The following is a 57,671-nucleotide window of genomic DNA, read 5'->3' on the forward strand; positions in this document are numbered from 1 at the left end:
TAAGGTAGTTAGCGAATGGCTCCATTCATGTTCAGGATGTGAAATCGCCATATTAAATATTGGCGAGGAGCTACTGGACCTGTTGGAACGGGTGGAGCTAGTGCACATACCAGTTTTAATGGACAAGAAATACTTTGGACAGACAGGCCAGGAGAATGATTTGGACATCCCTGAGGCAGATGTTGCCCTGGTCTCTGGTGGAGTAGCCAATGACGAGCACTTGGAGGTACTGGAAAAGGTAAGATCCCGCTGTAACTTCCTAATAGCCCTTGGGACTTGCGCTACACACGGAGGAATTCCGTCCCTTTTGAATCAGTGGACTAAGAAGGAGGCCATGGAGACCATTTATTCCACTTCAACTACTGATGATTGCGAGATCCCCTCTGAAGGGATTCCAAAGATGCTGGACAGGGTCTATGCGCTGGACGAACAAGTTAAGGTGGATTTGATGGTGCCAGGGTGTCCTCCTAATTCGGAACATATTGCAAGTGTCTTGAAGGCCCTCATTTCAGGGAAAAGTCCTACGCTTCCAGACAAAAGCGTGTGTAGCACATGTCCGACCCTAAGAAAGGGTAAGGGAGACGTAAAGGGAGTGAAGAGGTTTTTAGAGAATGCCAACTTCACCCCTGGCGAACCTTTGGAACGCATGAGGTGTCTGCTGGAACAAGGATATATGTGCATGGGGCCTGTGACTGCAGCGGGCTGCGCTGTTTCTGGGGCACCCAAATGTATATCTGCAAGGGTGCCGTGCCGCGGTTGCTATGGACCAGTACGGTTCAATGGTAATCAGTTGCTCGACATGATGAATGCCCTTGCAAGTAATGGAATAGACTGGAGATCAATTGAGGATAAACGTTCGCTTTTGCGATTTTCAGGGGCACACGGTTTTTTAAGACCGTTAAAACATGAGAAATGATGGAGAATATCGTTATGGGTAAGACCTTAAACATACAACCTATTACCAGAATAGAAGGACATGCCAAGATCTCTATCCATCTCGATGACGATGGCAACGTCCAGGATACCCGGCTTTATATAATGTCTCTACGCGGATTTGAGAAATTCATAGAAGGGCGTCCTGCAGAAGAGGTGCCTAGGATAGTAAACCGTATTTGCGGAATCTGTCCATGGATGCATCATACTGCATCTGTAAAGGCAGTTGACGGCTGTTTTGGAGTGACTCCAACCCCTGCAGGAAATAAGTTGAGGGAGTTACTCCAGGTCATGGCGCACATAAATGATAAGATCCTCCACTTTTTCTTCCTGGCAGCCCCGGACTTTGTCATTGGGCCTGATAGTGACTATAGGGTGAGAAATGTACTTGGAATAGCCCAAAAGGCACCGGATTTGGCCAGAGAGGTGGTGAAGATGCGCCAGATGGGCCAGATGATGATAGAAGGATTTGCAGGAAAGGCCATACATCCTGTAGCTGCTGTGCCTGGTGGTTTTTCTAAGCCTATGACAGAAGAAGAAAGGCAGGATCTATTAGAAAAGTCCAGACAGCTTCTAGACTTCTCTCTTTTCGCCTTGAAATTTGCAAAGGAAAAGGTGTTTTCCAAGTATGAAGACGAAATTGCAACACTGGGGGCCATAACAACAGGATTTCTGGGTACAGTAGATGAAAATGGTGCTTTGAGGCTCTTTAACGGAAAACTCCGTCTCATGAAACCCGACGGATCATATGTAGATTTTTCATATGAGGAATATCGGGACTATATAGCAGAGCACGTTGAGCCATGGTCCTATGGTAAGATGCCCTATGCAAAGGTATGGGATGAAGGTTTTTCCATGGACCTAGATTCTCCCAAGGGGATCTATCGTTCAAATGCTCTGGCCAGAATCAATGTCTGTGATCATATTTCTACTCCCAGGGCACAAGAGGCCCTTGAAGAGTTCAGAGAAAGGTTTGGAAGACCGGCTCAGAGCACACTTCTCTACCACTGGGCACGACTAATAGAACTTGTGTATGCCTGTGAGAGGACTGTGGAGTTGCTTGAGGACGAACAGTTGACTGACCCCAATGTCCGTTCAAAGTGCGAACCAGGAGCGGGTCGCGGCGTCGGTTGTGTAGAAGCCCCAAGGGGAACGCTGATCCATGACTATGAAACCGATGAAAAGGGCTGCATAGTCAGAGCCAATATGATAGTTGGTACCACTCACAACATAGCCCCAATGAACATGAGTGTAGCACAGGCCGCTAAATCTCTAATCAAAAATGGATCATACGACGAGGGGCTCTTGAATAGAGTTGAAATGGCGGTGCGAGCGTACGATCCGTGAATTTCCTGTGCCACACACCGCCTGGATGGCGGAATTCCCTTGTCAGTAACAATTGTTGATTCAAAGGGAAATATTGTCAGGAATTTAAGGGCATAAGGTTTTATGGTAAGCGCTCACAGGATAAACTATAAAGTCGCTCATCAATCTCCCCTCCTCCTCCTCATAGGGCCCCCTGCGAGCGCTTACCCATTTCCTTTGGGCATTGGCCTTTTTTTATCCCCTTTTAAACCCGATTCCAAGGAGAGGAAAAATGGAAGAAAACAAAAAGCGTGAGAGGATAATGGTAAAAGCTGAGTCTCCCAGTTGTGCATGCGGTTACATTGGTCACATGACTGTTTCCGAATTAAAGGAAAGGGCTTTAGGAGAAGAGTTTGATGCCAGGTGCCCTGTCTGCAGGCAAATTCACCTTACCAGGGAGGAAATCGAGGAACTTGAAAGCCAGAAAATAACTAGATCTGAAAAATTTTGTCATATTAAAGAAGAAGCGGAAGCCAGGGGCAATATGTCATAGACGGGGAATCAAAAAAGTAAATTTTGATCCCTTACCCCACTGGCTTTCTACAGTAATATCTCCACCCTGGGCCAGGGCAATCTCTTTTGCAATTGAGAGGCCGAGGCCGGTGCCCTCAGGGTGGAGTTTCTTGGTCTCTTTTACCCTGAAAAAACGGTTAAATATCTTTTTTTGACTATCAAGGGGGATTCCAGGTCCATGATCTATGATGTTTATTGCAACAAACTCAGAGCTCTCTTGGATAGTTAAGAGCACTTCTTGATCTTCTCCCCCATATTGGACAGCATTTTCAATTATGCTATTTAAGGCAATTTGGGTGAGATCAGGATGGCCCTTTACCAATAGCCTGTCTGTATCAGACATGAATTTAACATTTTCATAAAGTTCAGTGATTTCATTAATAAGACCTATTATGTCAAAATTTTTAATAGTATCGCTGCTAAGCCCCCGGCGAATTCTCGATAATAGCAAGATATGTTTAATAATATTAGTGAGCCTTTCAGTATTTTTTATTATTAAGGCGAGAAATTCTTCTTTTTTTTCCTCAGGGATATCTTTTTGTTCTAACAATGTCTCTGCATAGCCTTGTATAGAGGCAAGGGGAGTGCGAAATTGGTGTGCGGCATCTGAAAGACCTTTCAATATGCTTTCTGGGTCTTCGGTAGTCCTCTTTTTTTGTATTAATAGAATAGTTAACTCATCAATATCATTGAATTTAAAAGGCTTGTAATCCACAGATAGTGTTTCCCCCCAGTGAGTCTTAAAGGTGAAAGTAAGTGGGGGATCATGTTGAAGCAATGACCTTGAGCGTATTACCTCAAGAATGGATTTTCCCTTCCAATAATCATGATTTTGTGGAAGTTTCAGCAGTTCAATGGCCACCTTATTTATATGAACGATGTGTTTATTTTTATTTATTACGATAACACCGTGTAGGGTCTTTTCTATGAGGAACAGGAAGAGATCTTTATATAGAGTATGTGACGAAGGAGTCTTGGTAATATCAAGTAATGTTTCTTTTTTTTGGGCCTTATTCAAGTAAGATTTTAATATGTTAAGCATGATAGTAACTAGTCACTAAAGAATTTTCACTCAAATGTAATTGATAATAAATTTGGAACCATAGTCAAATTTTAAATAATAAAAAAGGGGCCACGTGGGCCCCTTTTTTTCCTCATAATTAACAAAAATGACAATTAGATGTCATAGTAGAGGAAGAACTCATATGGATGTGGACGAAGCTTGACAGGATTGATTTCATTTTCAGTCTTGTACTCAATCCACATGTCAATGGCATCCTGAGTGAAAACATCTCCCTTGAGCAAGAACTCGTGGTCTTCCTTAAGGGCATTGATTGCCTCTTCAAGGGAACCTGGAGCAGATGGGATGTTTGCGAGTTCTTCTGGTGGGAGATCATAGATGTTCTTGTCAAGTGGTTCGCCTGGGTCGATCTTGTTTTCGATTCCGTCGAGGACTGCCATGAGCATTGCTGAGAATGCGAGGTAACCATTACAGGATGGGTCAGGAGTACGGAACTCGATCCTCTTGGCCTTTGGAGATGCAGAGTACATTGGGATACGAACTGCTGCACTCCTGTTACGGCTTGAGTATGCCAGATTTACTGGTGCCTCATAGCCTGGGACCAATCTCTTGTAGGAGTTGGTTGAGGGGTTGGTGAAGGCGCAAAGGGCCCTGCAGTGCTTCAGAATTCCGCCAATGGCATAAAGGGCAGTTTCTGAAAGACCAGCATACTTGTCTCCGGCAAAGACAGGTTCACCATCTTTCCATATACTTATATGGGTGTGCATACCAGTACCATTGTCGCCAAAGATTGGTTTGGGCATGAAGGTCACTGTGCGACCGTACTTGTATGCCACATTCTTGAGCACGTACTTGAACCACATTAACTGGTCGCCCATCTGGAGAAGGGGTTTGAAGCGCATGTCAATTTCAGCCTGACCAGCAGTGGCGACCTCGTGGTGCTGGCATTCTACGTCGATACCGAGGGATTCCAAAGTGAGGAGCATTTCTGTCCTCATGTCCTGGAACTTGTCAGTTGGAGGAACTGGGAAGTAGCCTTCTTTGTGTCTTGGCTTGTAGGCAAGGTTTGGGCACTCATCGCGGCCTGAATTCCAGATACCCTCAATGGAATCAACCTGATAGAAGCAACCGTTGGGTTGATTTTCATAGCGAACGTCGTCAAAGATGAAGAATTCTGCCTCTGGGCCGAAGTAAGCTATATCACCTATCCCTGTACTTTTAAGATATGCCTCTGCCTTTTTGGCAATGTTCCTGGGGTCCCTTGAATATGGCTCCCTTGTCACAGGGTCAACAATGTCTCCAATGAGGACAAGAGTTGGTTCTTCGAAGAATGGATCGATTTGGGCAGTGGAAGGATCTGGTATAACAAGCATGTCACTTGCATTGATTGGCTGCCAGCCCCTTATACTTGAGCCGTCAAATCCGTACCCATCTTCGAAGCTTCCTTCATCAAGTTCGCTGATGGGCACAGAAAAGTGCTGCCAGACTCCAGGATAGTCAAGGAATCTAATGTCTACTACCTTGACCCCTTTTTCCTTCGCAAATTCAAGCACATCTTTAGGTGTCATAACGCGTCCTCCTTAGATTTATTTTTTTCTAGATTATAATTCTCAGGGTCTAAGACCCTAAAATACGCATTCCGTTGCAAAAGAAAGTGCATCCTTTAACTCATTACAAAATTCAGGATCTGTAATCTTTTCTCCATATTCATCTAAACAATAGAATGAAAGGGAAATTCTATCTGCACTTGGGCCCATCTTAGCCCTAAATATGTTGATACCAAAGTCAGCCATAGTTCTAGTAATAGAATACAAAAGTCCTATTTTAGGATCAGATATAATATCTACAACTGTATAAAAGTCAGATACTTCATTATCTATCTTTATTTCAGATTCCCCTTGTACCAGACAAATTGGGCCCTGGCTACCGGAAAAAGACATAAATTTTTGTGAAAGTCTGTGAGGGAGTCCAAGTCTTCCTGAAATGGCCTTTTTCATCATTTCTTCGAGCTTATTCCAGTCCATTTCCTGAAAATCGATTGCAAAGGTTGGTTCTACGTCGAGGACATCCACAACAGTGCCATCTTTAAGAGTAAATATCTGTGCTGCTAGGACCTTCAGGTTTTCAAGGGCAAGAACTCCACATATCTTTGATAGGAGGCCTGTCCTGTCTTTTGTCATGATGAGCATTGACCAATAGGCACGCTTATCTTCTGGAACCAGGATTACCAGCCTTCTATTCAATTCTTTTTTTAGTTTCAGATGTTCTTCTATTGCCTCTGGAGTAAAGGACATGAGATAATCTTCTGGAAGATCATCGAGGATAGAGACATGTTCTTCTCCGATCCTCTCTTTGATCTTTTCTTTCATCCACTCTATGCCCTTCACTCTGTCTGGATCCAGGAGATCTTTACGTTCCAGAAGGTGGGCAATCCTGAGGTATAGCTCCAGAATAAGGGCCCCCTTCCAGTCGCTCCATGCGTTAGGTCCGGTTGCCTTGGCGTCTGCTATAGTCAGGAGATAGAGCATTGTTAGGCGTTCTGGATCTGAGATCAGGCGAGCACACCTTAATATCAGTCCTTCGTCTTCAAGGTCCCTTTTAGTTGCAATTTCAGCCAGGAACAGGTGATTTTTTATGAGAAAACACAGGGTCTCAAGATCATCATGGGTTAGTCCCATACGCTCGCCAATCACTTTTCCAAGCTCTTCCCCTTTTTGGGAATGGTTTTCACCATATCCTTTACCAATATCGTGAAAGAGTGCTGCCAGAAATAAAATATGAGGACGAGTGAGTGTAGAAAATAGATGTTTTTCTTCTTGCCTCAATTTTGATATCTCAAAAACGGTTTCTATCAGATGAATGTCCACAGTATTTACATGATAAACATCGTACTGGGCAAGGGCCTTGATAAAAGAAAATTCTGGAATGTAGTTACACAAGACGTCTGTCTCGTGATGCATAACAAAAAGTAGCCTTCGAGGATCTTTTGACTCCATAAGAGAGTCGACAAACCATTTGGCACAAGCGCTGGAAGCTCTAAATGACTCGTCAATATATTGTGTACATTCCCTGATAATCTTTTTGGTCCTGTAGTGAAGAGGTATATCATTTTGGGCGGAATAATGAAAAATTTTCATTATTAGTTGAGGATTTTTTTTAAGGCGCTCCTTTGAGTCGATAACAATTCGTTTGTTTATGATCTCTATACCAGGTTCAAGTACTGTGGAGCTTTGGGCACGTACCCTTGGGTTTAGAACTTCATAAACGTGTTCTAGGTATAGATCAGTGATAGAGCTTATGGAATTAAGGGCCTCGTGGACCTCTTTCATGAACTGTTCTACCCCAAGGATTTTTTTACTGTCTGAGAACTTTAAAAGTCTTGCGATTTCAACTTGGTATTCAAAAAATAGTCTGTCATTTTTTTTGTTACTTACAAAGTGTAGTCTATTTCTTACCCTGATGAGTTCAAATAAGGCCGCCTTTAGCCTTTCGTATTCCTCTTTTGAAATTATTCCTTCTTTTTGAATACCTTGTAGATTTTGGATTCCAAATAGTACCTTTGAGATCCAAATTATTGTATGAAAGTCCCTTAAACCACCTCTTCCGTCTTTAATATTGGGCTCAAGAAGATAGGCATGGTCTCCAAAGCGTTTTAACCGCTCACGCCTATGGTCAATTAGGGATTCTACGAACTGTCTTCTCCGCCCCTCTATAAACTTTGAAAAGATATTGTTTATAAAATTGTTAAAGAGCCATGTATCGCCACAAATGAGCCTGGCATCGAGAAAAGATACCAGGAGAAAGAAATCATTGTCAGCTTCCTTAATACATTCCTCTATGGTCCTTACACCGTGTCCGACCTCGCGTTTAGAATCCCATAGGGGATAAAATATCGCGTTACAGACTTCATCGAGATTGTTTTGCTGCCCTGGTTCATAAAGAATCATTAGATCAATGTCGGAATAGGGGTATAGCTCTTGCCTGCCATACCCCCCCAGGGCAATGATGGAAACTCCGTCTTGGATCTCCGACGGAAGTTTATTGAAAAGGTTTATTATCCACTTGTCTATTATATTGGAATGGACCTTGAGGAGTCTCTCTCCAGAGAGACCCCTGGCCCATAAATCTTCCAATATGTTTTTTCCAGATGGAAGGATTACAGGTTTGTCAACGCTTGACTGAAATATCCAGGAATATGCATCTTCAACAGATGACTTTTCCACTGGCCTAGATTGCATCCTTTCCTCTTTCTCCTGTCCTAACTCTTACTACCTCTTCAACTGGCAGGACAAAGATCTTTCCGTCACCTATCTTTCCAGTCTGGGCGGCATCTCTTATCTTTGTGATAACCTGTTCCACCTGTTCGGCCTCAACAATAATTTCTAGTTTTACTTTTGGTATAAAATCAACTACATATTCTGCTCCACGATAAATTTCTTTATGCCCTTTTTGTCTCCCGTAACCCTTTACCTCAGAGATTGTCATGCCCTTTATTCCGATTTCATTTAGGGCCTCTTTGACATCATCCAGTTTAAAGGGTTTGATGATTGCCTCAATTTTTTTCATAATAGGTTGCCTCCTTTTGTTTTATGCCTGGAGTGTACAGTTCTCTAAAGACTATAGCCCATCTCACTGTGTTGTGTAAGATCCAGACCCTGAACTTCTTGCTCTTCATCAACTCTAACTCCCACAACGAGATCTGTGATTTTGAGTATTATATAAGTAACTACCATTGAATATCCGATTGCTGCAAAGGCGCCAATGGCCTGAACCACAAATTGATGAGGGTTTCCAAAAAATAGACCGTTTGCCCCGTCTGGATTCCAAAATGTAGATGCAAAAAGTCCTGTTGCTAGAGCACCCCAAAGGCCTCCAATTCCATGCACGCCTACTACATCTAGGGCATCGTCATAACCCAATTTGACCTTTAAAAGGACAGCCATATAACATACGATTCCAGCAACACCACCGATAATGACTGCAGGAATTGGTCCAACAAAACCCGCAGCTGGTGTGATGGCCACAAGCCCAGCAACTGCACCTGAGGCAGCGCCAAGGGTAGTGGGTTTTTTCTGGAAGATCCATTCTGCAAAGGTCCAGGAAAGAAGTGCGGCTCCAGTTGCAATCTGTGTAGTAAAGAATGCAAGTGCTGCGGTTTTTCCAGCAGAAAGGGCGCTTCCAGCATTAAAGCCAAACCATCCAAACCATAGGATTCCAGCCCCCAGTATGGTCATTGGAAGGTTATGTGGATGAAATGCCTCTTTTCCATAGCCTCTTCTTTTACCGAGAAACATTGCTGTGACCAGTGCAGCAGCCCCTGAGTTGATGTGGATAACAGTACCTCCAGCGAAATCAAGAGCACCCATATTGCCAAGCCATCCACCGCCCCAGACCCAATGACAAACTGGGAAGTAAACGAAGGTTGCCCACAGCGTAGTAAAAATCATAAATGCCGAGAACTTCATTCTTTCTGCAAATGCACCTGTAATTAGGGCAGGTGTAATAATGGCAAACATGAGTTGAAATGCACAAAATATCAGTCCAGGGATGGTATCAGCATAAGGGCTAGGTTCAAGTCCAACTCCCTTAAGCCACAAATGATCCAGCCCACCAATAAAGCCCCCTATATCTGGACCAAAAGAAAGAGAATATCCAAATATTACCCATAAGATAGAGATAAGCCCAAGACAAACGAAGCTCTGCATAATGGTACTTAGGACGTTTTTTGATCGTACTAATCCACCGTAAAATAGCGCGAGTCCAGGGGTCATTAACATAACAAGGGCAGTTGCGATCATCATAAAGGCTGTATCTGCACTGTTCATAAGGTATTGATTCCTCCTTTTTTAAATTAAACATTTGAATATCGGAATTTGAAAAGAGAAAAATGAGTTTTTCTCAAATTTTTTTTGTACAATTCCGATATTCAAATGTTTTTTGTGGTTATGAAGTATACGCCGTTTCACTGTGTTCGCTAAGATCGAGACCTTCGGTCTCTGCCTCAGAAGATACTCTGAATCCCATGGCAACATCTATTGCCTTCATAATGATCCAGGTGACAACGAGTGTGTAAACACCAACTGCAACTATCCCATAAAGCTGAGTAAAGAGGAACTGAGGATTTCCAAAAAATAGCCCGTTAACTCCACCGGGATTAATGGCTTTTGAAGCAAAAAGTCCTAGACAAATGGTCCCTGTCAGTCCTCCAACTCCGTGAATACCCACGACATCAAGGCTATCATCATAGCCAAATTTATCTTTTAGTATTACAGCAATGTAGCAGATGATACCGGCAGTTAGGCCAATTATTATGGCTGAAACTGGCCCAACAAATCCTGCTGCAGGGGTTATTGTGGCAAGCCCTGCTATGGCCCCAGATGCTGCTCCAAGGGTGGTTGGTTTGCCCCTATGGATCCATTCGATTCCAAGCCATGTAGCCATGGCTACAAGTCCTGCTATATGGGTTGCCACTGCTGCTGATGCAGCTATTTCATTTGCAGCTAGGGCGCTTCCTCCATTGAAACCGAACCATCCAAACCATAGGAGCCCTGTGCCAAGCAGGGTCATGGGAAGGTTGTGAGGTGCAAAGCTCTGTTTTCCATAACCCTTTCTCTTCCCAGTGATCAAGGCTCCAACCAGTGCTGCAACACCACAGGTGAGGTGAACAACAAGGCCTCCAGCAAAATCAAGAACGCCCTTTTCCTTCAGCCAACCACCTGTGCCCCAGATCCAGTGGCATACTGGATTATATACAAAAATTGCCCATAGAAGGCTAAATACAATAAATGGAGCAAACCTAACGCGTTCTGCAAATGCCCCTGTTATGAGCGCAGGGGTAATGATTGCAAACATACATTGGTATAGCATGAATGCAGTTTGAGGAATTGTTGGAGCATAGTCTGGGTTTGGTGCCATACCAACTCCTTTTAGACCCAGCCATGAAAGGTCTCCTACAAAGCCATGGACGTCAGGGCCAAAAGACATAGAATAACCAATAATTACCCATTCAATCCCAACAATAGACGCCATAATAAGGCTTTGGAGTATAGTGCCTAATACATTTTTGCTTCTCACCATTCCTGCATAAAAGAGACCCAATGCCGGGGTCATCAAAAACACAAGGGCTGCACAGATAAGGATAAAAGCAGTGTCACCTGGATTTATTTGGCTCATTTTACGTAACCTCCCGAATTTTTTGTTTTTGATGCTACAAAATTGTAGCATGAAATATATCTCACGAGAGGTACGCAATTTTTTTGCCAAAAAAATCGATCTATTAACTAATTTATTGTTTTTATTTAAAAATTTTTCAAAGAGCAGTTTACAATTTTGTCCTTTTTGTTTCAAAAATGTAATAAAATGCTTTTTAATTTACAAAAATGTATCTTTGGGCGCCTGAGGCGCCCAAAGAATTAAGTTGGAGGTCCCTAGATTAAAAAGAGAGATTTACTGTTATGCCACCATAAACAAAATTGTCCTTTCCTCCGTGATTTGCATTGCCTGCTTGCATATCATCTGCAGCATCCTGACAGAGGGGAAAAGACCAGTAAAGTTCTGGGGAAACCGATATATATTCTGCTACAGGAATATTTAATGATATAGAAGCAAGGCCATCATGGAAATTACTGTACTCATCACTAGGATCATTTGGGTCTGCGTAGACGCCACTGTCATTTGAGATGAGATAGCTTCCCTGCAATCCCATATCCAGGCTGGCATTTCTCCATGGCAATGCAATGGAATGAGAAATGCCAAGGGTAATATATGTGCTGGGGGCATGGGCAAATTCCCTGTAAATAGTAAGTGTTGGGTTTAAGAATGTATTTAATCCTGCGGTTACGTACACCTCATGGCTGTCGTCACTGCCGGGAAGTGCATACCAAATCCAGCCTGCACCAACAGAAACACCATTAATTTCAGTGTCATATGATAGGGTAAAGTCTGTTTCATTTAGATTCTCGAGGCTTGTGTCATAGGGGTTAGTGTCTATGTTTTGCCATATACTTGCTCCAAAGCCCTCGTAGCTCAATCCAAAATAGGGTTGGACCACTAGACTGTCTTTTGAAAGTTCATAGCCTCTCCATATGTATTGGCTTGTTAGGGTAAGAGAGGCATCTACACTGGGTTTTGCCTCATCAGCCCTTACAAATCGTGGTGTAAAGACAGTTGCACAGATCATCATGCATAAGACCAGTATATTAATTTTTTTACAGTTTTTCATGATTTATCCTCCTTAATTAAGTTTTTTTATATTCTTTTTAATATTCTCCCTATCTCTCCACATATATTTACATATATATCACCTCCTTTCTATTCATTAAATTATTGTTTAGCATATTTATGCTATATAGCTGTTTCTCCCATTTCGCCACTTCTTATTCTTAAGGCATTTTCCACTGGATAGATAAAAATCTTTCCATCCCCTATTTCACCAGTCCGTGCAGTCTGCCTAATGGCAACCACTATCTTTTCTACCTCTTCGTCTTTACAGACAATTTCTAGTTTTGCCTTTGGAAGAAGATCTACCTTAAATTCTCTTCCTCTAAACTGTTCAACAATTCCACTTTGCCTGCCATGGCCTTCAACAGGCGTTATAGTAACGCCTGGAATTCCAATCTCTTCAAGAGCATTCCTTACCTCATCTAGCTTTTCGGTTCTAATAATCGCCCTTATCTCTTTCATTTCATTGCCTCCGTTTTTATGACCTTATTGTGTAAAATTCAGGATATGCAGGTGTTCCGTGTTCAATAATATCGAGACCCTGTATTTCCTCTTTGGGAGAGACCCTGATTCCTATTGTGGCATCCAGGACCTTGAATACAATGTAGCCAGTCACAAAGGCCCATAGGATCAGAGCGCCTGCTCCAATAAGCTGTGCAATAAGCTGGTCTGCACCGCCTCCAAAGAAGAGACCCTTTACGAAAGGTGGTTCTGTTGAGTAGTTTCCATATGTACCGTCTGCAAAAAGGCCCACTGCTATGAGGCCCCAGATTCCGCACACTCCATGTACGCTAACTGCACCAACAGGGTCATCAACGCCTCTATTTTCCAGGAACAGTACGCTTAAGACCACGAGTACACCTGCTATTGCCCCAATTATCACTGCACTTGTAGAATTTACCCAGGCACATGGGGCTGTTATTGCCACTAAACCAGCAAGTGCTCCGTTAAGGGCCATTGCCACATCGAACTTCCCTGTTCTGGCGAGCACCACAAGAAGAGCTGCTAGAGAGGCTGCTGATGCTGCAAGGGTGGTGTTTACAGCTATTATGGAAATCCTTAAGTGATGGGCGCTAAAGGTGCTTCCGGGATTGAAGCCAAACCACCCAAACCAAAGGATGAAGGTTCCAAGGGCTGCAAGGGTCAGGTTGTGGCCTGGAATCACTCTGGGTTTTCCATTTTTGTCATACTTTCCAAAGCGTGGGCCAAGGACTATTGCACCTGCAAGGCCTACAATGCCGCCAACTGCATGTACTACTCCTGAACCGGCAAAATCAGCGAATCCTATTCCGTATGGAAGATTACTTAGCCAACCGCCACCCCATGCCCAATGTCCAAATACAGGATAGATAATAAGGCATATTGCAGCAGAATATCCGAGATATGCCTGAAATTTTAGCCTTTCAGCTACTGCGCCAGAAACGATTGTGGCGGCTGTGGCAGCAAATACCATCTGCCAGAAAAATGTAAGGTAATTGTTTACGTCGTAGCCATCTCCAGAAAGAAAAAATCCTGATGTACCTATGAGACCAAATTTGTCAGCACCCAGCATTATTCCGTATCCAAGTGCCCAATACGAAAGAGACCCAACAACGAAGTCCATGAGATTCTTTGCCAACAAATTGGTTACGTTTTTACTCCTGCAAAAGCCCGATTCAACACAGGCGAAACCTGCCTGCATAAACATGACTAAAAAACCGCAGATAAGTACCCATACAAAGTCTACGGCGAGTCCAGGGTCTCCTTTTAGAGTTTCAACCCCTAATGGATCTCCAGCATTGGAGATAGAGACCATGGCCACAGAAAGGAACAACAATAAAAAGGTTGCGATTCGTAGGGGGCTTTTAAAAATCATATTCGTCCTCCTTTTGGTGTTTTTGTTTTGGCTATTAAATTTGCAGATTTAATGCCAAAAATAAAAAGCTTGTTAAATCAATTGGTTATAATTTTCGAAAAAGGATTTGTTAAAATAGATTTAATATGCACTACATTTTTGTAATAAATTTTATGTGGCGGTTTACATTTTTGTTTAATTTTTTCGTATCTCTGGCAAAATGGGTCTGTGGTGAAAGCTCGTTGGGGGGTAAAGTTTTTCTTTAGGACATTTGCTTGGCACTTTTTATTGGGCACTCAACAAAAAAGGGGAGGTATCGGAGTCTTTAAATCATCCCTTTTGCATCTTTGGGGCTTCTGGATGCTTACTACAATTTGTATTAGTATGTATGTGATGAATTAAGTTTTTAAAATAAGCCAAAGATATTTAGTACGTTTATTCGAGTGGTTGAACCGATGTTTCAAAAAAGATTAACAAGGGCCTTTCATATGAATTTATTGGTCCAGCTAGGTTGATTTCGAAATCTATTTGCCCTTTAGGGTTGAAAGGGTATATTCATGCTTAAAGATTAAGTTTCCATGCTCAATGAAGTGATTTACTGATTGTAAGGAGGGTAGTAGGGACACCTACTTCATTTATGAAAGTCTTACTTGTATATCCGTATTTCTTGACTGAAAGAGGAAAAGATTATGACGTCAGACCCCTGCCAATAGGTTTGCATTACATTGGTGCCTATTTAATTGAGGCGGGCCATGAGGTGGAAATCCTCAATCTCCATGGACTTGGGGGGAACCTAGATGAACTTCGTTCTATTTTTGAAGAAAGAGAATTTGACTGCCTTGGAGTATCGCTTTTCAATGGAAATAGGTTTGGTGCCCTTGATTGCGCAAAGATAGCCAAAGAAATAAACCCCAATACTAAGGTCATATTTGGTGGGGTTGGTGCAACATTTTTGTGGGATTTCTTTTTAAGGCATTTTGATTTCGTTGACTTTATCGTAAGAGGAGAAGGGGAAGAGACATTTAAGGAGCTTTTGGAGGCTGTTGAAAAGGGAGGAGATCCAGAGAGTTTTCTCCGTATTAAGGGCTTGGCCCTACGGGATATTAAGGGCAGGCCAGTTAAGACACAAGAGCGTCCATTTATTAAAGACCTTGATGCGCTTCCAGACCCATCCAAGTACTTTAAATTTCAGCACGTAATATCGTCTCGTGGTTGTCCATGGAATTGTACATTTTGTGGATCACCCCGATTTTGGAAAAGGAGAGTTAGGTTCCATTCTCCAAAGTATTTTGTAGATCAGCTTGAACGATTAAACAAAAAGGGAGTTAATTTCTTTTATGTTTCAGATGACACCTTCACCTTAAACAAGGACCGAGTCATTGATATTTGTCAGGAAATTGTGAAAAGAAGACTCAATATATCCTGGTACGCAATTTCTAGGGTAAACTGTGTGGATGAAGATATTGTTTACTGGATGAAAAGAGCCGGATGTATTCAAATTAGTTACGGAGTAGAGAGTGGATCAAAGGCGATCAGAGATTTCTTTAATAAACAGATATCAGATGATGACATAAAGAAGGCCTTTCATATTACAAGACGTTTTGGGATATTACCGAGGGCTTATTTCATTTATGGCGCTCCAGGAGATGGGAAGAAGTCAATTCAGGAGTCTATAGATCTGATTCGAGACATAAAACCCCTTTCAATGGTATCCTATATACTAGATTTGTATCCAGGCACTAAACTTTATGACAATTTTGTAAAAAAGAACAGGGTTACAGATGACATTTGGTTAGAGCCAATAGAAGACATCATGTATTTTGAGACCGATCCAAAGATGAACTCAGACGAAGTCCTTCAGATGGGCCGTCGCCTGAAAAAGGCATTTTATTCAATGCTACCAAATTTCATAGAAGAGCTTGAATTTGAAGAAAAAGACGAACTAAAAGAGCATTATGCGGCATTTTGTGCTAGACTTGGTTTTACTTTTACCCATGGTGACTACGCTCAAAACGAGCTGATTCCCAACAAAGAAAGGGCAGCTGAGATGCTTTTTAAAAAGGCCCTGAAATGGTGGCCCAATCACGATGCCTTTTTAGGCCTTGGAATGCTATATCAAAAGAGAAGGGAATTTGATAATTCCATAGAAATTTTAAGACAAGGTCTTAAACTCTATGATGATAGTGAAGAATTGAATATTTGCCTTGGAATAAATTTGATGAATTTGGGTCAATTTAAAGATGCAATGGCCATTTTTAAAAGGTTTCCATCATCTCCACGGGCAAAAAGGTTTTACGAGATTTGTGCCTCTAAATGAAAAATTATTGGTTTTTCTTCATTATATTTTTCTTGATATTTACTCCATTTAAATGTTATGCCCTTCAAGAACATGGAGCTATTGAAGGCCTTTTGGCACATCAAGGGGCACACATACTCTTTTTTTGGGCAATGTGCGACTTTTCGTACCGCTTGATAAAAACAGATTTTTTTCAACCTAAGATTAGAAAATACTTTCTTATTGGTTCTATCTTGTTGTGCATTTGGAATATTTGGGCCTTTGTGGGGCACATATTAGCAATAAAATACAAGGTAGGGCCTCTTATTCATGAGGAAGGCATTATTTGGGGTGGTAAATGGAAAATTAATGGATTTATAGACCTCTTATATTATACGCTAAAGATGGACCACTTAGTCCTCGTTCCTTCAATAATCTTTTTCTTTTTGGCCTCACGTAGTGTTTTGAAAAAAAATACTAGGGATCAATCCTGATGGTATTGCCTCACGTTCCCATAATGTTTGTCGATATTTTGGGATCCTTTTTGGTGATAATTTTTTCAATTTTCATGGTGAGAAATTTTGCGAAGAATTTTAAGAGATCACCCTCGAATGCCATGGCAGTATATCTCTTTTGGTTCGCCGCATCACTCTTTATTTTTGCCCTGTCCCGTTCCATGGGACATATTTTAAAACATATCCTTTTTTTTACTGGGAGAACCCATGTATGGACTGTTATTTCTTCCTATAGCGGGGCTATTAATACGATTGCAATAGTATTTATGGCTGCAGTCACAATGTTTTTTAAACGTATGCTAGGTATTTTTAGGGCTATGGAACATGACCAGCGCAAGATAGCAGAGTCATCTAGAGAACTCCTAAGATTAAATGAACAGATGAATCAATTAGTTGGTGAAAGAACAAGGTCTGAGATGGTATTGCGTCTTGCCCATGAGATAAGAAATCCAATTACGATAATTGGGGGTCTTTTACGAAGGGCAGAGAAGGGGATATCGGATTACAATAAATTTAAGAAATCTTATATACCAAAGATATTGGAACAGGCTGGAAGGCTTGAAGAGATTGTAAGGCGTTTTGAAGAAGTCCTATCTAAACAGACCAGGAGCTTTGTGGTCTTAGATTTAAATGAGTTGGCCCTAAGGTGCGTTGATCAGACCAGGGAGATGGCTTCAAAGAAGGAAATTTCCCTCGATTTTGAAGGGGCTAAACAACCTTTATTCTTTAAAGGGAATAGAGAGATTTTGGAATTAAGCATAAGACATCTGATAGACAATGCCATTGAGGCATGTAAAAGGGGAGATAATATTAAAGTTACTGCATCTCCGTCTCTCGATGGCGTGGTGTTGGAGGTGTCTGATACAGGGCCAGGTATCCCGAAAGAAGTTTTGGATCACATTTTCGAACCCATTTTTGAAACGCATGAGGGGACGATAGGCCTTGGACTATCTTTTGTAAAGCAGGTGGTGGAAGAACACAATGGTGCTTTGAAAGTAGAGACTATTCCTGGAAAAGGTACTACTATAGTAATGGAATTTCCTACCTATCTCAAAGAAGAACCTATGAATGGAAAAGATTTATAAGATCCATAGGTTTTTTCAGTAGTGCCTTTGCCCCATTTTTTGATAATTCTTCCTGGGTTCTAAAACCCCAAAGTACTCCACAAGGGAACATTTTAGCATTCTGTGCAGTCTTCATATCGATCTTGGTATCGCCAACAAAAATGATTTCATTCGGCGAAATATCAAGTTCTTTAGCAATAATGGTAGCACCTTTTGGATCAGGTTTTCTTGGGATATCTTCTTTTTCACCTAGTGCCATTTTAAAAGGCCATTTTGCCAAAAACGATTCCACGCATGCAATGGTAAATGCGTGAGGTTTATTTGAGAGCACTGCTAGATCAATTCCCATTTGAACAAGGGTATCCAGAAGTTCTGGAATACCATCATAGGGTTTTGTATAGTGGTTCCAATTTGAACGATAGTCACTTATGAACTGTTGCCTTAAGTGCTCAATATTTTCCTGGGTACGTAACTTTTGGGGAAGAACCTTTTCTGCAAGTACTCTCGCCCCTTCTCCAACAAAATTTTTATATGCCTCAATTGGATATGGCTTGAGCCCAAAGGCAACTAGTGTCCTATTCATGGCCTCTGCTATATCCCTTAAGGTATCCAAAAGTGTCCCATCAAGGTCGAAAATGACTGCCTTAAACCTTTTTTCTGAATGCTGGCCCATTTTTTCACCTAAAAATCATTCACTTATTTGAATAACACACTATAATCAAAATTATACACTTTCGCCATTCAGGATTTTATTTTTCGTAGAGCTTATTGTATGTAGATTTCCTCGTGATGTTACCTGGGAGGTGTGAAAATGAAATGCCATGAGGTTGATTATAAAATTTATGGACATGATTTACAGGTGGTTGAAGTGGAACTCGATCCTGGAGAAACCGTTGTTGCTGAAGCAGGGGCAATGAATTGGATGGAAGATGGAATAACCTTTGAGACAAAAATGGGAGATGGATCAGAGGCTTCGGCAGGTCTTATTGGAAAGGTACTAGGTGCTGCAAAAAGAAGGTTAGCCGGAGAATCGATCTTTATGACTCATTTTACCAACAGAGGAGAAGGCAAACGCAGAGTGGCATTCGGGGCACCGTATCCAGGTCAAATTATACCAGTGGATATGTCTAGGATAGGTAATGTGCTCTATTGTCAAAAAGATGCATTTTTGTGTGCAGCACTTGGTACAAGAATAGGGATAGCGTTTACTAAACGTTTTGGAGCCGGATTTTTTGGTGGAGAGGGATTTATACTTGAAAAGTTGGAAGGAGACGGCATGGCCTTTATCCATGCAGGGGGTACCCTTGTGGAAAAGGAACTTTCAGGAGAAGCCCTTAGGGTGGATACTGGATGCATTGTTGGCTTTACCCAGGAAATCGACTATTCTATTGAGGCCGTTGGAGGCCTTAAGTCTATGTTTTTTGGGGGTGAAGGCATTTTCTTGGCCACCCTTAGAGGATATGGAAAGGTTTATCTTCAAAGTCTTCCTTTCTCTAGGCTTGCCGACCGAATTTTTAGGAATGCTCCAGAACTGGTGAAGGATCAGTGCTAGGGGCCTTTGGAGATTTTTTTAACGGCGATGATGATTGAAGAATTTATTAAAATTGTAGCAAATTTTCTTGACGTTTCTAAAAAAAAATGGTATCCACCCCATGCCAATTGAACTGGACGCTTACTCATTTTTTGCCTGGCTTGGCACTAAATGAGAAAGCGATCTATAATTGGTACTATATCTAGACGAAAGTAAGTCCTGGTCGGGACGTGGCGCAGTCTGGAAGCGCACCTGAATGGGGTTCAGGGGGTCGGAGGTTCAAATCCTCTCGTCCCGACCAAATATCCTAAGTAAGAATGAATGGAGGGCGTGCCATGGGCGCAAGTTTAACAGCAGGCCTTTCGGTCAACCATATGGCATGTTCCCAGGGAGACTATCCTGGTGAGCAGAGAGAGCAGTGCCTTGGCACACATTTGCTAGTTGAGCTGTGGAGTGCTCCATTCCCAAAGCTTGCAGATGCCCGGCAGATTCAAGAGATTTTAGGCAAGGCTGGGGCCTGCGACAACGGAATGGGTACGGATAGTCCTGCTGAGGTTAGAGTGCATCAGTTTGATCCGTACGGTGTTTCAGGAACTGCCAGCAGCCCATTGGCCCACATACTCATTCATACATGGCCTGAGAATAGGTATGCTGCTGTGGACATCTTCTCTCATGGAAGAGATGATGCTTACCTAGTTCTTGAACGTATGAAAGAGGCCCTTTGTCCAGAATATGTACACGTTTTGGAAATGAAAAGAGGCCAATTACTTGATATGGAGGACACTTGACTCGAACAATTTGGTCCGAGCGAATTGGACCCGGATATCTTCATTGCTATGAGGCGGAACTTCTTTATGAGGAGAGGACTAAGTACCAACACATGGTCCTCTTTCACAACCCTCTCTTTGGCCGCTGCCTCGTCCTTGATGGCATAGTTCAGTTGACCCAAAAGGACGAATTTATCTATCATGAGATGTTCGTCCATTGTCCTTTTCTGGGGTTACGTTCCACGCCTGAATCAGTTCTCATCATAGGCGGAGCAGACGGAGGGGTACTTAGAGAAGTCCTTACATACGAAGAAGTTAAGCGGGTTGTTCATGTAGAAATTGATGAGGCTGTATTAAAGGCGTGTAAAAAGTATTTGCCTGAAGTATGCGGTGATTGGAATGATCCCAGAGTAGAGCTCATAATAGGGGACGGGGCAAAATATGTAAAAGAGGCAAAAGAAAGGGGAGAAAAGTTCGATTGCATTCTTTTAGATTCCACTGACCCAGTTGGACCGGCAATCGTACTTTTTGAACCGCCTTTTCATAAAGACCTGTTTGATATCTTGAACGATGGCGGAGTGGTAGTACGCCAATCAGGGCTTCCACTTACTATGCCAAAGGTAATGCCTTTTGTTTTTAAAAGATTTCAGGATTTTTTCCAAACCGTAGAGGTCTATAGGGCTCCGGTACCAACCTACGGTGATGAAATGGCATTTGTTGCCGCTACAAAAGGTCCACAGGGTATTTCAAAGTCCAATAAAGAGAGGGTAGGGCGTTTTTATAATCCCAAGATACATGAGGCAGCCTTTGCCCTTCCCACGTGGTGGACAGAACTAATAGATAACTTTGAGGATACTGGCGAGGTGCCTATAGATTCTCTCTATTGATGATTGCCTTTTTAAGTGATTTTGGGCATGCAGATCCATATGTGGGTATAGTTAAAGGAGTAATTCACTCCATAGTAAATGATACCCACGTCATCGACCTTACGCATGAGATAGAGCCTGGAAATATCTTCCAGGCTTCTTTTGTCTTGGGCATTTCCTATAAGTATTTCCCAAAGGGTACCATATTCCTTTGTGTTGTAGATCCAGGAGTTGGTTCTAATAGAAGGGGAATTGTCGGAGCTGGGGGAGGATATTTTTTTGTAGGGCCTGATAACGGAATTTTTAGCCATGTATCCAATGAGTTAGACCTTAAATTTTTTGAAATCAAAAATAAAAATCTCTTTCTCCCAGAAGTTAGCGTAACTTTTCATGGAAGAGATGTCTTTGGACCAGTCGCAGCACACTTAGAAAAAGGAGTTCCTTTAGAAGATATAGGTCCAGGAGTTGAGGACATCACCATCTTAAATATTCCAAAGCCTATCAAGAGGGGGGACTCGATCCAGGGAGAAATTCTCTATTTCGACAGATTCGGCAATGCAATTACAAACATTCCTCTAGATCTCTTTGATGGTTCAGGTAAACAAGACGTAAAAAGTCTATGTGTATCTGTAAAAGGACATAAGTTCCCAGTGGTTGACTGTTATGAATCTGGGAAGGGGAAAGGGGTCTTTGGTATCCTCGGAAGTCATGGATTCCTTGAGCTATCTGTTTATTTGGGAAGTGTAAGGAGTAAGTTGGAAATTAATAGGGGAGACAAGGTAGAAGTTAAAAGTGTGGAGTGTTTTAGAAGTGTTGAGTTTTGAGTGTTGAGTTTTAAGTTGAAGGAAGAAAAATTTTTAGAAGTGTTGAGTTTTGAGTGTTGAGTTTTGAGTTGAAGGAAGAAAAACTTTTAGAAGTGTTGAGTTTTGAGAATAGGTAGTCTTTTTGTCCCCTTCTATGAGTATTTAGCCTGATTTAGCTTTAACATCCGCAACTTGTATGCCAGGTAAACCCGTTCAAGCCTCTGTCTTAGCTCAGGATCTCTCACTCCACTTACCAGTACCTTTGCCCGTTCCTTTAGTTCTTCTGGTACATTATCATAATTAGGTCTATAGGAGTCTCGTTTATCTTTTGATCTGGCCTTAAGCTCTTTGACGTCTCCCTGAATAAACCTAATTTCCTTTAACTTTGCCTCTGGAGGCAGATGGGAGTTTAGTTGTTGAAGAATCTTGAAACGTTCCAAAAAGAGTTGTTGCATCCAAACTGCATCGGATACCCTCACTATCAACAGCTCTGTTCCAACTATTCTTTCAGGCCATGCGTTGTGAGATACAGGTTCTCCAACAACTTCGCTCCATTTTTTCCAGATTATGGCCTGACTGAAGTTTCTACTCCAGCCAGGCCTTCTTTCAGTCACACTGGTTAAAATACTCTTAATTGGCCTTAAACTCACCCTTCAACCTCTCCAGGGGTTCCTCTATTACCTTTCTTATCTCTTCCATGCGTTCTGGGCTGGTGGCTTCGAACCTCAAAACAAGAACTGGCTGAGTGTTGGATGCCCGAACAAGCCCCCAGCCATCTGGAAAGATTACCCTTACTCCATCGACATCAACTACCTTATATTCTGTCTCATCTTTGAAATACTGTACCAGTCGTTCAACCAGTTTAAACTTTATCTCTTCTGGGCAATCGACTCGGATCTCAGGGGTGGAGTAGGTCTTTGGTACATCTTTTAAGAGTTCAGAGGCAGGTGAGTTTGATCTAGAAAGGATCTCTGCAAACCTTAAAGATGCATAGATGCCATCGTCAAAACCAAAGTATCTGTCTGCAAAGAAGATATGTCCACTCATTTCGCCAGCAAGGAGGGCATTTTCTTCCTTCATCTTCTTTTTAATTAGACTATGGCCGGTCTTCCACATTATGGGGCGTCCGCCGTGTTTTTCAATGTCATCATACAAGACCTGAGAACATTTAACCTCACCAATAATAGTGGCACCTGGATTAGACTTTAATAAGTCTCTTGAAAAAATCATAAGTAGTTGATCACCAAAGAAAATACCACCTTTTTCGTCTACAACTCCAAGCCTGTCTCCATCACCATCATAGGCTACTCCAAGGTCTGCCTGGACCTCTTTGACCTTTTCAATGAGCATCTCAAGGTTTTTGGGGACTGTTGGATCTGGGTGATGGTTGGGAAAGTTTCCATCTACCTCACAAAAGAGGGGGACAACATCTGCACCTTGATCTTCGAAGACTCTAGGTGCCACGAGGCCAGCCACACCATTTCCCGCATCTACCACGATTTTTAACGGCCTTTCAATGTTTATGTTTTCTTTCATGTAATTTATATAGGGAGTAATAATATCTGAGGTCTTGAGTGTGCCTTCTCCTGTTTCAAAGTCATGGGATTCAATTATTTGTCTAAGCTCCTGAATCTTTGCTCCGTAAAGGGTTTCTTTCCCCACACATAATTTAAACCCGTTGAATTCAGGAGGATTATGACTGCCAGTTATCTGGGCACCTCCATCTGTATTGAGATGAAATATAGAAAAATATAGTAAGGGGGTAGGGCACTCGCCAATATTAATTACATTTACACCGGTTTTTCGTACTCCATCTATGAAATAACCCTGAATTCTTTCAGAATGGGTCCTACCATCTCGTCCACAAGTTATGGTATTTAAACCTTCTCTTTTTACATATGTTCCGTAGGCCTTTCCTATTGCCTCTACGACTTCTTGGGTTAGATCTTCATCAACCATCCCCCTTATGTCGTATTCCCGAAAAATTTGTGGGTTCATTTTCTCCCTCCTTCCTTAAAACAAAACTAAAAGTTTTTCTTCCTTCAACTCAACAATCAACACTCAAAACTCAACACTTCTAAATCTTATTTGCCAATTCAAAGCTATTTTGAATGCAGTCATTTAGACTTACACCACCTACCCAGTTACACCTAACAAAAAGCCCTGAATTTTTCTTGAGGATTTTAAAAAGTTTTTCCACACGACCTTGATGTCCTATATTATATTGCGGTATTGCATGACGCCACCTGTGAATTTTTATGTAATCTGGGGCCTTCTTGAGCCCCATAAGTTCTTTTAATTCTTTATAGGTTAAGTCTATGAGCGTTTGATTGGACTTATACGGGATATCTCTTCTCCTGGCCCCTCCCAAAAGGCTCCTTAAAAGGATCCAACCAACTGGCGCCCTATTTGGAAATATTGAAGAATCCCAAAGGGTTCCTAGAATTGATCTGTTTTCAGGTCCAGGGCTTAGAAAACCAAATCCATTTAGATCCCTATCAACCCACTTTGGTCTAATCCCAAAGGCCACGATTGCAATGGGTGGATAATCAATAGAATTTGCAAGCCTTGAAAGCTCTGGAATAGAATCTTTGGTCAGTGAAGCCGTCTCCTTAGCAGGGCATGAAAGAACAACATGGCTACACTCTATTGCCTCACCATTTTTTAGATGAACTTCCCATTCAAATCTTCCTTTTTTTATGATCTCTGTAACTTCACTGCCACATTTTATGATGTCAGGACCAAGATCTTCCTTAAGGGCATTAACAAGCTCACTCATGCCTTCATTAAAGGAAACGAGATTACCTCCAGGGCCTGCTTCGACCTTTTTTCCGGACTTCGCTCTCTTGGCCTCCATTGTGAGTTTTATCATTGCACGTATTAGACTGCCGTATTGGGATTCAAGCTCCCAGATCCTAGGAAAACAGCTCTTTAGAGAGAGTCTAGCAGGATCTCCGGCAAATATCCCTGTTGCCATAGGATCAATGAGCCTTTTAAACGCCTCATTTCCAAGTCTCCTAATCGCAAAAGACTCCAAGGATTCGTCTCCGATTCCCGATGCCTTTGGGATAAATGGTTCCATTAAAACTCTAAGTCGTCCGCTTATTGAGAGAAGGTCTGAAGAAAGGAAATCAACAGGGGATTCAGGCAGTCGTTTGAGACCCGAGTCTTTTACTACAAAACGCCTTTTTGAATTTTGATTACTCATTAAAATCTCAAGACCAAGGCGCTTTGCAAGGCCGACTGTGGATGGCTTGTTATCCAGTACGCCATTTACACCGAGTTCAACAAGGAAACCTTCATTTTTCTCAGTCCTAGCCTTTCCACCCAATATGGATTCTTTTTCTAATAGCAGTATTTCATATGACGGTCTATTTTCTCTCAAAAAATATGCAAGGGATAGGCCTGAAAGCCCTCCTCCAATTATTACTATCTTAGCCATTTATTTTCCCCTAATTTTTCAACTACTAATTCATATAGTGCATTAATAAATGAAGGCCTGGTATTCAGGCCAGGGGTTTTGAAGAGCTCTCCTCCAGCCTCCTTTACAATACTTTTAAATAATATATCGATCTCGTAAAGGGTCTCAATGTGATCGGAGACAAAGCTGATTGGCAGACAAAGCAGTCTTTTTTTGCCTGACTTTACCAACTCCAAAAGATGGATATCAGTCTGTGGTTCAAGCCATTTTACAGGGCCTGATCTACTTTGAAATGAAAGCGTACCCTTGATTCCAGTTTGGCTTTCAAGGGCCCTTATTGTGGCGTTTATGTCTTCTAGATACGGATCCCCTTCATCTATAAACTTTTTGGGAAGACTGTGAGCACTGTAAACAAGATGAAAATCTTTGTTCCCGATTTTTTTTTGCCCTTCATCTAATACTTCGCAAAGTGCTGATATGTAGGCAGGATGTGTTGGAAACCGATCAATCACATCCCAACTAAGACCAAGAGAGTCACAACAACTCTTAAACTCTTCAATAGAAGATCCACTTGTTGCCCTACTGTAGTGAGGATAAAGAGAAAGGCCTAGGACCTTTTTTACCCCAGTGTCCTTTAACTCTTTTAAAACATCAGGTGTACGAGGATGCCAATACCTCATACCCACGACACATTTAAATTCTTCCCCGTATTTGGGACCTAGTTCCTCATTAAGACGACCTTCAAGCAACTTTGCCTGCTCTATAGTAATCTCTGTAAGGGGGGTTTTCCCTCCAATGAGCTCATAATTTTGAGCACTTTTGGGAGCCCTTTTTTTTGCTATCAACCATGCTATTGGCCTTTGTAAAAAAGAAGGGCCGAGGCGAATAATATATCTATCTGAAAAGAGATTGAATAAAAAAGGCCTGATCGCATCAAGCGAATCTGGCCCACCCATATTTAAAAGGCAGATACCTATCATTTTGACAGATCGTGGACTATCTCAACCAACAACTTGACCTTTTCAGCAGGAATCTGGGGGAGTACTCCATGGCCTAGATTGAAGATGTGGCTCTTTGCCACTTTGCCCTCTTCCAGTATCACTTTTACGCGATCCCTTAAATCCTTTTCTGGAAGAAATAAGGCCAAGGGATCCAGATTGCCCTGAACGACTTTGTCGTTTCCCAGGAGGTCCGAGGCTTTATTTAGTGGTGTTCGCCAGTCGATCCCAAAACAGTCTACCTTCAGATCTTTTATGGTTGACAGAAGATGATGGCCGCCAAAGGCAAAATATATTTTTGGGCAATCGAATGTTGAAAGTTCTTTGAAGATACGATCCACATGGGGAAATACATGCTGGAAGTAGTCGTTTACACTCAAGATTCCAGCCCAAGTATCAAAGACCTGGATGGCTTCAGCCCCTGAATTTATCTGCATTGAAAGGTAGCGAATGGTCACATCTGTTATCTTTTCCATTAATTTGTTAAAGAGATCCGGGGCCTCAAACATCATCTTTTTAGTAAAGAGAAAGTTTCTGCTTGAGCCTCCTTCAATCATATATGTGGCCAGGGTAAATGGCGCTCCGGAAAAACCTATGAGAGGCACCTTTTGAGAAAGCTCTTTTCTCAAAATCTTTACAGTCTCACTTACAAAGCCACAGGTTTCATTAGGGTCATGGACAACAAGTCTTGAAACATCAGCTTCTGTTCTTACAGGGGGGGAGAGTACAGGACCGTGCCCCTCTTTAAAGTCGAGTCCTATACCCATAGGTTCAAGAGGAATGAGAATGTCTGAAAAGAGTATTGCTGCATCGACGCCAAGAACGTCTACAGGTTGAATGGTGACCTGGGCTGCAAGTTCCGGTGTCTTACAAAGGGTTAAAAAATCAGTTTTCCCTCTAACTTCCTGATATTCTGGGAGATATCTTCCTGCCTGTCTCATGATCCAGATGGGAATAGGCCTTAGTTGTTCTCCCCTCAGGGCCTTCAAAAAACGATCATTCTTCATGGGAATCTCCCTTCAGCTTTCTTGGTAAATAGCTACAATAGGGCTCTTCAGCCATATAATCTCCACTTACAGCATAAGCACGGGCCCGACATCCTCCACATACCCGTATGTATTCACATGATCCACATTTTCCCTTATAGGCATCCCAGTTCCTGAGTTCTTTAAATAGAGGGCTTTGTTCCCATATCTCCTTGAGGGATTTGTCCTTTATGTTCCCTGCAGACACTGGAAAATAACTGCAAGGAAGGACATTTCCATCTACGTCGATAAGGACAATTAGTTGGCCTGCAAGGCACCCCTTTGATCCACCAGTGGAAAACTTGAGGCTCCTTATTTCAACCTTTTCACCCTGTTCTTTAGCCTTCTGGAGTCGCACCCTATAGTAGTGGGGAGCGCATGTTGGACGAACTAGGATGTCCTTTTCCCGCTTTTCCATCTCATAGTGCCAGTCAAGGATGGCCTCGTAATCCTCGGGCGATATGAGTTCCTCTAGTATGTCTTCACCTCGGCCAGTTGGCACAATCATGAACATATACCAGGCTGTGGCCCCAAGTTCTTTTGCAAGTCTAAAGACGTTAGGAATGTCATCCTGATTTCTTTTGGTAAAGGAGGAATTTATAAGAAAGTCTATGCCATTCTCTTTAAAAAGCTTTGCAGCGCCTACAGTCCCTTCGAATGCACCTGGTTGCTGTCTGAAATTATCATGGATCTCAGCAGTGGACCCATCAAGGCTCAGACTCACCATTTTGATCCCAGATGCCTTAATGTTATCACATACTTCTTGGGTAACCAATGTTCCATTTGTGGCAAGGCACATCCTGAGTCCCTTTTTAGTGCCATAGGATGCTATATCAAAGACGTCTTCTCTTAGTAGGGGCTCTCCTCCAGAAAGGACCACAACAGGCTTTGCAAAGCTAGCAATGTCATCGATTATTCTATATGCTTCAGCTGTAGAAAAATCAGGATGGGCCTTTACTTCAAGCTCTGATGATGATCTGCAGTGAACACAATGGAGATTGCATCTCCTAGTTATCTCCCAGGCAAGCCATTTGAGTTCAAATTTCATTAGTTATTTTCCTTTTCTTGGACCTTCGCAAGGATAAATTCTTTTAGGGCCTTACATGTGGGGCTCATAGTGCGACGGCCGTCCCATGCAAGGTAAAATTTTCTCTTTAGTTCAACGCCTTTAATGGAGTACTGCTTTAGTACACCATATGCTATCTCATCTCGAACCGCCCTTTCAGACACAATGGCATATCCAACACCTGCCTTGACTGCCTGTTTAACTGCCTCTGTGCTCCCCATCTCAGCCACTACTTTTAGTGCTGAAGAATCCAGACCAAATTGTCTCTTTAGAGCATCCTCAATTGCTAACCTCGTCCCAGAGCCTTTTTCCCTAAAAATGAATGGGATATTGACCAGTTCCTTAGGGTCTATGAACTGATTTTTAAATAACGCCCTTTCTTTACTAGATATGAAAACCAGTTTGTCTTCAAAACAGGGTTCAAATTTTAAATGTTCCATGGGAAGTTCGGCCCCAACCATTCCCAGGTCAATCTCTCTTTGTAAGAGCATTTCTGATATTGATTGGCTATCACCTATCCTCAAAGATACTTCTATGAGCGGTTTTTCCCTTTTAAACTCCCCTAAAAGTGTGGGTAATATATATTGACCGGGAATGTTACTTCCGCCCAAATAGACTTGGCCTGTATCAGCACCTTTGAACACTTCAATTTCATCTTGGGCCTGCTTAACGAGGTTAAGTATCTCCTTTGCATAGGGATAAAGGATTTCTCCAGCCTTTGTTGGATAGATGCGTCTACCAGCCCTGTCAAAGAGTCTAATCCCAAGAGTATCTTCGAGGGCTTTAATGTGGCCGCTAACTGTTGGCTGAGTAAGAAATACAATTTTAGCGGCCTTAGAAAAGCTCTTTTCTTTCCATACAGCCAAAAAAACTTGAAGTTGTCTTACGTCAATCAATTCTTATTGCCCTGGTTAAAAAGTATTGTTCAAAAACTAACTTTATGAATCATTATGCCTGTAATTGCCAGCTATTTCAAGTCGAACCTCAGGGCAAGATCAAAGTTCAAAGTTCCTTTTACCTGCGGGTTCGCAGTTAGCCTTCGTCAAGACTCAAAACTTTGATTGTTATGGTGCCTTTACAGAGGGGAACAATGACGAGTCTGTGTGTGGAAGGAAAAGGCTTGATACATAGTGATCCATAAACCTCGCATTATCACTAAGATCAAAGTGTGTCATCATGTCTGCAACCCTCTTGGCATCCTCAATAGCCACCTTTGAAAGGGCCATGGCCCTTGCCCCAATAAGTGAGGTGTTTCCAGCAAAAAAGAACTTGTCTCTCTCAATGTCTGGCAGTAAGCCAATGGTAATGGCCTGTTCAAGGTCGATGTAGCTTCCAAAATTACCAGCTAGTATTACTTGATCTATGTCTTGAACAGTCATACCAACGGACTCTAATAGGGTCTGATACCCTGCAAACATAGCCCCTTTTGCCCTGATGAGATTCTCTATATCAGCCTCAGTAAAGACAATATCTGCATCGATCTGGGTGGCCTCCTTTTCTACAACCACGTATTCCCAGCCATCCCTTCCTTCTCTGATCCTTTTAGTATTGAGATTACGCACAAACTTTCCCTGTCTATCTATGGCACCAGTTTGAAACAGGCCTGCAAGTAAGCTTATAATGCCTGAGCCACAAATTCCCTTTGCACGCTTTCTCCCAATTGTGAGGACCATTGGTTCATAGGTTTCGGGGTGTATGTGCACTACTTCAACGGCACCAGTAGTTGCTCTCATTCCGTGTTTAATCCCGCCGCCTTCAAAAGCAGGGCCAGCAGAACATGCAGCACATGCCATCCAATCCTGATTTCCAAGGACAATCTCTCCGTTAGTTCCAATATCTATGAAAAGGGTGAGTTTTTCAGTCTTATGTATTCCAACCCCTATTACTCCTGCGACGATGTCGCCTCCTACATAGCTTGCCACACATGGGGCGAGTAGGCACTGGACATGGCTAGGAAGGTCAAAATCAATATCTGATGCTGAAAGAGTGGGGAAGTGAGAGGCCACTGGGATATAGGGGTTTTCACGCAAATACCTTGTCTCAAGGCCTAGGAGTAGGTGCGACATAACGGTGTTACCAGCGATAGTCAGGTGTGAGAGTTCCTGGATGTCTCGCCTGGCCCTTGAGAAGAGCTCCTGTATTAATTCGCTAAGCTTTTGGGTAATCTTATCTTTTAGAGTTTGAAGGCCTCCAGGCTTTCTGGCAAACTCCATCCTGGATATGACATCTTCTCCAAAACTCACCTGGGGATTGTAGTCGGAGACCTTGCCAAGCAAAGTGCCTGTCTTTGTCTCTAGTAGCTCGGCGCTAATAGTGGTAGTCCCGAGATCGATTGCCACGCTCAAACACCCTTTTGTTTTATCTCCAGGTTCTACCCTTAAGAGCTGAACTAGGTTTGATGATTCATTGAGATCCTTCAGCGTGACAGTGATTTTCCACTGGCCCTCTCTTACTACATTAGGGAGAAAATAGAGTATTTCTGGGTCGATTTCCAGTGAAGCCCCCTTGAATTTTCCCTGGCGCACTTCACGCATAAGCCTTTCTAGATCGCTGATCTGATCACTAAGACTGGGTTCTGGAAGTTCTATAAGGAATTTTTTGACTGGAGGATCTTTTGGATATTCTACGCATGCTTGGGCTTCTCGCATCCAGCTTGTGGCCTTTGCACTAGACCTTTCAAGGGCCCGTCTGTCCATCTCTGATTCAACAGGAATCCTGATCACTAGGTCTTCAACAGGGGTGGCAGTACATGCTTTGATGCCGCCGTCAGGAAGCTCTTCAGCTTCAACCTTTCCTTTTTCTACGAATACCCTGCATTTGTTACAGACTCCTGCACCACCGCACGATGCATTTATATGAATTCCCGCCTTCATTGCGGCTTTGAGTAGGGTATCTTCAGGGCCTATCTCTATAGTTATGCCAGATGGTAGAAATTGAACTTTCGGCATGGCAATACCTCTCACACCTTTTGAGATTTTTAACTAGCCATTTTGACCAATTCGAACATGAAATGCAAGTACGCTTTTTTAGTTTTACCTTATTATCCCAGATTGGATAGGTTGCAAGTTTTACGAAGAAGCAAGGCTAAAGAGGCTCTAGTATGAGATACAAAGGGAAGAATCACTGGGTAACAAAAGGGGGGGGACTTAAATGAAAAAAGTAGGACTGATAAAAAAGGAGTTTGACCTGTATAGTTTTCGGTGGAGTAAGGGATTTTTTAGTAAAAAAATGGCGGTCCCAAGGGGACTCGAACCCCTGTTTCCGGCGTGAGAGGCCGGCGTCCTAGACCGCTAGACGATGGGACCGCAGCGGATTTGCGATGGGGGGACAATATAAACAAATTTCGGGCATGTCAAGAGGGAAAAGTAGCGGTATCTAATTTGCCTTTTCTGGCTCAAGTGGGGAACAAATTTTGTAGTAAGATTTTTCATTTAAAGATGGGAGGTTGTATCGATTTTTGAAGTGGTGAAAAAAATACTTTAAATCCATACTGATTTAGTATATATTAGAGAGGTAAGATAAATCTTTAAGGAGAGCTGCTTCATGGAAAAGAAAAAACAGTGGCGTTTTGACACACGGGTGATACACGAAGCATTTAGGCCAGAGGAGTGGCAGGGGGCCACTCAACCCCCAATTTTTCAGACAGCTTCACATCTTCATCCAACTGCTGAAAGTTTGAGTGATACCTTTGGTGGAAAGAGCCAAGACCACATATATATGCGCCTTACAAATCCCACCAATAGGGTCCTTGAGCAAAAGATCGCATCCCTTGAGGGCGGAAAGGCAGCAGTGGTCACAGGCTCAGGAATGGCAGCTATTACTACTTCCTGTATGGCCCTTTTGAGGGCAGGGGATGAGTTTGTAACTGGAAACTCCCTTTTCATGTCCACGTATCTATTGTTTTCCAATGTATTCAAAAAGTATGGGATAACCCCAAGATTTGTGGAGCCAACAGATATAGATGCCATCTGTGGAGCCATAAACGACAAGACTAGATTCATTTATATCGAGACCATTGGAAATCCCAAGATGGATGTGCCTGACATAAAGAAGATTGCAAAGGTGGCCCATGATCATGGGCTCCCGCTCCTGGTGGACAACACTCTGGCCACCCCCTATCTGTGTCGCCCAATCGAACTTGGGGCAGACGTAGTCATCCACTCAACAACCAAGTACTTGACTGGACACGGTTGCGCCACAGGCGGGGTGGTAATAGATGCTGGAACATTCGACTGGGAAAGTGGCCGTTTTTCTGATTTTAAGCCATTTGTTCATAGAAAGGGCCCCCTTGCCTACATAGATCGGGTATGGCGTGAGATCCACATAAACTTTGGGACCACCCAGGCACCATTTCACTCGTACCTCACGGCAATAGGGCTCGATACTCTGGTAGTGCGCATGGAACGTCATCTTAAAAACGCCATGAAGGTAGCGGAGTTTTTAAATGGGCACCCAGAGGTCAGGTGGGTAAGATATCCAGGACTTCCAGAGCACCCGTGTCATGAAGTGGCGAGAACTCAATTTGAAGATAAGGGCTTTGGGGCACTCATATCCTTTGGTCTAAAAGACCAGGATGCGTGTTTTAGATTCATTAACAACCTGAATATGATCTATCACCTGGCAAATCTTGGAGACTGTAAAACCCTCGTCATCCATCCGTATTCCACACAGTATCTGTCGTTTCCTGAGGAGACGAGAAGGTATTTGTCCATCACACCGGACCTCGTAAGGCTTTCTGTGGGGATAGAGGCTGTGGAAGACATCTTGGACGATATTGCCCAGGCCCTGGAGGGACTCACATAGACCATGAGTGAGTATGTAGTCAAAGGCTCAGAAAAAGGCTCTGTGGGACTAGTTGAAAAGAGGTATTTTACCTTTGCACAACCCCCAGACCTCATGACCCTGGATTGTGGAGCAAAGTTTGGGCCCATCACCATTGCATATGAGACCCTTGGAACTCTTAACCCAGATAGGTCCAATGCCATTTTGGTGTTACATGCCCTTTCTGGGGACTCGCATGTAGCAGGCTACTATTCTTACGACGACCCTAAACCTGGCTGGTGGGATATCATGGTTGGGCCAGGAAAGGCCATTGACACCAATAAGTATTTTGTCATCTGTTCCAACATCCTGGGCGGATGCATGGGAAGCACTGGGCCTTCCAGTATTAATCCAGCAACTGGCCGACCCTATGCCATGGATTTCCCTGTGGTCACTATTGGCGACATGGTAAGGGCACAAAAGGCACTCATTGATTACCTTGGAATCCCAAAGCTACTTGCAGTAATCGGTGGTTCTCTTGGAGGAATGCAGGTCCTTGAGTGGACGCTCCTCTATCCAAATATGATGAAGGCAGCCATAGCCCTTGCCACTACGGCAAGGCATTCAGCCTTGGCCATTGCCTTTAACGAGGTGGCGCGCCAGGCCATTATGGCAGACTCCAATTGGAATGGAGGAAACTACTATGATGGCGATGCCAAACCCGATGTTGGGCTTGCGGTTGCGCGCATGATAGGTCACATCACGTATCTTTCTGATGAGGCCATGAGGCGTAAGTTCGGAAGGCGCCTTCAGGATAAAAGCGATTTTTCCTTTAACTTCGATGTGGATTTTCAGGTAGAAAGTTATTTGAGGTATCAGGGTAGAAAATTTGTCGAGAGGTTTGATGCAAATTCATTTCTGTATATCACAAAGGCAGCAGACTACTTTGATGTGGCTCGGGAACACGGGCAGGGCTCTCTTGTAAAGGCCTTTTCCAAGGCCAGGGCGAAGTTTTTGGTGGTGTCTTTTTCTTCTGACTGGTTGTATCCCACCTACCAGTCAAAAGAACTTGTGAAGGCTATGAAGAAAAACTGCCTTGATGTGAGCTTCTGTGAGATAGACGCAGAATGGGGCCATGATGCATTTTTATTGCCTAATGAGAGGCTATTTTCACTAATAAGTGGGTTTTTAGACCATGCAAGCCATGAGATCAACTAGTTCAGGAAATATAAACGGCGATGCCAAGGATCTTCGCTTTGATCTTAAGATCATCGCCTCGTGGGTAGAGCCGAGGAGCAGTGTGATCGATCTTGGCTGCGGCCGTGGTGAACTCTTAAAATATCTGAAAGACGTTAAAGAAGTTAGGGGCACAGGTATTGAACAGGACGAGGACGAGGTGGCGATCTGCATAGAAAAGGGGCTCTCAGTGCTCCAGGGCGATTTAAATGAAGAGGTCCTGGATTATCCGGACCATGCTTTTGATTATGTCATCTTGAGCCAGACCCTTCAGCAGGTCTACAGGCCAATGGAACTCATAAAGGAACTCCTTCGCATTGGTAAACACGTGATTGTGAGCTTCCCAAATTTTAGCCACTGGTCCATAAGGATGCAGGTACTTTTTACAGGCTATGCCCCAAAAAATAAGCTCCTACCCTATGATTGGTTTGATACCCCCAATATTAGAGTGATTACCATCAAGGACTTTAGAAAGTTCGTAAAAGATGTGGGCTTTAGGGTCATTAAAGAGGCAGCCATAAATACTCACCACGAAGAGAGATATGGGAAAATAATCAACTTCCTACCTAACCTAAGGGCGACATACGGTATTTTTATGATTGGGAAGTAAAAAGGAGCAGATGCAATGAGAGATGAAGATCGCGCAATTGAGGATCAATCCCTTAGTAGTGGCAAAGAGGCAGTGAACTGCTATGGAAGGCTTTCTGGGATAGTTAAAGACCTTGTGTCATCATGGGATAATACGCATCCATGGAAACACGGTGGCGCCATCCCTATGCCATCGCAAGAGGCGGTGATAAGGATCATACACAGGGGAAGGCGCATCCTTTTTCCAGGGTATTTCACCCAGGCAAATATTAATGTGGAAAACCTCGAATACTATATTGGGCAAGAGACTTGTCAGCTTTTTGAAGAACTTTCAGAACAGATCGATCTTGCGTTCAAATACCAGGCGCTCTCTCTTGGTGCTGGCGTAAGTTCTTCCATACCTGATAGCCGGGAGCTAACCCTACGATTTCTAGAGAAACTCCCCTCCATAAAGGCAGTGCTCATGACCGATGTGGAAGCTGCAATGATGGGAGATCCTGCGGCAAAGAGTGAGAGTGAAGTCATCTTTAGCTATCCAGGGTTTATGGCAATCAGCATTTACAGGATGGCTCACATACTCTATCAGCTTAAAGTGCCTTTTATCCCCCGCATCATGACAGAGCATGCCCATAGTCTCACAGGAATAGACATCCACCCAGGGGCCACTATAGGAGAGAGTTTCTTTATAGATCACGGTACAGGAGTGGTGATAGGTGAGACAACATGGATTGGAAAAAGGGTCAGGATCTATCAAGGCGTAACTCTTGGGGCTCTATCTCTTCCAAAAGAGGCAGTTCCAGAGTTGAGATATAAAAAAAGGCACCCCACTGTAGAGGACGATGTTATCATATATTCAAATACAACAATCCTGGGAGGGGACACAGTCATCGGTGCACGCTCTGTGATAGGTGGAAATATTTGGATCACTGAAAGCGTGCCTCCTGACACAAGGGTGCTATTGAAGCGGCCAGAACTCATATACATGGGAAAAGGCAGCAAAGGGGCAAAAAACAAAAAAGATGCGGAGATGATAAAATGACTATACAAATACCATATGTTACTGAAACTATTGGAAAAACTCCACTAGTGAAGCTGAGGCGTTTGGCTGATGGAATGGTTGAATGCCATTTATTTGCAAAGCTTGAATCGTTCAATCCAGCATCCAGTGTTAAGGACAGGATTGGGCTCGCCATGATAAGAGCTGCTGAGGAACAGGGGCTCATTGGCCCAGGGGCAACCATTGTGGAGTCAACCAGTGGTAACACAGGGATTGCCCTTGCCTGGGTCTGTGCTGCCAGAGGATACAGGCTCATCTTGACCATGCCTGAGACCATGAGTTTGGAGCGCCGCGCCATGCTAAAACACATAGGAGCAGAGCTCGTACTCACGCCAGGAGAATTGGGCATGAAAGGGGCTATCAATAAGGCAAAGGAACTTGCAGAGGAAATAAAAGGCGCCTATATGCCTGATCAATTTTCAAATCCTGCGAATCCAGAGATTCACAGAAGGACAACGGCAGAGGAGATATGGCGAGATACCCAGGGTAAAATTGATATCTTTGTTGCTGGAGTAGGCACTGGAGGCACCATCACAGGGGTATCAGAGGTATTGAAGGCCAGAAGGCCATCCATAAAGGTGGTGGCAGTTGAGCCCAAAGAGTCCCCTGTTCTTTCAGGTGGTAAGCCTGGGCCACACAAGATTCAGGGCATAGGTGCAGGGTTCGTTCCACCTATATTGAATACATCCATAATTGACGAAGTCTTTTGTGTTAGCAGTGATGAAGCCATTCATACAGCACGGATGCTTGCCCGAAAGGAGGGTATACCCTGTGGCATATCGTCAGGGGCCGCATGTTATGCAGCGCTTCAAGTTGCAAAGCGGCCTGAGAATGCAGGAAAAGTAATAGTATTTATCCTGCCGGACACAGGAGAACGGTATCTTAGTACGGATTTGTTTGAAAAATAGTAGAAGATAGGACCCAGGATGCCTGATCTTCCTGCTTGACTTGTACCCCACTATGGGGTTAACTCAACTATGATGGCGCCCTAGGGGAGTGTTACGACACTGAGAGCCCTGGCCCCTTACATGAGGCTAGGGGACCCTTTGAACCTGATCCGGGTAATGCCGGCGTAGGGAAGTGGCGCGACTCACCGAAAGTCTTTTGACTTTTGGGAAGGCCGCGCTCAAAGCGGCCTTTTTTGATGGTAGCACTCCTCCTTTGCCCGCCAAATTTTATGTTATTTATGAGCAATTTAAAGATGAAGATCTTCCTAAACGAAAGGCCCCTTGAAGTCGATGAAGGGACAAGCCTCTATAGGCTAAGGGACAGGTTTGATCCCTCAGCCGATGTCTTAATAGTAGACGGTTATCCCGTTACAGATGACGTGATCTTAAAAGAGGGAAACCGTGTGGTTCTCATTAAGAAAGGACGAATGCCATCTAAAGAGGAATTTCATGCCCTCTTGACTGCAAGACACACCCCTGGTGTCCATGAAAAGGTAAAGCGTGCTACAGTTGGAATTGCAGGTCTTGGTGGCCTTGGCTCAATGGTGGCAGTGGCCCTTGCAAGGACTGGTGTTGGACGACTCATCCTTGTGGATTATGACGTTGTGGAGCCTTCGAACCTAAACAGGCAGTATTATTTTATTGATCAGATTGGAATGCCAAAGACCGAGGCATTGACTGAGACCATAAAAAGGATAAATCCCGTCATTGACATAGAGGCGCACAATATAAAGATTAATAAAGAAAATGTTTCCACTCTTTTTGATGGGGTGGATGTCATGGTTGAGGCCCTTGATAGGGCAGAGGAAAAGGCCATGCTCACAGAGTGCTTTTTGAAGATGTTTCCGGGGATTCCATTGGTGGCTGCTTCCGGGCTTGCTGGTTACGGACCGGCAAATCAGATAGTTACAAAGGCCGTGATGAAAGGGCTATATGTGTGTGGAGATTTTGAGAGTGAGGCAATGCCCAGCCAAGGGCTCATGGCACCACGAGTAGGCGTGTGCGCCCATCATCAGGCAAATGCAGTGCTCAGGCTCCTCTTGGGACAGGAACCTTAGGGGCTTCTTTTAAAGGGAAAAGCCATGAAGGTCAAGATAAACGGAAAAGAACAAGAAATCGCAGAAATAAGTACAGTAAAGGATCTCTTGGATCAACTTGGGTTAGATTGCTCAAGGGTTGCAGTGGAACTCAATTACAAGATCCTAGAGAGAGATAAGTTTGAATCCACAGAGCTCTCTGAGGGTGATGTGGTAGAAATAGTAAGATTCGTGGGCGGGGGCTAAAAAATGGCAAATAAAACACAAGAAGATTATTTGGTAATAAATGGCAGGCGCTTTAGGTCCCGCCTCATGGTGGGGACAGGCAAGTTTTCATCTCCTCAAGTGATGATGGAGGCAATAGAGGCCTCTGGGGCTGAAATCGTTACAGTTGCTCTAAGGCGCGTGGAACTGAACAATCCCGAGGACGACCTTTTGAAATACATCGATACTGAAAAGTACCTACTTTTACCCAACACAAGTGGTGCCAGAGACGCCCAAGAGGCAGTGAGGCTTGCTAGACTTACACGGGCCGCAGGATGTGAGCCCTGGGTTAAGCTAGAGGTCACTCCTGATCCCTATTATCTGCTTCCAGACCCTGTTGAGACCTTGAAGGCAGCGGAAATACTGGTAAAAGACGGGTTCACTGTTCTTCCCTACATAAATGCAGATCCAGTGCTTGCAAAGAGGCTCCAGGATATAGGCACAGCTACTGTCATGCCCCTTGGTGCCCCAATTGGGACCAACAGGGGCATCAGGACCAAGGAACAGATAGAGATCATTATTGAGCAGGCAACAGTGCCAGTAGTGGTGGATGCAGGCCTTGGTGCGCCGTCTCATGCAGCTGAGGCCATGGAGATGGGGGCTGATGCCGTGCTTGTAAATACTGCCCTTGCAGTAACTCCAAACCCAAAACTCATGGCAGGGGCATTTAAAAAGGCGGTTGAGGCTGGAAGAGAGGCCTTTTTAGCTGGTATTCCAGAAAAAAGCCTAAAAGCCCAGGCCTCGAGTCCACTCACTGGCTTTTTAAGGGAATGATCTAAGTTTATTATTGAGGGAATGATGTGAGTTTCTTAGAAGTTATAAAAGAGTTTCATCCAAAGGATGTGGCGCAGGCCATTGAGGCCAAGGGTCCCGAGGATGTGGAGCATGCCCTTGGGGCAAAGAGGCTTAGCCTAGACGATTTTATGGCGCTTCTTTCCCCTTGTGCTGAGGCATATTTGGAAGAGATGGCCCAAAAGGCCCATGCGATTACTGTAAAGAGGTTTGGAAAGACCATATTGCTCTATGCTCCACTTTATATCTCAAATGAATGCTCTAACTCATGTAGTTACTGCGGTTTTAACGTCACAAACAAGATCCCAAGAAAGACCCTTACTCTAGATGAGATAGAAGAAGAGGCAAAGGTCTTACACAATCAGGGCTTTAGGCACGTACTTTTACTTACAGGAGAGGCGCCCAGCCGGTGTGGACTCGACTATATTGAGGCTGCCATTAGGCGCATAAGGCCACTTTTTAGCTCAATTGCAGTGGAGATATACCCCCTTGATGAGGCTGGATACAGGCGGCTAATCAATGCAGGGGTAGACGGGCTCACAGTGTACCAAGAGACCTATGACAAAGATCTCTATTTGAACCTTCATCCAAGGGGCAAGAAAAGGGACTATGTGTGGCGGCTCCTCACCCCGGAAAGAGGGGGAAGGGCAGGTATGAGGCGAATAGGTATAGGTGCGCTCTTGGGGCTCAGTGATTTTCGAGTTGATGGTTTTTACACAGGGCTTCATGCAATGTATCTTCAAAAACACTTTTGGCGCACCCAGGTCACTGTGTCTTTTCCCAGGATAAGACCAGCAGAAGGTGGTTTTAGGCCACTAAGCCCGGTTACGGACAAGAATCTCGTGCAACTCATATGTGCCATGCGCCTTTTGATACACGATGCAGGCCTTGTGCTATCTACGCGTGAGAGCGCAGAGCTTAGAAACAACCTTCTGCCACTGGGCATTACACAGATGAGTGCTGGGTCATGCACTGCCCCAGGAGGCTATTCTCATAAGGCAGATACAGCTGGCCAGTTTGAGATCCACGACACCCGAACTCCTGAGGATGTGTTCTCCTACATTCGTTCAAGGGGCTATGACCCTGTTTGGAAAGACTGGGATACGGCCTTTTTGAGCAAGTAATAGATATGGGTCTACAAAACGATTTTCTCTCCAGTCTCTCTGTCTACCTCATTACCAATAGATATGCCTTACCGCCTGGAAAGGACCTTATAGACACCTTAGAAGAGGCTCTAAAGGGAGGGGTAAGGGCCGTTCAACTTAGGGAAAAAGATCTCTCTTCCAAGGAGCTTTTTGAACTTGCAAGGCGAGTGAGGGATCTTACTGCCCACTACAAGGCCCTTTTGTTCATAAACGACAGGGTGGATGTTGCCATGGCGGTTGGAGCAGATGGAGTTCATCTTGGAGGCCATTCCATGCCTGTTGGAGTAGTGAGGGAGATGGTCGGAAGAGATCTGCTCATCGGAGCATCTACCCACTCTATTGACGAATTGGACGTTGCAAGGGCGGGTGGAGCCGACTTTGTAACATTTGGTCCAGTGTACTTTACTCCATCTAAGGCCCCATATGGCGACCCAGTTGGTGTTGAGGCCTTGAGGGAGGCCTGCAACCACGCAGAGGGTTTTCCAGTCCTGGCCCTTGGGGGAATAGTTCAAGACAGAGTTAAAGAGGTGATTTCGGCTGGAGCAAAGGGGGTAGGGGTGATTTCTGCCATCATCTCTGCTGCCAATCCCAGGAGTGCTGCAGAGTCATTTTTAAAGAGAATCTATGGTTGAATAACAGGACGTTTAGGTACCATTGGACCAGTGGACGGGCTGTGGGACCCCTGTGGGACAAGGCCTCACTAGACGGACATGCTCCGCTTGGCCGACCCTAATTTTTTTAGTTTTGAGTTTTGAGTGTTGAGTTTTGAGTTGAAGGAAGAAAAACGTGGTAAAGGTCGGCCTACAGGGCGGTTCCTTAAGGACTTTACCAACGACTTTGACGGAGTCCTGTTTTTGCCTTCTTTTTGCCGTGCAGTATTTAGGTTCTACGATTACCCTCAAAGATTTTCCTGGTCATCCTAAAACTACAGTGTAGACCTTAGAACATAGAACTTTAACTTTCATGACGAACAAAAAGGAAGTGGGGACAAACTGGCTAATTTCATGAGTAAGGATAGCGGTTTTGGGTACGAGTTTTGATGCAGGCAAAGGCGGGGGCGCATCCAATAAGGAACGATTTGGTCGAGCTCCGAAGCGCGGAGCAAAACAGGCCCGAGGCCCGAAAGGGCCTGACATTTACCCAGCCCTGACACCATTGGTTTCTGTATTTCTCCCTATTCAATAGCAATGCCCCCAAATTAAAGTTTTGAGTGTTGAGTTTTGAGTTTTAAGTTGAAGGAATAGGGCTATTAAACGTTGCTTCCTCTAACTCAAAACTCATAACTCAAAACTCAACACTTTTAAATGGATGCCAGCTAGTCCGGCCAAGCGGAGCGCTGAGGAAAAAGTGAGACCATGTTCCGTTTGGAGCGCCCCCGCCATCCCCATCCCATCTCATTCGTTCTTGTAACGATACAGGAGGAAGGGTGCCAAAGCTATTATACCGCTTTGTTAAAATTGCTGTTTTTTATATGAAATATAAAGAGGAACAAAAGAGGGTGGCAGATTAGTTCGAGAAGAGGTAAATAGGGACAAGGAGAAGGTATTACACATCACATGAAAGTCCAAGGTCCGGAACTCATCAGGATTAAGGCCTCTGCAGGGGCAGGAAAGACCTACGCCCTTAGTATACGTTTTTTGAGTCTTTTAAAAAAGATTCCTCCCAGTTCTAAGGGGCTTAGGTCTTTGATTGCCATAACCTTTACGAATAAAGCTGCCATAGAGATGAGGCAGCGTATATTAAACCACTTAAAAGCCATTGCCCTTAAGTCTGGGGGCTGGCGAGAAATTTCAAGAAAGACGGGTCTTACTCCCGAAGAGGCTGGAAAATGGATTGAGGTCATCTTGTCGAACTATTCAGACTTTCATATTCGTACTGTAGACAGTCTCCTTTTTTCAATCCTTAAAGGATTTTCTTTTGAATTTTCCATAAGGCCCGATTTTAACGTCGTTTTTAATATTGATGATATACTTGACGATGTTTTTGATATCATTTTATCTGGCGTTCAACACGATAAAAAGGAACTCATTGATAGAGCCCTTTCCACCTATTTTGACATTGACACCCAGGGGGGATTTTATCCTGAAAACGGCTTAAAAAAACGTTTAAAAGCCCTTTATTCGAAAGTAACTGAAGACATCGCCCAAAGAGAGATCGATGCTAAAAAGATACGAATTTCAAAAGAAAAGTCTGAGAGGGCATACAAGGAGTTTTTGGAGATCTTAAGCCAAATAGATGATGGGGCTGTTAAACGCAACCTTATTAGAGGACTTACACCCAATTTGGAAGCAGACAAGCTCCTCGACAGGGCCATATTTAAAAAGGATGTTGATGATCTATTTAAAAAGAATGCATCTGTGTCATCAGATGAGAAGGCTCATCTTGAAAGGGCGTTACAGTCCGTAAAGAAAAATCTGAGAGATTACGAGAGGATCTGTGAGGAGATTCCGTATTCAAGGGTTGGAGGCTATGTGCCGCTTCTTCATGAAATGCGAAGGTGCTGTGAGAATTTGTCTTTAAGGGAAGGGCTCATCCTTGGCTCAGATCACTGGACAGCCCTTATCCTAAAAGCCCTTCAAGAGGATGGCTTTGTCCCCCTTGTCTTTGAACATTTTGGAGGTCTATTTTCCCACTTTCTCTTTGATGAATTCCAGGACACCTCGCGCCAGCAATGGGAAGCCCTTTACCCCATATTCGAAGAGGCCCTCTCCCAGGGAGGCAGCCTATTTGTTGTGGGAGATGTAAAGCAGGCCATCTATCACTGGAGGGGAGGGGACATGGAACTTTTTGACGAGGTCCTTCAAAGGGACCGCTATTTCCCTTTCATCGATGTAATGAAAGATGAAATTCTTGGTAAAAACTATAGGGCCCATCCAGCCCTTGTGGACTTTGTAAACAGATTATTTGCTCCTCTAAAGGATCTTTCCACAGTAAAAAGCTGTATCGCAGACGAACTATTGGGAAAAAACACACCGGTAGTGGTTAAAAATGACCTCGCTGAAAAGATACTCAAGGCATATGATTCCCACGAACAGGAGGCTTCAGCAAAACGCCCTTTTAAAAGGAGGCCTAAGGTAAGCATTTTTGAGGTCTCAGGCTCAAAAAAGGAGATACGTTCTGGCATAAAGAATAGACTAATTCAAAAGGTGAGGGAAGAGTGGGAAAGTAGGCCCAGAGAAGATGGGGACTGTGCTTCACCCATAGCCTGTCTGGTGAGATCCCATAAGGATGCAGAAGAGGTTTCATCCTGGCTAATCTCAGAGGGTATACCCGTCATAACAGAGAATGCCTTAAAATTAAGCTCTTCTCTTTTGGTAAAAGGGATCATATGCCTCATGAAGCTCATAAATGATCCAGCAGACAATATTGCTCTCTATGGCCTTTTGGCGTCCAAGATTCTAAATTTCGGCCCTCAAAGTGAGGAAGAGCTGTCAAAGGCATGGTTAAGGGGAGAACACCATAAATGGACTCAGAAAGTAAATGAGATTATTCAGTCCTTAAAAGGGGCACTTATTAGGCGTACGCCATATGAGCTTTTACAGCAGATTATCGAAGTCACGGGTCTTTCAGATCGGATCAAAGATCATTTCCCTGACCAGTCAGTCTTTCTGGAAAGGCTCCTTGAAGTGACACATAATTTTGAAACAAAAGAAGGTGCCAGTCTACAAAAGTATCTTGATTTTTGGGATAAAGGTGGGCTGGAAGAGCGAGTAGGACTCCCTGAAAATATTGATGCTGTAAGGGTTATGACTATACACAAGGCGAAAGGCCTTGAATTCCCTGTGGTCTTCATACCGTTTACGGACTGGCAGATAAAAGACAGAACCCCAGTGGATGTCTATAATAACAGCCTTGTGTACCTGGGAGGAAAGCTAAACAATGAACTCCTGAGGGTGCGTGGACAAATATGGGCTATGGAAGTGCTCGAATCTCTAAATCTTTTTTATGTGGCACTGACACGGGCAATGGAAAGGATTTACTTTTTCGTAACTCTTCCAAAAACTAGTGGCCTAAAGCCGTTTTCTGTTGGCCTAAGACAACTTATTGAGAAAGCAAAAAAGACTGGGCTATTAGAAAAGGAGTACGTGTGTTGGGAGACCTTGGATCTGACACCTATGCCTCATTAAGGAGCCGCAAAAAAGGCCGTCTTCTCCACCAGGCCCTCTACTTTGTGGAGAAAAAGGAAGATCTTCTAGATCCAGAGCCATTGGTGAAAAAGGCATTTTGTTTTTTAGGAGAAAGGGTCAAAGGCTGGGACCTTAAGGGAGAATTCGTTTTGCCCCTTAAAAATCTCCTTAACCTTCCTGAAGTTGACATCATCTTTCCTAATGCTCCAAGTCTTGTTTTAAAAGAGAGAGAATTTCTTGTACCCAAGGGCAAGGATGGATTTTTCTCACTTAGACCTGATCGTGTGATAATCAAGGAAAATGAGGCCATTATAATAGAGTTTAAAAGTGAGGGGATTGACGCTTATCTTAAAAAGAAGCATCAAGAACAGGTCCTAACCTATAGAAAAATTGTAGAAAAGTCCTTTGGGCTATCAACTGTTGGATATCTTGTTTACTTAATTGAAAACCTTTGTGAACAGGTAAGATTTTCTTATGAATGAGATTATCGTTGTCCACCCGCGGCAAAATTTACTCAACATCGTAATGAATGATCTTCTGAAAAAGAATGAGCCTTGGGTGACTACTGTGCTTTTACCAAATAGGAGAGCAGGGCTATTTTTAAAACACTATCTCTCAAAGAGGGTGCATGGCCCGTTCTTGCTACCGCGCATTCTGACCCTGGAAGAGTGGATCAAGGAAATATATCTTAATCACACTGACTCCCCAAAGGAATTTATTGATGAATATGACCAGGCATGGATAATCTTCGAGGCATATAAAAGCTTGGTTGAGAAAAATGGGGCAAGACCTCCTTTATGGGACGACTTTTTCCCCTGGGCAATGAGAATCCAGCGTTTATTCGAGGAGCTGGACCTAGAGCTCACAGATCCCAAAAATATCGAATATCCCCCTACAGAAACCCTTTCAAGGGTCGCAATTTCCATTTTAGAAAGACTTGGAGATCTTTACGGTATTTTTCACAATCTCCTTGAAGAAAGGGGATTAATAACCTATTCGAGGCTGTTTTATGAAGTTGCCAGGACTCCATCAAGTTTTCTACAGCATGAAAATCCAGAAAATTTTCTCATAGTGGGGTTTTATGCCTTAACAAACGCAGAGGATCAGGTATTCAGGTGGCTATTTGACAATGGTGCCAGGATATACTGGCACAGTGAAACAGATCCACTGCCAGAACTTTATAGGAGATGGAAGGAAAACTGGAAGGTAGCTATAAATGAGGTTGAATGTGACTCATGTAAAGAAGAGAGCCCTACTTTGTCATTTTTTGAGGCACATGACCTCCATGCAGAACTAAAGGAGCTCAAAAAGGGACTTTCAAAAATAGATGATTTCGAGCCAGACCGCTGTGCAGTGGTCCCGCTTCTCAATACAAGCCTTATACCACTTTTACACCACCTCCCAGACGTACCAGTAAATTTGACAATGGGTTACCCCCTAAACCTCACAGGACCCTATACCTTTATCAAACTATTGATGAATATAGTAAGTGGCCTTGTAGAGTCCAAATTTCACCTTAAAGATCTGATTGAATTTTTGAGAGGACCTTATACGGATTATCCTGGACTGGTTGATGCCCTTAGGGAATATGGGGCGCCTTTCGTTACAAAAGAGGAACTCATACAAATAGCTAATAGGCTAGGCATAAAAAAAGAGATTCTTTTATTAATAGAGGAAATACTGATCCCTTTTGAAACAGCCCGTAGTACAAAAGACCTTTGTCTAGCATTAAATGGAGTAATTTCATATCTCAAATCACGTCTTTTGCCAGATGAAAATGATGAGAATATAGAGTCAAATTCCAGTGACCTTTTGAAATTAGACCTTTCGGTATTGATGGTCCTCGAAGAAAACGTTCTGCCTATTCTTGAAAATGGATTCTTTTCCCATGTACCCATGACAACACGGGGGCTTTTCAGGTTTTTTGAGGACATTTCATCTTCGATAAGGATACCTTTTGAGGGTGAGCCCTTATCCGGCATTCAGGTCATGGGACTTTTAGAGACAAGGCTAATAAATTTTGAAGAAATTTTTTTCATTGACGTAAATGAAGGGGTGTTTCCAGGCTCAGAAGAGGTGGATCCTATTCTACCCTATGGAATGCGTATAGTGCTTGGGCTTCCAGACAGATATCGTGAGGAATTGATACTGAAATACCATTTTGAAAGGCTGATAAAGGGGTCCAAGGTAACTCACCTAATGTGGCAATACCAGACCAATAAGGCGTCGAATAATGAACTCGAGGCCAAGAAAGTTAGAAGCCGATTCATTGAAAAACTCATATGGGAAATAGAAAAGAAAGAAGCCAAACCCTTGAGCCCAAATGAAAGAGTAAAATTTTCCAGGGTGGATCTCCCCTTAAACGGTATTTTTTCAGAAGCAGCCTTAAAAAAGGATGAGGAACACCTTAGAGTACTAAGGACCAGGCTTGGTAAAATCAGTCCGACTGCCCTTGAGCTTTATCTTACCTGCCCCAAAAAATTCTATTTTGAAAAGATTCTTGGCCTGTCACCTGGAAAGGTACCAGAAGAAATTGACCATGGAGCAATAGGTACTGCTGTACATAAGGCCCTTGAAAGGTATTATAGAGAGCTTACTGTTTCAAAAGCTTACATAAAAAAAGATGAATTAGATATAGATAGACTCTTTTTATTTTTTAAGGAGATATTGCAGGGGGAAGAATTTTTCCAACATCTGTCTTCTGAACGACGTTATTTAGTATTTAAGGGGGCATATTTTCGTTTAAAGAAGTTTATTGAATGCCAACCTAACTATACGGAAATACAGGCACTGGAAAAAGTGCTTAAGAAACGACTCAGCATTTACGATGATTTTTCAATAGAACTTTTTGGGATTGCAGACCGAATCGATAAAAGAGATCAACATTTTTTGATATTGGACTATAAAACCGGTTATGTAGAAGAAATTAACGGATTAAAATTGATGAATTTCAATCCATCTGCTCTTGAGGCCACATTTAATGAAGATTCACTTCTTGAATTCAGAGAACAAATTGGGCATATTCAGCTTCCCTTTTATAACTACCTATTTTGTACTGAAAAACAAGGTGATTTTAAACAGGTGTGGCACCACACCACAGCCGCATATGTCGATCTGAGGAAGACAGGAAAAGAACAATTTTTAATAAAACCTGACAAATTAGGTGAGGAATGGGGGGAATGGCTAAAGGCAGATTTTATTGAGGGCATTAAATTTTTAATAAAGCACATACTACATTCGCCATATTGGTACCCTGCCACCGACCCGCTTTCATGCAGGTGGTGCGATTATAGGGATGGTTGTAAGCACAGCTAAAAAAACAATATAGAAAAGGTCAGGATTTACTATGGAACTTTGGTACACAGAATTACACACAAAAGGATCTGGAATTTGTTTTAAGGTGAAGGAGACACTCTTTAAAAAGCATTCCAAGTTTCAAGAAGTAACTGTGTTAGATACAGAAGACTATGGACGCATGCTGGTAATTGATGGCCTTGTGATGCTCACAGAAAGAGATGAATTCATATATCACGAAATGATGGCACATCCAGCCTTATTCCTCCATAGATCCCCAGAAAACGTGCTCGTAATTGGAGGGGGAGACGGCGGTACTGTAAGAGAAGTAGCAAGACACAAGGCAGTTAAAAGTATAACTCTTTGCGAAATTGATGATGTGGTCTTGGATGTGGCCAAGAAATTTTTCCCCAATCTCTCAACTCAACTCTTTTCAGACAACAGGGTGGAGATAATAGTTGATGATGCATCAAAACATATAAAAGACAAAAAAGAGAATTACGATGTCATTTTAGTAGATTCCTCAGACCCCGTTGGACCAGCTGAAAATCTTTTTAAAAGAGATTTTTTCGAATCCCTCAAAAAATCATTAAAACCTGACGGAATAGTGGTTTTACAGAGCGAATCACCATTTTATCACCTGGATATCATAAAAAATGTTCGGGAAAATCTGCTTGGAGCCGGTTTTGATAATGTACTATTCTATTGGGCACACATTCCAACCTATCCAGGTGGTGTGTGGTGCTGGGCCATTGCATCTTGCACGTATCATCCAATAAAGGATTTTTCTCTCGAGGGCAAAGATTTTAACATGGAGTTAAAGTACTATAGCCCTGAAATCCACAAGGCCTCCTTTATACTGCCAGAATACTTTAAAAGAGCGCTTTCGGAAGTGTTGAGTTTTGAGTTTTGAGTGTCGAGTTGAAGGAAGAAAGGCGTTCGGAAGTGTTGAGTTTTGAGTGTTGAGTGTTGAGTTGAAGGAAAAGAACTTTAGAAGGAATGTTGAGTTTTGAGTTGAAGGAGGAAGAAGTTCGAATTTGCATTCTTTGATGGAGTCCTGAGGAAGAGGTCAGGGCGGAAATGAAGAAAAAGGGTATAACTCTCCCTTTTGAGAAAGAAAACTGTATATATATTCCTGAGTCGCCAGGGGTCTACATTTTTAAGGACTCAAAGGAGTCCGTTATCTATATAGGTAAGGCTGTAAACCTTAGAAAGCGAGTCCAATCTTACCATAGAGACCCTGGTACGCAGCCCCCCAAAGTTCAGCTGATTTCCTCAAGGGCTGCGACAATGGAATTCATAGTATGTTCTACAGAAAAAGAGGCACTCATCTTAGAAGATGCCCTAATTAAGGAAAAGCGGCCCAAATACAACGTCAGACTGAGGGATGATAAGGCCTATCCATTTATAAGAATTGGATTGGATCATGAATTTCCAAGGATCCATCTAGTGCGAAAGAGAAAGGATGATGGTGCATCTTATTTTGGGCCTTATACATCTTCAGAGGCAGCAAGGAGCACTTTGCGATTCGTGGCAAAGACGTTTGGACTCAGGACATGCCCTGACACCGTTTTAAAGACCCAGAAAAGGCCGTGTCTTCGGGCACAAATAAATCTTTGCCTTGCTCCGTGTGATGAGGACATAAATAAGGAATTATATAAAAAGAGTGTCAATGATGCTTTGGCATTTCTTGGGGGCAGAAAAAGGGATCTCATAGAACGCCTTCGCTGCCAAATGGAAGATGCATCTCAGGCCTTAGATTTTGAAAAGGCAGCTCGCTTGCGAGATCAGATAAAGGCAATTGAGGTGGCTATAGAGCCTCAAGACGTAGTCTTATCAAAACCACTTGATTTGGATTGTATAGGCCTTGCTGCAGATACAACCGTGGGCCGAGCACTGGTGGTAATGCTAAAGGTAAGAGAAGGCCGGGTCGTTGGTAGAGATCAATTTGAATTTGATGTGATTGAAGGAGAAGAGGAAGGAGAAATTCTAAGGGCCTTTTTAAAGGAAAAATACCACTGTCTTGAGACAAAAATGGTAATTTTGCCACTGGAACTAGAGGACAAGTCATTAATGGAGGAATTTCTTAAGGCGAAGAATTCTTTACCAATTAAATTGATCCATCCCAAAAGAGGGGAAAAGAAGAAGCTTTTGTCATTGGCCAGAGAAAATGCTGAGGTGGCATTGGCCACTGTATTGAAAAACATATATGAGTGGAACAAGATACAAAAGGCATTAAAGAATAGGCTTGACTTAGATTTTGAACCATCCTGGATAGAGTGTATAGATGTCTCTCATACAGTTGGAAGAGATAGGGTCGGCAGCCTTGTTTGTTTTAAAGACGGCGAGCCGCTAAAGTCCTACTATAGGCAATATAATCTTTGTCCAAGCAAGGGAGCAGATGATTACGCTGGTATTCGTGAAATTATAAAAAGGAGAATAGAAAGGGTAAAAAAAGAGGGTAGGGGACCTGATTTGATCATTATTGACGGTGGTAAGGGCCAATTAAATGCGGCATGCGAAGAACTTTCTTTGAGAACTCCAGATATTGGTGACACTCTAGTGCCCTTTCTAATTGCCATTGCAAAAGAACGAGATGGTTCAGTTGACAAGATTTATACCAAGGGACATGGATTACCCTTATTATTGAAAAAGGACGATCCAGTCCTGCTTTTTATACAAAAAATCAGGGATGAGGCCCATAGATTTGGGATAACTGCCCATAGAAAAAAAAGGCTTAAGGGCATTCGTTTTTCTGTTCTGGAAGAGATACCTGGGGTAGGCGCTAGGAGAAAGGAGAAACTTTTAAAAGAGTTTGGCAGTCTAGGTGGTATTAAAAATGCGACCATCGAAGAACTGAGAAAGGTCCCTGGAATTACCTATGATATTGCAAAACAGATTAAGGAAAAACTTGATGCATAAATTGTAGAGGAGCTACATTTAAAATGTCTGCGTCTGGGTGGCGACCCTGTGAGGGGTTTGTATGTGCTCATGACAAAATGATATGTTTCTGTTATAAATTGTTGATGAATATGGAACGGTCGTTCCCTTTATACTGACTGTGGTGTATGTTTTAATTGTAGCAAATTTAAGGGGATGAAAGCTGAACAAAAAATCACTATAAAAAATAGGTTAGGATTGCATGCCCGCCCAGCTACAAGATTTGCCCAACTTGCAAGCACTTTCCAATCCCAGATTTGGCTTGAGAGAAATGGTGAGTCTGTAGATGGAAAAAGTATACTTGAGGTTCTTACATTGGCCTGTCCAAAAGGCACTACTTTGATTGTGCGTGCTGAAGGTCCAGATTCAATAGACGCAGTTGAGGCTTTGAAGCGTTTGGTTGAAAATCGATTTGGAGAGATTGATTAATGAAAACCCTTGTGTTTAGAGGGGTTGGAGCATCTCCTGGAATCGCCATTGGTAAGGCACGTATTCTTGAGCAGGGGAAATTTGAAGTAATCCGCCAAAAAATACCTGCTCATTCTATTGAAAAAGAAAAAACGAGATTCAAAGAGGCTGTATCCAGGGTTGAAAATCAACTAGAGTCCTTACTTCAAGAAATTTCCGAAGAACTAAAAGATCATGCCGCAATTTTTAAGGCCCACCTCATGATGCTTAGGGACAATATGATCTATGATCGCACCCTTCAATTGATAGAACAGGAGGGAATCAATGCGGAATGGGCCTTATCTAAAGTACTCGACTGGATAAAGAAAGTCTTTGCCAAGATTAAAGATGACTTCATCAGAGAGCGTTTTACAGACGTTGAGGATGTCATAAAAAGGGTTCAAATGACCCTAGTAGGGGAAAATTTAGTAAAAAATCTCAATTTTACAGAACCATCAGTGCTTATAGCCAATGATCTGTCCCCAGCAGACACAGTGCAGATGAATCCAGAACTGATAATGGGGTTTGTGACAGAAAAGGGCAGTAGAACATCGCATACTGCAATTGTTGCAAGATCCCTTGGCATTCCCGCAGTAGTTGGAGTTGAAGGGATTTTGAATCATGTGCTCTCGGATGAAACGGTAATAGTAGATGGACTGTGTGGAGAGCTCATCATCACCGATGATCCAGTAGTTCTTTCCCGCTACAGGGAAAAGCAGGAGGCATTTAGTAAATACAGTTTAGACATAATCAATACTAGTCATCTTCCAGCAGAGACCAAAGACGGCTTTAGGGTGACAATAAAGGCCAATATCGAAATGATCGATGAAATACCTTCAGTAATAACCTATGGAGCTGAAGGTGTTGGCCTGTTGAGAACGGAATTTTTATATCTGTCAAAAAAGGGGCTCCCAAAAGAAGAAGATCTCTATAGCGTTTATAGAGAAATGGTGGAAAGACTAAATCCATATCCTGTCACAATCCGTACGCTGGATATTGGCGGGGATAAATTTGTTTCCTCAGTCCCGTTGTGTGAGGAAATGAATCCTGCCCTTGGACTTAGGGCCATAAGGCTTTGCCTAAGAGAACCAGAACTTTTTAAGACCCAACTCAGGGCAATACTTAGAGCAAGCGCCCATGGAGAGGTGAAGATACTCTTCCCATTGATTTCAGGGAAGATGGAGATAATTGAGGCCAGAGAAATCTTGGAAGAAGCCAAACAGGAACTCAAACAAAAGAATCATCCCTTTGATGAAAATATCCAAGTTGGGATAATGATAGAGGTGCCCACTGCCGTGATGATGGCAGATGTACTGGCCAAAGAAGTTGATTTCTTTAGTATCGGCACCAATGACCTAATCCAATATTCCCTTGCAATTGATAGGGTGAATGAGAGGGTTGCCCACCTTTATGAGCCCCTGCATCCGGCAATATTAAGGATGCTGCAAAAGACTGTTGATGCTGCCCATGCTCACGGTATTGAAGTGGCTGTTTGCGGCGAGATGGCAGGAGAGCCAATGTATGTACCGGTATTGCTTGGTATGGGAGTTGATGAATTCAGCATGAACGCCATTGTTGTCCCAAGAATAAAAAAGATGATCAGGGGCATTTCGCAGGAAAAGTGTAAAGAACTTTTTAATGAACTCCTAGAGGAAAGCACAGCAATTGCCATTAGGAGACGTCTCTTGAAGTTTTTAAGCGACTATTATCCTGAAGAATTTAGCCCTGAAAAGGGACTTTATTGCGATCTTGCTCGCACCAACTCAAAACTCAGCACCCAAAATTTTTAATGTTTTCTTCCTTCAACTCAAAACTCATCACTCAAAACTCAACACTTTTAAGTGGGGGCCTCTATATCCACGTTCCATTTTGTAGAAAAAAGTGTCCTTATTGTGATTTTTTAAGTATTCCATATTCCAAGGAAGCGGAAGCCAAATATTTAAAACGCCTTTTAGGTGAACTAAAGGAAAAAAAACGATTAGTTGCGAAAAGGCCGTTTAATCTAAAAACTCTCTATGTCGGTGGTGGAACCCCTTCGGTATTATCACTTGAATCCATTACAAAGATAGTAGAGGCTGTCAAAGAAGCCTTCTTTAGGGACAGACCTCCTGTTGAAGCCACTATTGAATGCAATCCAGAATCATCTTCCTTGAAATCATTCAAAAAATTTAAGGAACTGGGCTTTAGCAGACTAAGTATAGGGGTTCAGGATCTCACCCAGCGGGGGCTTGACGCACTTGATCGGCCACACGGTGTGATTGAAGCAAAAAATGCAATTGAGTTGGCAAAAGAGGCAGGATTTGAGGACATCTCAATAGATTTAATCTTTGGCTGGCCCACTCAATCCAAAGAGGAGCTTTTGACTACTCTTGATCTAGTGGCAACTCTAAAGGCCGTTACACATATTTCCTATTATGAACTAACTATTGAGGAAAACACCAAATTCTATGAACTAGAATCACTTGGCCGCCTTGAGGTTTTAAATCAAGATACCTTATGGGAATTCACTGAAATTATAGAAGATACTCTTAAAAAGCTTGGTTTTACCCAATACGAAATTTCAAATTTTGCAAAACCAGGTCATGAAGCAAGACACAACACTGGATACTGGAAAAACCTGCCATATATAGGGTTGGGGCCCTCGGCCGTATCATATCTACCTCCGAGGCGATGGATGAATGTAAGAGATCTAAATCTGTATTTGGACCCTGGATTTGGTGAGATCCCAATTGAATGGGAAGAGTCCCTTGAAAACGAGGAATCCTTTAGGGAAACCCTTGTAATAGGGCTGAGAATGGTAGAGGGGGTCTCTATAAAAGGGCTTGAGATGAGATACGGGATAAATCCATTTGATTATTATGGACAGACCTTGAATGAACTAATGGAGGATAATTTCTTGGGGCTGGAAAATGATCATCTCTTCCTTACCAAAAAAGGAAGAAGAGTGGCTAATGGGGTGCTATCAAAGCTTGTATAGAGAAAAAGGTCAAAAAAGGCCTCATCCTGAGATAAATCACGGTTTACTGTGCGCAATTTATGGATTATTTTAAGATCCAATTCTGCATAGGTTGCCTGTTTTAAAGTCAATTTTCACTAAACAGAGAACTGTTGACACCATATTCAATCTTCGAGGGGACTAAAATGAGCAAAGACGTAGAAACTGTTCTGGATACTTCAAAGGAGCTTCGTTCCAAAGATGAATTTTGTTTTTCCTGTGTACCAGATAAGGACTGTTTTACACAGTGCTGTTATGATCTCACCTTAATGCTGATGCCCTATGACATTTACAGGCTGAAAAAGGCCTTGGGTATGAGTTCTAAGGAATTTTTGGAACGTTATACCAGTGTGCATGTGGGGCCTGGCACTGGCATTCCAGTTGTCACAGTAAAGATGGAAGGTCCTTATCTCAAATGCCCCTTTTTGGAAGAGGGCAAAGGATGTACTGTCTACAACGACCGGCCCGGTGCCTGTAGGGCATATCCACTTGCGAGAATTGCACAACGATCCCACGAAACAGGGGAGATTGACGAATATTATTATGTAGTGAGAGAGTCTGATTGTAGAGGCTTTAAAGATTGTAAATCCTGGACAGTGGAAGAGTGGGTCCAGCACGAAGGACTTTCGGAATATAATGAGTTTAATGACCTTTTCAGCGAGCTCATTCATGCAAAGAACAAATCAGGCGTCGGCCAACTCAATGCGGATCAAATAGAAATGTTTTACATGGGTTGCTATGATATTGACTCATTCAGAGAATTTTTCCTCGAAGGCCCGAACCTTGATAGATACATGGAAGATGAGGCAACCATACAAAAGCTCCAGGAAGATGAACTTGAGCTTTTAAAATACGGAATTCGGTGGGTAAAGAAAAAGCTATTTGAAGGCGGGAGTTGTATTGCCTGTGGACTCAGCTGAAGTGGAAATTCATACTGATGGAGCATGTTCGGGAAATCCTGGCCCCGGTGGTTATGGTGCGATCCTGCGGTATAAGAATGTTGAGAAAGAGATTTTTGGCTGGACCTCAAAGACCACCAATAATCGCATGGAGATGCTCGCTGCCATACGTGCCCTAGAAGCCCTAAAGAGACCGTGTAAAGTAAAAATATTTACAGATTCTCAGTATCTTAAAAATGGAATTACTCAATGGGTTTCAGGCTGGATATGTAAGGGATGGAAAAATTCTGCTGGAAAACCAGTAAAAAATATCGACTTGTGGCAGCGCCTCCTTGAACTTGTAAAGATCCATACGCTTGAATGGATTTGGTTGAAGGGGCATGCTGGCCACGAATTAAATGAAAGAGCAGATAATCTTGCGCGTTTTGCTATAGTCAAGGGTCAGAAAGGGGAACTTCCTGAGGATGTAGAGGGTCGTCTACCTGTATAGAGGGTGACGATACCGAAGGTTAGGGGGCGGTACTTTACATCTCTAAAGCCAGCAGACTCCATCATTGCAGCAACCACCTCTGGGGCGTGGAATTCCTGTATTGAAGTTGCGAGATATGAATATGCCTCCTTATCTCCTGAAATGATACCGCCAATATTGGGCAAAATATTATGTAAATAAAAAAAGTAATACTTTGAAAACAGCTTATTTTTAGGTCTTGAAAACTCCAGAATACTTAAGACCCCTCCTGGTTTAAGGACCCTAAACATCTCCATAAGGCCCTTTTCAGGGTTAGCAAGATTACGAATTCCAAAGGCAATAGTTATTCCAGAAAACACATTTTCTTTAAAAGGAATTAACTCTGCGTCTCCCTGAACCAAAAGAATATCATTGGCCATTTTGAGACTGTTGATTCTGTTTTTCCCATGAAGTAACATGTCGAGGCAAAAGTCTAAGGCAATGATTTTTCTTTTGGTATATTTTCTCAGGACAATCGAGAGAGGAAGCGTGCCTGCACATAAATCCAAAATAGGACCATCAGGCAAATTTTTAAGGGTCTCAGCAGTCCTTTTCCTCCAATACTTGTCCACAGAAAAGCTTAAAAGGGTATTGAGTAGGTCGTAGCGACTTGTTACAGAGGAAAATTTATTTTTTACAAAACTTTTTTTTTCGTCGTTATTTTGAGAAAATTTCATTTTTGACACATGAAGGAACAAATTTACAAGATCCTAAAAGACCTTTCTGATGGTAAAACTGACGTAGAGGATGCTCTCTACCAATTAAAAAAGCTTCCCTATGAAGATCTTGGTTGGGCCAAGATTGATCATCACAGGAGCATCCGAAAAGGTATTCCTGAGGCCATTTATGGGGAAGGGAAGGGGGCTGAGCAGATTGTAAAAATTGCTCAGAAAATGAGTGAATCTGGCCATCCCATATTGGTGACACGGGTTTGCCCTCAAAAGGCAAGCGAAATCCTAAAAAAGGCCCCTTTTCTCGAATACAATTCGGATGCAAGGCTACTTCATTCACCTATTTCCCCTCCTAATAACTCCGACAAAAAAGTTATTACTGTACCAGTGATTACCGCGGGCACTAGTGACATCCCCGTGGCAGAAGAGGCAGCCATTACACTCGAACTCAATGGCATCAGGGCCAAAAGAATCTTTGATTGCGGGGTAGCTGGTATTCACCGGCTCTTTGACCATATAGACGTAATACAAAAGGCCCCGGTTATTATCGTTGTCGCAGGCATGGATGGAGTGTTACCTGGACTAATTGCCGGCATTGCTCCATGTCCTGTAATAGGAGTGCCAACAAGTATTGGATATGGTGCAAATTTTAAAGGAGTCGCCCCCCTTTTAACTATGTTAAACACCTGTTCTCAGGGCCTCTGCGTGGTAAATATTGATAACGGATTTGGAGCAGCCTGTGTGGCTGCCCTTATATGTTCAAGGATTAAAGAATTTAATCCTTGAGAAGTCCTTTTGCCCTAAGCTTTTTACGTTTTTCTCTACGTCTACGCCTTCTTTCGATTTCCCTTCTTCTTTCTATCTTTTTGTGCTTCGCCATACTACCTCCTTTTTTTTGAGCCTCTTTAATAAAAAAGGAATTGGGTTAAGTCAACTTTTTCTTGATAAGAAATTCTTTATAAATATGATTGAATTAAAATAAGCCGAATGTGAGGGAGCCACAAGGTGAAAGTCAAAAATTGGATGACGAAAAAATTGATCACGATTGGACCCAATTGCAGTGTAAAGGAAGCAGTCCACTTGATGTACAAATATTCTATTAGGCATATCCCCGTTGTGGACCACAATGAACTACTAGGCTTAGTAACAGAAAGCAATCTCAGACAATATTTTTACCACTCTGAATTGGACTCTTTAAAAGTCGAAGACGTGATGATTTTAAACCCTATTACTGTGGATCCTAATTCAAGTATCGACTCAGCAGCTCGTCTAATCCATGAATTTAAGATTGGCGGTCTTCCAGTACTAGATAAGAGATCCCTTGTAGGAATTATTACAACAACGGATATTTTATCTGCATTTTTACAGTTTTTAGGACTCTTGAAAGAAAGCTCTCGGCTGGATGTCATTTTAAATGACACCAAGAACCTAGATGAAGTCCTGACAATAATTAGGAAGCATGGTGGAAAGGTCATAAGTGTCGGCATGGAGGCCACTAGTACTAGGAAGAAAATACATTATATACGTCTTGAAAAAATAGATCTTTTACCTATAGTGAAAGCCATTGAGGAGAAGGGCCACAAAGTGGTATCTGTCCTCGATTAAAAACATTGGGGGAAAATATGGCCGGCTACGCAGTTCAAAAGACCATTGCAGAGATCAATGAAAAGATAAAAAAGGGCAAAGCTGTAGTTGTTACAGCAGAGGAGATGATTGACATTGTAAAGACTAAAGGCGAAAAAGAGG

At 42.9% G+C, this 57,671-nt stretch carries 51 protein-coding genes, 2 tRNA genes, 1 pseudogene and 1 riboswitch (3 of these 55 running past the window's edge); of the genes and pseudogenes, 34 read left to right on the top strand and 20 right to left on the bottom strand.

The genetic code is table 11. The features are described 5' to 3' along the window. Positions 1-3 carry the end of a hydrogenase iron-sulfur subunit gene (locus DBT_RS12480; RefSeq protein WP_153304053.1) on the top strand. Its footprint begins 450 nt before the window's first position, so the window shows 3 of its 453 coding nt (coding positions 451-453); its start codon lies off the left edge, out of view; the stop codon is at positions 1-3. After that, on the top strand, positions 1-916 hold the 3' portion of the coding sequence (locus DBT_RS06255; RefSeq protein ID WP_067617933.1) for an NADH-quinone oxidoreductase subunit B family protein. 8 nt of this gene lie to the left of the window's left edge; only the last 916 of its 924 coding nucleotides appear in the window; the start codon falls outside the window, past its left edge; its stop codon occupies positions 914-916. The genes DBT_RS12480 and DBT_RS06255 overlap by 11 nt, the downstream gene beginning before the upstream one ends. Beyond that, the gene (locus DBT_RS06260) at positions 913-2,376 is read left to right on the top strand and encodes a Ni/Fe hydrogenase subunit alpha (protein ID WP_083186675.1); all 1,464 of its coding nucleotides are present in this window, start codon (positions 913-915) and stop codon (positions 2,374-2,376) included. The genes DBT_RS06255 and DBT_RS06260 overlap by 4 nt, the downstream gene beginning before the upstream one ends. A 154-nt stretch (positions 2,377-2,530) precedes the next feature. Further along, the gene (locus DBT_RS06265; RefSeq protein ID WP_067617936.1) at positions 2,531-2,791 is read left to right on the top strand and encodes a hypothetical protein; all 261 of its coding nucleotides are present in this window, start codon (positions 2,531-2,533) and stop codon (positions 2,789-2,791) included. Here DBT_RS06265 and DBT_RS06270 read toward each other — a convergent pair. From DBT_RS06270 to DBT_RS06310, 9 genes are all read right to left on the bottom strand, one after another. Then, positions 2,786-3,853: a sensor histidine kinase gene (locus tag DBT_RS06270; protein ID WP_067617939.1), complete on the bottom strand. Its 1,068-nt coding sequence runs from the start codon at positions 3,851-3,853 to the stop codon at positions 2,786-2,788. The genes DBT_RS06265 and DBT_RS06270 overlap by 6 nt on opposite strands. A gap of 134 nt (positions 3,854-3,987) precedes the next feature. Beyond that, positions 3,988-5,400 carry a type I glutamate--ammonia ligase gene (gene glnA, locus DBT_RS06275; protein ID WP_067617942.1) on the bottom strand — a complete coding sequence of 471 codons (1,413 nt, stop codon included), beginning with the start codon at positions 5,398-5,400 and terminating at the stop codon, positions 3,988-3,990. Between the two features lie 57 nt (positions 5,401-5,457). Then, the gene (gene glnD, locus DBT_RS06280; RefSeq protein ID WP_083186676.1) at positions 5,458-8,070 is read right to left on the bottom strand and encodes a [protein-PII] uridylyltransferase; all 2,613 of its coding nucleotides are present in this window, start codon (positions 8,068-8,070) and stop codon (positions 5,458-5,460) included. Then, complete coding sequence (locus DBT_RS06285; RefSeq protein ID WP_067617945.1) at positions 8,060-8,398, bottom strand: P-II family nitrogen regulator; 339 nt, start codon at positions 8,396-8,398, stop codon at positions 8,060-8,062. Before DBT_RS06285 ends, glnD begins: the two co-directional genes overlap by 11 nt. A 44-nt stretch (positions 8,399-8,442) precedes the next feature. Continuing rightward, positions 8,443-9,657, bottom strand: a complete 1,215-nt coding sequence (locus tag DBT_RS06290; protein WP_067617947.1) for an ammonium transporter — start codon at positions 9,655-9,657, stop codon at positions 8,443-8,445. Positions 9,658-9,775: 118 nt separating this feature from the next. Continuing rightward, positions 9,776-11,005, bottom strand: coding sequence for an ammonium transporter (locus tag DBT_RS06295; RefSeq protein ID WP_067617950.1), 1,230 nt, complete (start codon positions 11,003-11,005; stop codon positions 9,776-9,778). Positions 11,006-11,264: 259 nt separating this feature from the next. Next, positions 11,265-12,053, bottom strand: a complete 789-nt coding sequence (locus tag DBT_RS06300) for a TorF family putative porin (protein ID WP_067617954.1) — start codon at positions 12,051-12,053, stop codon at positions 11,265-11,267. 122 nt (positions 12,054-12,175) lie between these two features. Further along, positions 12,176-12,514 (bottom strand): P-II family nitrogen regulator, encoded by a 339-nt coding sequence (locus DBT_RS06305; protein ID WP_067617957.1) that lies wholly within the window; start codon positions 12,512-12,514, stop codon positions 12,176-12,178. A gap of 16 nt (positions 12,515-12,530) precedes the next feature. Beyond that, complete coding sequence (locus tag DBT_RS06310) at positions 12,531-13,907, bottom strand: ammonium transporter (protein WP_067617959.1); 1,377 nt, start codon at positions 13,905-13,907, stop codon at positions 12,531-12,533. Between the two features lie 616 nt (positions 13,908-14,523). Between DBT_RS06310 and DBT_RS06315 the strand changes: the two genes are divergently transcribed. Both DBT_RS06315 and DBT_RS06325 read left to right on the top strand, forming a co-directional pair. After that, on the top strand, positions 14,524-16,203 hold the full coding sequence (locus DBT_RS06315; protein ID WP_067617962.1) for a B12-binding domain-containing radical SAM protein: 1,680 nt from the start codon (positions 14,524-14,526) through the stop codon (positions 16,201-16,203). Between the two features lie 574 nt (positions 16,204-16,777). Further along, on the top strand, positions 16,778-17,761 hold the full coding sequence (locus DBT_RS06325; RefSeq protein ID WP_161939926.1) for a sensor histidine kinase: 984 nt from the start codon (positions 16,778-16,780) through the stop codon (positions 17,759-17,761). Here DBT_RS06325 and DBT_RS06330 read toward each other — a convergent pair. Further along, positions 17,739-18,413, bottom strand: a complete 675-nt coding sequence (locus DBT_RS06330) for an HAD family hydrolase (RefSeq protein WP_067617970.1) — start codon at positions 18,411-18,413, stop codon at positions 17,739-17,741. The genes DBT_RS06325 and DBT_RS06330 overlap by 23 nt on opposite strands. A 138-nt stretch (positions 18,414-18,551) precedes the next feature. On the opposite strand from DBT_RS06330, the pseudogene DBT_RS06335 reads away from it, so the two are divergent. The 5 genes and pseudogenes from DBT_RS06335 to DBT_RS06355 all read left to right on the top strand — a co-directional run bounded on the left by DBT_RS06335 (position 18,552) and on the right by DBT_RS06355 (position 21,728). Next, a pseudogene (locus tag DBT_RS06335) lies at positions 18,552-19,330 on the top strand (TIGR00266 family protein). Between the two features lie 165 nt (positions 19,331-19,495). Then, a tRNA-Pro gene (locus DBT_RS06340) sits at positions 19,496-19,572 on the top strand. A 34-nt stretch (positions 19,573-19,606) separates the two neighbouring features. After that, positions 19,607-20,059, top strand: a complete 453-nt coding sequence (gene speD / locus DBT_RS06345; protein ID WP_067617971.1) for an adenosylmethionine decarboxylase — start codon at positions 19,607-19,609, stop codon at positions 20,057-20,059. Further along, positions 20,056-20,925 (top strand): polyamine aminopropyltransferase, encoded by an 870-nt coding sequence (speE, locus tag DBT_RS06350; protein WP_067617973.1) that lies wholly within the window; start codon positions 20,056-20,058, stop codon positions 20,923-20,925. Before speD ends, speE (DBT_RS06350) begins: the two co-directional genes overlap by 4 nt. Continuing rightward, complete coding sequence (locus DBT_RS06355) at positions 20,925-21,728, top strand: SAM hydrolase/SAM-dependent halogenase family protein (RefSeq protein WP_067617976.1); 804 nt, start codon at positions 20,925-20,927, stop codon at positions 21,726-21,728. Before speE (DBT_RS06350) ends, DBT_RS06355 begins: the two co-directional genes overlap by 1 nt. 131 nt (positions 21,729-21,859) lie before the next feature. On the opposite strand, the gene DBT_RS06360 is transcribed toward DBT_RS06355, so the two are convergent. The 9 genes from DBT_RS06360 to DBT_RS06400 form a co-directional block, all read right to left on the bottom strand. Continuing rightward, positions 21,860-22,357 (bottom strand): DciA family protein, encoded by a 498-nt coding sequence (locus tag DBT_RS06360; RefSeq protein WP_067617979.1) that lies wholly within the window; start codon positions 22,355-22,357, stop codon positions 21,860-21,862. Continuing rightward, complete coding sequence (locus DBT_RS06365; RefSeq protein WP_067617981.1) at positions 22,338-23,705, bottom strand: phosphomannomutase/phosphoglucomutase; 1,368 nt, start codon at positions 23,703-23,705, stop codon at positions 22,338-22,340. The genes DBT_RS06360 and DBT_RS06365 overlap by 20 nt, the downstream gene beginning before the upstream one ends. A 79-nt stretch (positions 23,706-23,784) precedes the next feature. Beyond that, positions 23,785-25,149, bottom strand: a complete 1,365-nt coding sequence (gene hemG, locus DBT_RS06370; RefSeq protein WP_067617984.1) for a protoporphyrinogen oxidase — start codon at positions 25,147-25,149, stop codon at positions 23,785-23,787. Continuing rightward, on the bottom strand, positions 25,137-26,108 hold the full coding sequence (hemH, locus tag DBT_RS06375) for a ferrochelatase (protein ID WP_067617987.1): 972 nt from the start codon (positions 26,106-26,108) through the stop codon (positions 25,137-25,139). Before hemH ends, hemG begins: the two co-directional genes overlap by 13 nt. Continuing rightward, positions 26,105-27,133 (bottom strand): uroporphyrinogen decarboxylase, encoded by a 1,029-nt coding sequence (hemE, locus tag DBT_RS06380; protein ID WP_067617990.1) that lies wholly within the window; start codon positions 27,131-27,133, stop codon positions 26,105-26,107. Before hemE ends, hemH begins: the two co-directional genes overlap by 4 nt. Next, positions 27,123-28,199, bottom strand: a complete 1,077-nt coding sequence (locus DBT_RS06385; RefSeq protein ID WP_067617993.1) for a radical SAM/SPASM domain-containing protein — start codon at positions 28,197-28,199, stop codon at positions 27,123-27,125. Before DBT_RS06385 ends, hemE begins: the two co-directional genes overlap by 11 nt. Beyond that, positions 28,199-29,113 carry a selenium metabolism-associated LysR family transcriptional regulator gene (locus DBT_RS06390; protein ID WP_083186678.1) on the bottom strand — a complete coding sequence of 305 codons (915 nt, stop codon included), beginning with the start codon at positions 29,111-29,113 and terminating at the stop codon, positions 28,199-28,201. Before DBT_RS06390 ends, DBT_RS06385 begins: the two co-directional genes overlap by 1 nt. A 168-nt stretch (positions 29,114-29,281) precedes the next feature. Continuing rightward, complete coding sequence (locus tag DBT_RS06395; protein WP_067617997.1) at positions 29,282-31,165, bottom strand: ASKHA domain-containing protein; 1,884 nt, start codon at positions 31,163-31,165, stop codon at positions 29,282-29,284. A gap of 281 nt (positions 31,166-31,446) precedes the next feature. Further along, positions 31,447-31,522: transfer RNA gene (locus DBT_RS06400), tRNA-Glu, on the bottom strand. 238 nt (positions 31,523-31,760) lie between these two features. On the opposite strand from DBT_RS06400, the gene DBT_RS06405 reads away from it, so the two are divergent. The 20 genes from DBT_RS06405 (at position 31,761) to rnhA (ending at position 55,236) form a co-directional block, all read left to right on the top strand. Next, the gene (locus DBT_RS06405) at positions 31,761-33,020 is read left to right on the top strand and encodes an O-acetylhomoserine aminocarboxypropyltransferase/cysteine synthase family protein (protein WP_067618000.1); all 1,260 of its coding nucleotides are present in this window, start codon (positions 31,761-31,763) and stop codon (positions 33,018-33,020) included. Positions 33,021-33,023: 3 nt separating this feature from the next. Next, a complete protein-coding gene (gene metX, locus DBT_RS06410) occupies positions 33,024-34,196 on the top strand; it encodes a homoserine O-acetyltransferase MetX (RefSeq protein ID WP_067618003.1) in 1,173 nt (390 codons plus the stop codon). After that, positions 34,183-34,824, top strand: a complete 642-nt coding sequence (gene metW / locus DBT_RS06415; protein ID WP_067618219.1) for a methionine biosynthesis protein MetW — start codon at positions 34,183-34,185, stop codon at positions 34,822-34,824. The genes metX and metW overlap by 14 nt, the downstream gene beginning before the upstream one ends. 15 nt (positions 34,825-34,839) lie before the next feature. Further along, positions 34,840-35,841, top strand: coding sequence for a serine O-acetyltransferase EpsC (gene epsC, locus DBT_RS06420; protein ID WP_067618006.1), 1,002 nt, complete (start codon positions 34,840-34,842; stop codon positions 35,839-35,841). Continuing rightward, positions 35,838-36,767 (top strand): cysteine synthase A, encoded by a 930-nt coding sequence (gene cysK, locus DBT_RS06425; protein WP_067618013.1) that lies wholly within the window; start codon positions 35,838-35,840, stop codon positions 36,765-36,767. The genes epsC and cysK overlap by 4 nt, the downstream gene beginning before the upstream one ends. 72 nt (positions 36,768-36,839) lie before the next feature. Continuing rightward, positions 36,840-36,955: riboswitch (TPP riboswitch) on the top strand. Between the two features lie 105 nt (positions 36,956-37,060). Next, positions 37,061-37,864, top strand: coding sequence for a sulfur carrier protein ThiS adenylyltransferase ThiF (thiF, locus tag DBT_RS06430; protein ID WP_067618222.1), 804 nt, complete (start codon positions 37,061-37,063; stop codon positions 37,862-37,864). 24 nt (positions 37,865-37,888) lie between these two features. After that, positions 37,889-38,089, top strand: coding sequence for a sulfur carrier protein ThiS (gene thiS / locus DBT_RS06435; RefSeq protein ID WP_067618014.1), 201 nt, complete (start codon positions 37,889-37,891; stop codon positions 38,087-38,089). A gap of 3 nt (positions 38,090-38,092) precedes the next feature. Then, complete coding sequence (locus DBT_RS06440) at positions 38,093-38,881, top strand: thiazole synthase (RefSeq protein WP_067618016.1); 789 nt, start codon at positions 38,093-38,095, stop codon at positions 38,879-38,881. A 26-nt stretch (positions 38,882-38,907) separates the two neighbouring features. Further along, positions 38,908-40,023: a 2-iminoacetate synthase ThiH gene (gene thiH, locus DBT_RS06445; RefSeq protein WP_067618018.1), complete on the top strand. Its 1,116-nt coding sequence runs from the start codon at positions 38,908-38,910 to the stop codon at positions 40,021-40,023. A 5-nt stretch (positions 40,024-40,028) separates the two neighbouring features. Next, the gene (gene thiE / locus DBT_RS06450) at positions 40,029-40,676 is read left to right on the top strand and encodes a thiamine phosphate synthase (protein WP_067618021.1); all 648 of its coding nucleotides are present in this window, start codon (positions 40,029-40,031) and stop codon (positions 40,674-40,676) included. Positions 40,677-41,600: 924 nt separating this feature from the next. Continuing rightward, complete coding sequence (locus DBT_RS06455; protein ID WP_067618024.1) at positions 41,601-44,171, top strand: UvrD-helicase domain-containing protein; 2,571 nt, start codon at positions 41,601-41,603, stop codon at positions 44,169-44,171. Next, the gene (locus DBT_RS06460) at positions 44,132-44,653 is read left to right on the top strand and encodes a hypothetical protein (RefSeq protein WP_141674233.1); all 522 of its coding nucleotides are present in this window, start codon (positions 44,132-44,134) and stop codon (positions 44,651-44,653) included. Before DBT_RS06455 ends, DBT_RS06460 begins: the two co-directional genes overlap by 40 nt. After that, the gene (locus tag DBT_RS06465) at positions 44,646-47,486 is read left to right on the top strand and encodes a PD-(D/E)XK nuclease family protein (RefSeq protein ID WP_067618028.1); all 2,841 of its coding nucleotides are present in this window, start codon (positions 44,646-44,648) and stop codon (positions 47,484-47,486) included. Before DBT_RS06460 ends, DBT_RS06465 begins: the two co-directional genes overlap by 8 nt. 31 nt (positions 47,487-47,517) lie before the next feature. After that, entirely contained in the window at positions 47,518-48,378 is an 861-nt protein-coding gene (gene speE / locus DBT_RS06470; RefSeq protein WP_067618030.1) for a polyamine aminopropyltransferase, read from the top strand. Between the two features lie 167 nt (positions 48,379-48,545). Further along, positions 48,546-50,387, top strand: a complete 1,842-nt coding sequence (gene uvrC, locus DBT_RS06475) for an excinuclease ABC subunit UvrC (protein ID WP_067618034.1) — start codon at positions 48,546-48,548, stop codon at positions 50,385-50,387. A gap of 174 nt (positions 50,388-50,561) precedes the next feature. Then, positions 50,562-50,834, top strand: a complete 273-nt coding sequence (locus DBT_RS06480; RefSeq protein ID WP_067618035.1) for an HPr family phosphocarrier protein — start codon at positions 50,562-50,564, stop codon at positions 50,832-50,834. Then, positions 50,834-52,642 carry a phosphoenolpyruvate--protein phosphotransferase gene (ptsP, locus tag DBT_RS06485; protein WP_067618036.1) on the top strand — a complete coding sequence of 603 codons (1,809 nt, stop codon included), beginning with the start codon at positions 50,834-50,836 and terminating at the stop codon, positions 52,640-52,642. Before DBT_RS06480 ends, ptsP begins: the two co-directional genes overlap by 1 nt. After that, positions 52,642-53,829 (top strand): radical SAM family heme chaperone HemW, encoded by a 1,188-nt coding sequence (gene hemW / locus DBT_RS06490; protein WP_067618043.1) that lies wholly within the window; start codon positions 52,642-52,644, stop codon positions 53,827-53,829. Before ptsP ends, hemW begins: the two co-directional genes overlap by 1 nt. 164 nt (positions 53,830-53,993) lie before the next feature. After that, positions 53,994-54,767, top strand: coding sequence for a YkgJ family cysteine cluster protein (locus DBT_RS06495; protein WP_083186679.1), 774 nt, complete (start codon positions 53,994-53,996; stop codon positions 54,765-54,767). Then, on the top strand, positions 54,754-55,236 hold the full coding sequence (gene rnhA / locus DBT_RS06500; protein ID WP_067618228.1) for a ribonuclease HI: 483 nt from the start codon (positions 54,754-54,756) through the stop codon (positions 55,234-55,236). Before DBT_RS06495 ends, rnhA begins: the two co-directional genes overlap by 14 nt. Here the strand turns inward: rnhA and ubiE are convergent. Then, the gene (ubiE, locus tag DBT_RS06505) at positions 55,188-55,931 is read right to left on the bottom strand and encodes a bifunctional demethylmenaquinone methyltransferase/2-methoxy-6-polyprenyl-1,4-benzoquinol methylase UbiE (RefSeq protein ID WP_083186680.1); all 744 of its coding nucleotides are present in this window, start codon (positions 55,929-55,931) and stop codon (positions 55,188-55,190) included. The genes rnhA and ubiE overlap by 49 nt on opposite strands. A gap of 9 nt (positions 55,932-55,940) precedes the next feature. Between ubiE and larB the strand changes: the two genes are divergently transcribed. The 3 genes from larB to DBT_RS06520 all read left to right on the top strand — a co-directional run. Further along, a complete protein-coding gene (larB, locus tag DBT_RS06510) occupies positions 55,941-56,711 on the top strand; it encodes a nickel pincer cofactor biosynthesis protein LarB (RefSeq protein ID WP_067618054.1) in 771 nt (256 codons plus the stop codon). Positions 56,712-56,948: 237 nt separating this feature from the next. Continuing rightward, complete coding sequence (locus tag DBT_RS06515; RefSeq protein WP_244155326.1) at positions 56,949-57,530, top strand: CBS and ACT domain-containing protein; 582 nt, start codon at positions 56,949-56,951, stop codon at positions 57,528-57,530. A 17-nt stretch (positions 57,531-57,547) separates the two neighbouring features. Then, positions 57,548-57,671, top strand: partial view of a homocysteine biosynthesis protein gene (locus tag DBT_RS06520; protein WP_067618059.1) — the beginning only. The gene runs 1,052 nt beyond the window's last position; the window shows 124 of its 1,176 coding nt (coding positions 1-124); the start codon lies at positions 57,548-57,550; the stop codon falls past the right edge of the window.

This window comes from Dissulfuribacter thermophilus (assembly GCF_001687335.1).
Taxonomy (GTDB): domain Bacteria; phylum Desulfobacterota; class Dissulfuribacteria; order Dissulfuribacterales; family Dissulfuribacteraceae; genus Dissulfuribacter; species Dissulfuribacter thermophilus.

What these genes read in the sequence shown, in the direction of transcription:
- epsC (WP_067618006.1), top strand. Translation starts at nt 34,840, where the DNA reads ATGAGAGATGAAGATCGCGCAATTGAGGATCAATCCCTTAGTAGTGGC.
- DBT_RS06515 (WP_244155326.1), top strand. Translation starts at nt 56,949, where the DNA reads ATGACGAAAAAATTGATCACGATTGGACCCAATTGCAGTGTAAAGGAA.
- speE (WP_067618030.1), top strand. Translation starts at nt 47,518, where the DNA reads ATGGAACTTTGGTACACAGAATTACACACAAAAGGATCTGGAATTTGT.
- speD (WP_067617971.1), top strand. Translation starts at nt 19,607, where the DNA reads ATGGGCGCAAGTTTAACAGCAGGCCTTTCGGTCAACCATATGGCATGT.
- DBT_RS06480 (WP_067618035.1), top strand. Translation starts at nt 50,562, where the DNA reads ATGAAAGCTGAACAAAAAATCACTATAAAAAATAGGTTAGGATTGCAT.
- DBT_RS06330 (WP_067617970.1), bottom strand. Translation starts at nt 18,413, where the DNA reads ATGGGCCAGCATTCAGAAAAAAGGTTTAAGGCAGTCATTTTCGACCTT.
- DBT_RS06440 (WP_067618016.1), top strand. Translation starts at nt 38,093, where the DNA reads ATGGCAAATAAAACACAAGAAGATTATTTGGTAATAAATGGCAGGCGC.
- DBT_RS06290 (WP_067617947.1), bottom strand. Translation starts at nt 9,657, where the DNA reads ATGAACAGTGCAGATACAGCCTTTATGATGATCGCAACTGCCCTTGTT.
- glnD (WP_083186676.1), bottom strand. Translation starts at nt 8,070, where the DNA reads ATGCAATCTAGGCCAGTGGAAAAGTCATCTGTTGAAGATGCATATTCC.
- DBT_RS06325 (WP_161939926.1), top strand. Translation starts at nt 16,778, where the DNA reads ATGGCAGTATATCTCTTTTGGTTCGCCGCATCACTCTTTATTTTTGCC.
- thiE (WP_067618021.1), top strand. Translation starts at nt 40,029, where the DNA reads ATGGGTCTACAAAACGATTTTCTCTCCAGTCTCTCTGTCTACCTCATT.
- ubiE (WP_083186680.1), bottom strand. Translation starts at nt 55,931, where the DNA reads ATGAAATTTTCTCAAAATAACGACGAAAAAAAAAGTTTTGTAAAAAAT.
- DBT_RS06395 (WP_067617997.1), bottom strand. Translation starts at nt 31,165, where the DNA reads ATGCCGAAAGTTCAATTTCTACCATCTGGCATAACTATAGAGATAGGC.
- ptsP (WP_067618036.1), top strand. Translation starts at nt 50,834, where the DNA reads ATGAAAACCCTTGTGTTTAGAGGGGTTGGAGCATCTCCTGGAATCGCC.
- DBT_RS06285 (WP_067617945.1), bottom strand. Translation starts at nt 8,398, where the DNA reads ATGAAAAAAATTGAGGCAATCATCAAACCCTTTAAACTGGATGATGTC.
- larB (WP_067618054.1), top strand. Translation starts at nt 55,941, where the DNA reads ATGAAGGAACAAATTTACAAGATCCTAAAAGACCTTTCTGATGGTAAA.
- uvrC (WP_067618034.1), top strand. Translation starts at nt 48,546, where the DNA reads ATGAAGAAAAAGGGTATAACTCTCCCTTTTGAGAAAGAAAACTGTATA.
- DBT_RS06300 (WP_067617954.1), bottom strand. Translation starts at nt 12,053, where the DNA reads ATGAAAAACTGTAAAAAAATTAATATACTGGTCTTATGCATGATGATC.
- DBT_RS06270 (WP_067617939.1), bottom strand. Translation starts at nt 3,853, where the DNA reads ATGCTTAACATATTAAAATCTTACTTGAATAAGGCCCAAAAAAAAGAA.
- DBT_RS06385 (WP_067617993.1), bottom strand. Translation starts at nt 28,199, where the DNA reads ATGAAATTTGAACTCAAATGGCTTGCCTGGGAGATAACTAGGAGATGC.
- hemW (WP_067618043.1), top strand. Translation starts at nt 52,642, where the DNA reads ATGTTTTCTTCCTTCAACTCAAAACTCATCACTCAAAACTCAACACTT.
- DBT_RS06310 (WP_067617959.1), bottom strand. Translation starts at nt 13,907, where the DNA reads ATGATTTTTAAAAGCCCCCTACGAATCGCAACCTTTTTATTGTTGTTC.
- DBT_RS06405 (WP_067618000.1), top strand. Translation starts at nt 31,761, where the DNA reads ATGGAAAAGAAAAAACAGTGGCGTTTTGACACACGGGTGATACACGAA.
- metX (WP_067618003.1), top strand. Translation starts at nt 33,024, where the DNA reads ATGAGTGAGTATGTAGTCAAAGGCTCAGAAAAAGGCTCTGTGGGACTA.
- metW (WP_067618219.1), top strand. Translation starts at nt 34,183, where the DNA reads ATGAGATCAACTAGTTCAGGAAATATAAACGGCGATGCCAAGGATCTT.
- DBT_RS06305 (WP_067617957.1), bottom strand. Translation starts at nt 12,514, where the DNA reads ATGAAAGAGATAAGGGCGATTATTAGAACCGAAAAGCTAGATGAGGTA.
- thiF (WP_067618222.1), top strand. Translation starts at nt 37,061, where the DNA reads ATGAAGATCTTCCTAAACGAAAGGCCCCTTGAAGTCGATGAAGGGACA.
- hemH (WP_067617987.1), bottom strand. Translation starts at nt 26,108, where the DNA reads ATGATAGGTATCTGCCTTTTAAATATGGGTGGGCCAGATTCGCTTGAT.
- cysK (WP_067618013.1), top strand. Translation starts at nt 35,838, where the DNA reads ATGACTATACAAATACCATATGTTACTGAAACTATTGGAAAAACTCCA.
- hemE (WP_067617990.1), bottom strand. Translation starts at nt 27,133, where the DNA reads ATGAAGAATGATCGTTTTTTGAAGGCCCTGAGGGGAGAACAACTAAGG.
- DBT_RS06365 (WP_067617981.1), bottom strand. Translation starts at nt 23,705, where the DNA reads ATGAACCCACAAATTTTTCGGGAATACGACATAAGGGGGATGGTTGAT.
- hemG (WP_067617984.1), bottom strand. Translation starts at nt 25,149, where the DNA reads ATGGCTAAGATAGTAATAATTGGAGGAGGGCTTTCAGGCCTATCCCTT.
- DBT_RS06355 (WP_067617976.1), top strand. Translation starts at nt 20,925, where the DNA reads ATGATTGCCTTTTTAAGTGATTTTGGGCATGCAGATCCATATGTGGGT.
- glnA (WP_067617942.1), bottom strand. Translation starts at nt 5,400, where the DNA reads ATGACACCTAAAGATGTGCTTGAATTTGCGAAGGAAAAAGGGGTCAAG.
- DBT_RS06295 (WP_067617950.1), bottom strand. Translation starts at nt 11,005, where the DNA reads ATGAGCCAAATAAATCCAGGTGACACTGCTTTTATCCTTATCTGTGCA.
- DBT_RS06465 (WP_067618028.1), top strand. Translation starts at nt 44,646, where the DNA reads ATGAATGAGATTATCGTTGTCCACCCGCGGCAAAATTTACTCAACATC.
- DBT_RS06495 (WP_083186679.1), top strand. Translation starts at nt 53,994, where the DNA reads ATGAGCAAAGACGTAGAAACTGTTCTGGATACTTCAAAGGAGCTTCGT.
- DBT_RS06315 (WP_067617962.1), top strand. Translation starts at nt 14,524, where the DNA reads ATGAAAGTCTTACTTGTATATCCGTATTTCTTGACTGAAAGAGGAAAA.
- DBT_RS06455 (WP_067618024.1), top strand. Translation starts at nt 41,601, where the DNA reads ATGAAAGTCCAAGGTCCGGAACTCATCAGGATTAAGGCCTCTGCAGGG.
- thiS (WP_067618014.1), top strand. Translation starts at nt 37,889, where the DNA reads ATGAAGGTCAAGATAAACGGAAAAGAACAAGAAATCGCAGAAATAAGT.
- DBT_RS06265 (WP_067617936.1), top strand. Translation starts at nt 2,531, where the DNA reads ATGGAAGAAAACAAAAAGCGTGAGAGGATAATGGTAAAAGCTGAGTCT.